The sequence below is a fragment of the Rhizobium sp. BK619 genome (genome assembly GCF_014195245.1).
Lineage (GTDB): Bacteria > Pseudomonadota > Alphaproteobacteria > Rhizobiales > Rhizobiaceae > Rhizobium > Rhizobium acidisoli.
Genome location: NZ_JACIBH010000009.1, coordinates 57,392 through 113,407, shown reverse-complemented (window position 1 = coordinate 113,407; position 56,016 = coordinate 57,392). Strand labels below are relative to the sequence as shown.

General features: G+C 61.5%; 55 protein-coding genes and 1 pseudogene (2 of these 56 only partly in view). 24 read left to right on the top strand and 32 right to left on the bottom strand.

Annotated elements, in window-relative coordinates:
- A protein-coding gene (locus FHX14_RS18300; RefSeq protein WP_003591238.1) for a helix-turn-helix domain-containing protein crosses the window boundary here: on the bottom strand, positions 1-802 show its 5' portion. Its footprint begins 218 nt before the window's first position; only the first 802 of its 1,020 coding nucleotides appear in the window; the start codon lies at positions 800-802; its stop codon lies off the left edge, out of view.
- Between the two features lie 265 nt (positions 803-1,067).
- Between FHX14_RS18300 and FHX14_RS18295 the strand changes: the two genes are divergently transcribed.
- Positions 1,068-2,219 carry an ROK family transcriptional regulator gene (locus FHX14_RS18295; RefSeq protein ID WP_184378004.1) on the top strand — a complete coding sequence of 384 codons (1,152 nt, stop codon included), beginning with the start codon at positions 1,068-1,070 and terminating at the stop codon, positions 2,217-2,219.
- Positions 2,220-2,399: 180 nt separating this feature from the next.
- Here FHX14_RS18295 and FHX14_RS18290 read toward each other — a convergent pair whose 3' ends face one another.
- The 6 genes from FHX14_RS18290 to FHX14_RS18265 are packed head-to-tail and all read right to left on the bottom strand — an operon-like array spanning position 2,400 to position 10,540.
- Positions 2,400-3,446 carry a carbohydrate ABC transporter permease gene (locus FHX14_RS18290; RefSeq protein ID WP_184378159.1) on the bottom strand — a complete coding sequence of 349 codons (1,047 nt, stop codon included), beginning with the start codon at positions 3,444-3,446 and terminating at the stop codon, positions 2,400-2,402.
- A 13-nt stretch (positions 3,447-3,459) separates the two neighbouring features.
- Positions 3,460-4,449: a sugar ABC transporter permease gene (locus FHX14_RS18285; RefSeq protein WP_184378003.1), complete on the bottom strand. Its 990-nt coding sequence runs from the start codon at positions 4,447-4,449 to the stop codon at positions 3,460-3,462.
- Between the two features lie 2 nt (positions 4,450-4,451).
- Positions 4,452-5,558: a sn-glycerol-3-phosphate ABC transporter ATP-binding protein UgpC gene (gene ugpC / locus FHX14_RS18280; RefSeq protein WP_184378002.1), complete on the bottom strand. Its 1,107-nt coding sequence runs from the start codon at positions 5,556-5,558 to the stop codon at positions 4,452-4,454.
- Complete coding sequence (locus tag FHX14_RS18275; RefSeq protein WP_184378001.1) at positions 5,546-6,910, bottom strand: glycoside hydrolase family 28 protein; 1,365 nt, start codon at positions 6,908-6,910, stop codon at positions 5,546-5,548. Before FHX14_RS18275 ends, ugpC (FHX14_RS18280) begins: the two co-directional genes overlap by 13 nt.
- Entirely contained in the window at positions 6,907-8,001 is a 1,095-nt protein-coding gene (locus FHX14_RS18270) for a glycoside hydrolase family 88 protein (RefSeq protein ID WP_184378000.1), read from the bottom strand. The genes FHX14_RS18275 and FHX14_RS18270 overlap by 4 nt, the downstream gene beginning before the upstream one ends.
- 16 nt (positions 8,002-8,017) lie before the next feature.
- Positions 8,018-10,540 (bottom strand): hypothetical protein, encoded by a 2,523-nt coding sequence (locus FHX14_RS18265; RefSeq protein ID WP_184377999.1) that lies wholly within the window; start codon positions 10,538-10,540, stop codon positions 8,018-8,020.
- 191 nt (positions 10,541-10,731) lie between these two features.
- Here FHX14_RS18265 and FHX14_RS18260 point away from each other — a divergent pair, with 191 nt between their 5' ends.
- From FHX14_RS18260 to FHX14_RS18255, 3 genes are all read left to right on the top strand, one after another.
- Positions 10,732-12,018, top strand: coding sequence for an ABC transporter substrate-binding protein (locus tag FHX14_RS18260; RefSeq protein ID WP_184377998.1), 1,287 nt, complete (start codon positions 10,732-10,734; stop codon positions 12,016-12,018).
- A gap of 60 nt (positions 12,019-12,078) precedes the next feature.
- Entirely contained in the window at positions 12,079-12,204 is a 126-nt protein-coding gene (locus FHX14_RS33390; protein WP_281414172.1) for a hypothetical protein, read from the top strand.
- A gap of 182 nt (positions 12,205-12,386) precedes the next feature.
- Complete coding sequence (locus FHX14_RS18255) at positions 12,387-13,649, top strand: DUF3422 domain-containing protein (protein WP_012556175.1); 1,263 nt, start codon at positions 12,387-12,389, stop codon at positions 13,647-13,649.
- Positions 13,650-13,709: 60 nt separating this feature from the next.
- On the opposite strand, the gene FHX14_RS18250 is transcribed toward FHX14_RS18255, so the two are convergent.
- The 6 genes from FHX14_RS18250 to FHX14_RS18225 all read right to left on the bottom strand — a co-directional run bounded on the left by FHX14_RS18250 (position 13,710) and on the right by FHX14_RS18225 (position 21,480).
- On the bottom strand, positions 13,710-15,854 hold the full coding sequence (locus FHX14_RS18250; protein ID WP_184377997.1) for a methyl-accepting chemotaxis protein: 2,145 nt from the start codon (positions 15,852-15,854) through the stop codon (positions 13,710-13,712).
- A gap of 16 nt (positions 15,855-15,870) precedes the next feature.
- Positions 15,871-16,800, bottom strand: a complete 930-nt coding sequence (locus tag FHX14_RS18245) for a substrate-binding domain-containing protein (RefSeq protein ID WP_184377996.1) — start codon at positions 16,798-16,800, stop codon at positions 15,871-15,873.
- A gap of 194 nt (positions 16,801-16,994) precedes the next feature.
- Positions 16,995-17,879, bottom strand: coding sequence for a carbohydrate ABC transporter permease (locus tag FHX14_RS18240; protein WP_184377995.1), 885 nt, complete (start codon positions 17,877-17,879; stop codon positions 16,995-16,997).
- Positions 17,869-18,795 carry a sugar ABC transporter permease gene (locus FHX14_RS18235; protein WP_184377994.1) on the bottom strand — a complete coding sequence of 309 codons (927 nt, stop codon included), beginning with the start codon at positions 18,793-18,795 and terminating at the stop codon, positions 17,869-17,871. Before FHX14_RS18235 ends, FHX14_RS18240 begins: the two co-directional genes overlap by 11 nt.
- A 92-nt stretch (positions 18,796-18,887) precedes the next feature.
- Positions 18,888-20,108, bottom strand: a complete 1,221-nt coding sequence (locus FHX14_RS18230; RefSeq protein ID WP_184377993.1) for a sugar ABC transporter substrate-binding protein — start codon at positions 20,106-20,108, stop codon at positions 18,888-18,890.
- A gap of 49 nt (positions 20,109-20,157) precedes the next feature.
- Positions 20,158-21,480, bottom strand: a complete 1,323-nt coding sequence (locus FHX14_RS18225) for an alpha-L-fucosidase (protein ID WP_184377992.1) — start codon at positions 21,478-21,480, stop codon at positions 20,158-20,160.
- A gap of 203 nt (positions 21,481-21,683) precedes the next feature.
- Here FHX14_RS18225 and FHX14_RS18220 point away from each other — a divergent pair, with 203 nt between their 5' ends.
- The 5 genes from FHX14_RS18220 (at position 21,684) to FHX14_RS18200 (ending at position 26,843) form a co-directional block, all read left to right on the top strand.
- A complete protein-coding gene (locus FHX14_RS18220; RefSeq protein WP_184377991.1) occupies positions 21,684-22,691 on the top strand; it encodes a LacI family DNA-binding transcriptional regulator in 1,008 nt (335 codons plus the stop codon).
- Between the two features lie 322 nt (positions 22,692-23,013).
- Entirely contained in the window at positions 23,014-23,742 is a 729-nt protein-coding gene (locus FHX14_RS18215; RefSeq protein WP_184378158.1) for a FadR/GntR family transcriptional regulator, read from the top strand.
- A 279-nt stretch (positions 23,743-24,021) separates the two neighbouring features.
- Positions 24,022-25,035, top strand: a complete 1,014-nt coding sequence (locus FHX14_RS18210) for an ABC transporter substrate-binding protein (RefSeq protein ID WP_184377990.1) — start codon at positions 24,022-24,024, stop codon at positions 25,033-25,035.
- A gap of 95 nt (positions 25,036-25,130) precedes the next feature.
- Positions 25,131-25,949, top strand: coding sequence for an ABC transporter ATP-binding protein (locus FHX14_RS18205; RefSeq protein ID WP_184377989.1), 819 nt, complete (start codon positions 25,131-25,133; stop codon positions 25,947-25,949).
- A gap of 12 nt (positions 25,950-25,961) precedes the next feature.
- Positions 25,962-26,843: an ABC transporter permease gene (locus FHX14_RS18200; protein WP_012556165.1), complete on the top strand. Its 882-nt coding sequence runs from the start codon at positions 25,962-25,964 to the stop codon at positions 26,841-26,843.
- An 82-nt stretch (positions 26,844-26,925) separates the two neighbouring features.
- On the opposite strand, the gene FHX14_RS18195 is transcribed toward FHX14_RS18200, so the two are convergent.
- The 4 genes from FHX14_RS18195 to FHX14_RS18180 are packed head-to-tail and all read right to left on the bottom strand — an operon-like array spanning position 26,926 to position 31,691.
- On the bottom strand, positions 26,926-28,326 hold the full coding sequence (locus FHX14_RS18195) for a sensor histidine kinase (RefSeq protein WP_184377988.1): 1,401 nt from the start codon (positions 28,324-28,326) through the stop codon (positions 26,926-26,928).
- Positions 28,316-28,984, bottom strand: coding sequence for a response regulator (locus FHX14_RS18190; protein ID WP_003591180.1), 669 nt, complete (start codon positions 28,982-28,984; stop codon positions 28,316-28,318). The genes FHX14_RS18195 and FHX14_RS18190 overlap by 11 nt, the downstream gene beginning before the upstream one ends.
- 53 nt (positions 28,985-29,037) lie before the next feature.
- Positions 29,038-29,883: a carbohydrate-binding protein gene (locus tag FHX14_RS18185; RefSeq protein WP_184377987.1), complete on the bottom strand. Its 846-nt coding sequence runs from the start codon at positions 29,881-29,883 to the stop codon at positions 29,038-29,040.
- A gap of 17 nt (positions 29,884-29,900) precedes the next feature.
- On the bottom strand, positions 29,901-31,691 hold the full coding sequence (locus tag FHX14_RS18180) for a heparinase II/III family protein (protein WP_184377986.1): 1,791 nt from the start codon (positions 31,689-31,691) through the stop codon (positions 29,901-29,903).
- A gap of 219 nt (positions 31,692-31,910) precedes the next feature.
- Between FHX14_RS18180 and FHX14_RS18175 the strand changes: the two genes are divergently transcribed.
- The 7 genes from FHX14_RS18175 (at position 31,911) to FHX14_RS18145 (ending at position 40,013) form a co-directional block, all read left to right on the top strand.
- Entirely contained in the window at positions 31,911-32,891 is a 981-nt protein-coding gene (locus tag FHX14_RS18175) for a sugar ABC transporter permease (protein ID WP_210273354.1), read from the top strand.
- Positions 32,888-33,724 (top strand): carbohydrate ABC transporter permease, encoded by an 837-nt coding sequence (locus tag FHX14_RS18170; RefSeq protein WP_184377985.1) that lies wholly within the window; start codon positions 32,888-32,890, stop codon positions 33,722-33,724. Before FHX14_RS18175 ends, FHX14_RS18170 begins: the two co-directional genes overlap by 4 nt.
- Before the next feature lie 3 nt (positions 33,725-33,727).
- Positions 33,728-34,900, top strand: a complete 1,173-nt coding sequence (locus FHX14_RS18165; protein ID WP_184377984.1) for a glycoside hydrolase family 88 protein — start codon at positions 33,728-33,730, stop codon at positions 34,898-34,900.
- Positions 34,901-34,915: 15 nt separating this feature from the next.
- Positions 34,916-36,025: a sn-glycerol-3-phosphate ABC transporter ATP-binding protein UgpC gene (gene ugpC / locus FHX14_RS18160; protein WP_184377983.1), complete on the top strand. Its 1,110-nt coding sequence runs from the start codon at positions 34,916-34,918 to the stop codon at positions 36,023-36,025.
- Positions 36,026-36,044: 19 nt separating this feature from the next.
- Positions 36,045-36,770: a YesL family protein gene (locus tag FHX14_RS18155; RefSeq protein WP_184377982.1), complete on the top strand. Its 726-nt coding sequence runs from the start codon at positions 36,045-36,047 to the stop codon at positions 36,768-36,770.
- A gap of 39 nt (positions 36,771-36,809) precedes the next feature.
- A complete protein-coding gene (locus FHX14_RS18150) occupies positions 36,810-38,084 on the top strand; it encodes a sugar ABC transporter substrate-binding protein (protein WP_184377981.1) in 1,275 nt (424 codons plus the stop codon).
- A gap of 78 nt (positions 38,085-38,162) precedes the next feature.
- Positions 38,163-40,013: a DUF2264 domain-containing protein gene (locus FHX14_RS18145; protein WP_184377980.1), complete on the top strand. Its 1,851-nt coding sequence runs from the start codon at positions 38,163-38,165 to the stop codon at positions 40,011-40,013.
- Between the two features lie 43 nt (positions 40,014-40,056).
- Here the strand turns inward: FHX14_RS18145 and FHX14_RS18140 are convergent, their stop codons facing one another.
- The 3 genes from FHX14_RS18140 to FHX14_RS18130 all read right to left on the bottom strand — a co-directional run bounded on the left by FHX14_RS18140 (position 40,057) and on the right by FHX14_RS18130 (position 41,417).
- Positions 40,057-40,488, bottom strand: coding sequence for a plasmid maintenance toxin (PemK-like) (locus FHX14_RS18140; RefSeq protein ID WP_184377979.1), 432 nt, complete (start codon positions 40,486-40,488; stop codon positions 40,057-40,059).
- Positions 40,475-40,750: a type II toxin-antitoxin system Phd/YefM family antitoxin gene (locus FHX14_RS18135; RefSeq protein WP_012556154.1), complete on the bottom strand. Its 276-nt coding sequence runs from the start codon at positions 40,748-40,750 to the stop codon at positions 40,475-40,477. Before FHX14_RS18135 ends, FHX14_RS18140 begins: the two co-directional genes overlap by 14 nt.
- Positions 40,751-40,910: 160 nt before the next feature.
- Positions 40,911-41,417 (bottom strand): HIT domain-containing protein, encoded by a 507-nt coding sequence (locus FHX14_RS18130; RefSeq protein WP_183692284.1) that lies wholly within the window; start codon positions 41,415-41,417, stop codon positions 40,911-40,913.
- 274 nt (positions 41,418-41,691) lie between these two features.
- Here FHX14_RS18130 and FHX14_RS18125 point away from each other — a divergent pair, with 274 nt between their 5' ends.
- Together FHX14_RS18125 and FHX14_RS18120 are read left to right on the top strand one after the other, a co-directional pair.
- A complete protein-coding gene (locus FHX14_RS18125; RefSeq protein ID WP_184377978.1) occupies positions 41,692-41,955 on the top strand; it encodes a hypothetical protein in 264 nt (87 codons plus the stop codon).
- Between the two features lie 52 nt (positions 41,956-42,007).
- Positions 42,008-42,277, top strand: a complete 270-nt coding sequence (locus FHX14_RS18120; protein ID WP_054183879.1) for a hypothetical protein — start codon at positions 42,008-42,010, stop codon at positions 42,275-42,277.
- A gap of 73 nt (positions 42,278-42,350) precedes the next feature.
- On the opposite strand, the gene FHX14_RS18115 is transcribed toward FHX14_RS18120, so the two are convergent.
- The 5 genes and pseudogenes from FHX14_RS18115 to FHX14_RS18095 form a co-directional block, all read right to left on the bottom strand.
- Complete coding sequence (locus tag FHX14_RS18115; RefSeq protein WP_184377977.1) at positions 42,351-42,770, bottom strand: HD domain-containing protein; 420 nt, start codon at positions 42,768-42,770, stop codon at positions 42,351-42,353.
- A gap of 4 nt (positions 42,771-42,774) precedes the next feature.
- The gene (locus FHX14_RS18110) at positions 42,775-43,101 is read right to left on the bottom strand and encodes a DUF2934 domain-containing protein (protein ID WP_179611384.1); all 327 of its coding nucleotides are present in this window, start codon (positions 43,099-43,101) and stop codon (positions 42,775-42,777) included.
- A gap of 30 nt (positions 43,102-43,131) precedes the next feature.
- Positions 43,132-43,485, bottom strand: a complete 354-nt coding sequence (locus FHX14_RS18105) for a hypothetical protein (protein WP_003591156.1) — start codon at positions 43,483-43,485, stop codon at positions 43,132-43,134.
- 121 nt (positions 43,486-43,606) lie between these two features.
- Positions 43,607-43,897, bottom strand: a complete 291-nt coding sequence (locus tag FHX14_RS18100) for a hypothetical protein (RefSeq protein ID WP_097628117.1) — start codon at positions 43,895-43,897, stop codon at positions 43,607-43,609.
- Positions 43,898-44,006: 109 nt separating this feature from the next.
- A pseudogene (locus FHX14_RS18095) lies at positions 44,007-44,202 on the bottom strand (SDR family NAD(P)-dependent oxidoreductase); the annotation flags it as partial.
- Positions 44,203-44,339: 137 nt separating this feature from the next.
- On the opposite strand from FHX14_RS18095, the gene FHX14_RS18090 reads away from it, so the two are divergent.
- Positions 44,340-47,378, top strand: a complete 3,039-nt coding sequence (locus FHX14_RS18090) for an FAD-binding and (Fe-S)-binding domain-containing protein (RefSeq protein WP_184377976.1) — start codon at positions 44,340-44,342, stop codon at positions 47,376-47,378.
- 95 nt (positions 47,379-47,473) lie between these two features.
- Here FHX14_RS18090 and FHX14_RS18085 read toward each other — a convergent pair whose 3' ends face one another.
- The 4 genes from FHX14_RS18085 to FHX14_RS18070 all read right to left on the bottom strand — a co-directional run bounded on the left by FHX14_RS18085 (position 47,474) and on the right by FHX14_RS18070 (position 50,422).
- Positions 47,474-47,737 (bottom strand): DUF6522 family protein, encoded by a 264-nt coding sequence (locus FHX14_RS18085; protein WP_184377975.1) that lies wholly within the window; start codon positions 47,735-47,737, stop codon positions 47,474-47,476.
- Between the two features lie 41 nt (positions 47,738-47,778).
- Positions 47,779-48,909 (bottom strand): HPP family protein, encoded by a 1,131-nt coding sequence (locus tag FHX14_RS18080; protein ID WP_184377974.1) that lies wholly within the window; start codon positions 48,907-48,909, stop codon positions 47,779-47,781.
- A 55-nt stretch (positions 48,910-48,964) separates the two neighbouring features.
- A complete protein-coding gene (locus tag FHX14_RS18075; RefSeq protein ID WP_184377973.1) occupies positions 48,965-49,870 on the bottom strand; it encodes a LysR family transcriptional regulator in 906 nt (301 codons plus the stop codon).
- Between the two features lie 96 nt (positions 49,871-49,966).
- Positions 49,967-50,422 carry a MarR family winged helix-turn-helix transcriptional regulator gene (locus FHX14_RS18070; protein WP_348649257.1) on the bottom strand — a complete coding sequence of 152 codons (456 nt, stop codon included), beginning with the start codon at positions 50,420-50,422 and terminating at the stop codon, positions 49,967-49,969.
- Between the two features lie 213 nt (positions 50,423-50,635).
- Here FHX14_RS18070 and FHX14_RS18065 point away from each other — a divergent pair, with 213 nt between their 5' ends.
- The gene (locus tag FHX14_RS18065) at positions 50,636-50,947 is read left to right on the top strand and encodes a hypothetical protein (RefSeq protein ID WP_184377972.1); all 312 of its coding nucleotides are present in this window, start codon (positions 50,636-50,638) and stop codon (positions 50,945-50,947) included.
- Positions 50,948-50,965: 18 nt separating this feature from the next.
- Here the strand turns inward: FHX14_RS18065 and FHX14_RS18060 are convergent, their stop codons facing one another.
- On the bottom strand, positions 50,966-51,187 hold the full coding sequence (locus FHX14_RS18060) for a hypothetical protein (protein WP_184377971.1): 222 nt from the start codon (positions 51,185-51,187) through the stop codon (positions 50,966-50,968).
- Positions 51,188-51,438: 251 nt separating this feature from the next.
- Between FHX14_RS18060 and FHX14_RS18055 the strand changes: the two genes are divergently transcribed.
- Both FHX14_RS18055 and FHX14_RS18050 read left to right on the top strand, forming a co-directional pair.
- Positions 51,439-51,645, top strand: coding sequence for a hypothetical protein (locus tag FHX14_RS18055; RefSeq protein WP_184377970.1), 207 nt, complete (start codon positions 51,439-51,441; stop codon positions 51,643-51,645).
- 280 nt (positions 51,646-51,925) lie between these two features.
- Positions 51,926-52,969, top strand: a complete 1,044-nt coding sequence (locus FHX14_RS18050; RefSeq protein ID WP_184377969.1) for a tartrate dehydrogenase — start codon at positions 51,926-51,928, stop codon at positions 52,967-52,969.
- A 60-nt stretch (positions 52,970-53,029) separates the two neighbouring features.
- On the opposite strand, the gene FHX14_RS18045 is transcribed toward FHX14_RS18050, so the two are convergent.
- Positions 53,030-53,698 (bottom strand): aldolase, encoded by a 669-nt coding sequence (locus FHX14_RS18045; protein WP_184377968.1) that lies wholly within the window; start codon positions 53,696-53,698, stop codon positions 53,030-53,032.
- Between the two features lie 38 nt (positions 53,699-53,736).
- On the bottom strand, positions 53,737-54,735 hold the full coding sequence (locus tag FHX14_RS18040) for a LacI family DNA-binding transcriptional regulator (RefSeq protein WP_184378156.1): 999 nt from the start codon (positions 54,733-54,735) through the stop codon (positions 53,737-53,739).
- 244 nt (positions 54,736-54,979) lie between these two features.
- Between FHX14_RS18040 and ltnD the strand changes: the two genes are divergently transcribed.
- Both ltnD and otnI read left to right on the top strand, forming a co-directional pair.
- Entirely contained in the window at positions 54,980-55,924 is a 945-nt protein-coding gene (ltnD, locus tag FHX14_RS18035) for an L-threonate dehydrogenase (protein ID WP_184377967.1), read from the top strand.
- Between the two features lie 15 nt (positions 55,925-55,939).
- Positions 55,940-56,016, top strand: partial view of a 2-oxo-tetronate isomerase gene (gene otnI, locus FHX14_RS18030; protein ID WP_184377966.1) — the beginning only. 700 nt of this gene lie beyond the right edge of the window; only the first 77 of its 777 coding nucleotides appear in the window; the start codon lies at positions 55,940-55,942; the stop codon falls past the right edge of the window.

Genomic DNA, 56,016 nt, shown 5'->3' with positions numbered 1-56,016 from the left:
AACCCGTCTGCAGCGCGCGAAGTGAAACGCCGACATCGTCCGCAACCATCGTCATGGTGAGAGGCTCTGCGATATTGGCATGCATATAGTCGATGGCACGCCGGACATGCCAAGGCGCAACCAACGACACTTTCTTTTTCTCCAGATGGCCGGACAGGCGGTGGTGGCCAAATCGGATGACAAGATGAGCGAGCGTTTCACTCATCGTCGCCATGGCGAGAGGGGAAGACAGAAGCGGACCGCTGTTGCGCATGCCCTGCACGATCGTCTGCACCAGGTTGCCGATAAGCTGGCCCGACTGTGTCGAAAGATCCAGGATGGGCTCAAGGTTGAGCGACTCGGAAAGCGGCGTTTCCGCAAGTGAAATGAGCACACGCTTTACGATATTCCAGTCGAGGAAGAGGACATCCGAAGTGTGCGGGCCCTGGACGAAGCGATCGCCGGCCTCATGGTTGTTGGCCATAAGGAGATAACCCGCTCCACTTTCAACCGCCCTTTTCCCGATGGACACTCGAAAGGACCCGGTCTGCGGCAGGTAGAAGGCAAGGTGTTGGGGCGTCTCATTGAGCGTTCGGACTGTCCAGGAACTTCGAAAGACGGAGTGAAGGACCGTAAACCCATCGCCTCTTCTCAAGTCCGCCGCCCAGCGGAAGTTTCGATCGTTGCCTAGCGGCTGTGCGGCAAAAACCCCATAACCGGTCGACAATGTCTTAACCATCGACTCAAAGTCGTGGCCTTGATGCGTCGGTGCGAACTCATAATCCTCGCGCTCAGGAGCGCGCGCCGTGTTCTCGTACCTCATGCAGCTCGATCCTCCCTTTCAGCATCCGCCTCCCGCATGGCCGAACGTTCCATCTCGCTCAGGCTTGCGGTGATGGCGAATGGTTCCTCCAAACGCACGGACCCGCTCTTCGAGTCCCTGAAATGCGCTCACCTCGGCTGGCTTGGCCAATCTTGATGAGGTAAGCAAGCTCGGCAAACGAGGGACCGAATCCCCTCATTTGACAGAAGCAACATGCCCCTTCAATGTGCTTCACACTCACAGTGTAAATCAAAACGATCTGCAAATGAAGTATGATCCGCTAGAACATGTTGCCACGCATTTTTTGCGCGATGCACAACCGGCCCGGGTGGCGTCCCGCAACGAGCGGGATCTCTTGCGGCTGATCTGGAAATCCCCAGGGATCGAGCGCTCCGACCTGACCGAGCCGCTCGACCTCACCCAGCAATCCCTGCACAGGATCGTCGCGCGGCTTCATGAGCGAGGAATGATCGTCTTTTCGCATGCCGAAGCCCGGCGCGCCGGTCCACCCAGCCCGGAGCTGACCCTTCGAAAAGACTGGTGTCTGACGCTCGGAATCGCCGTCAACGTCGGCTCGATCGGCCTTTGTCTCATGGGTTTCGGCGAGCCTCTGGAGAATATGGAAATCCGGCAGGCAGGCGCCTCGCTGTCGGTGGAATTGGAACGGATCGAAGCGGCGGTCGAAGACATTCTGGCCCGCCGGGGCGCCAAGCGGCGCGACATCCTCGGCGTCGGTCTGGCGGTCGCCGGCCACCGAATGCTGGAAACGGCCTTCAATTGTCCGCTGCCACTTGCCCATTGGTCACTGATCGACCTGGCACCTTTGCTCGGGAAGCAACTTGCCTTGCCGGTCTGGGCGGACAATGTCGCCAGGACCGCAGCTTTGGCGGAAGCGATCTTCGGCGTTGGTCGCGACGTTGCGGATTTCGCCTATATTGCTCATCTTCACGGCTACGGTGGCGGCCTGGTTTCCGGAGGCATGCCGTTTCGCGGCAGTTTCGGCAATGCCGGCGAATTCTCCGTTCTCTTCGGGCGTGAGGACTATGACGACCGTCCCGCACTCAACCAGTTGCTCGAACATCTTCGCGCCAAAGGGCGCCCGGGCCTGACCCTGAACGACCTGAAGAACGAAGAACTGGTGGGTTGGGACGGCGTCGAGGAGTGGGTCGACCGGGTCATGCCTGCCCACAACCGCGCCATCAATGCGATCTGCGCGATCTTCGATCCGGCCCTCATCGTCCTTGGCGGCGAGCTTCCGCATTCCCTTGCGAGAAAGCTTATCGAGCGGACCGAATTCAACAATCTGCCTCGCCACGGCGCAGTGCGCGACGTTCCGCAGCTTGCAGTGGCGGAGATCATCGATGCCCCAGGCGCGATTGGCGCGGCCTTGATCCCACTCTTCGAAACCGTTTTGTGAGACCCGGGCAGTCCAGTCCGTGCTTCCAACTCTGCATCCCCTCGTGCCGGGGCACGCAAGAATGCGTGTCGGTCGCTAAAAAGGACTGAATCGCACCGCAGGATCAGGTGCGGTGCGCAATCAGCAGGCGCGACGACATTGGAAGCACTCAGCCCAGAACGGACGACGCGTTAGAATTCATCACTTCATCCCTGTACCTGCAATGCCGGTGGTGATGTATTTCTGCAGGAACAGGAAGACGACGGTGACGGGCAGCAGGCTGAGGAAGGTCATCGCCAGGATATAGTGCCACTGCACCGAGAACTCTCCCTGGAAGGCGTTGAGGCCGACCTGCAGGGTGAAATTCTCGCGACTGTTGAGGACGATGAGCGGCCAGAGGAAGTCGTTCCAGCGCCAGAGCACCGAAAAGATCGCCAACACTGCAAGCGCCGGCGCCGTCAGCGGCAGGATGATGCGCCAGAAGATGCAGAATTCGCTTGCCGCATCGACGCGCGCCGCCTCGATCAGTTCGTCCGGTATGGTCAGCATATATTGCCGCAGCAGGAAGACGGCGGTCGGAGAGGCGATCGTCGGCAGGATGACGCCCCAGAGATTGTCGGCAAGCCCGACCCCGACGATGACGAGATAGGCCGGCACCATGACGACGGCGAGCGGGATCATCAGGGTCGAGATGATGATGACGAAAACCGTCGTGTCGCCGCGAAATTTATATTTCGACAGCGCAAAGGCGGCCATGGCATTGACAACAAGCGTCAGCAGCGTCGCGACCACGGTGACGAACACCGAATTCTTCAGGAAGGTCAGGAAGCTGAAGCGCGTCAGCGGGTCGGTGTAATTCTCGGTGGCCACGGTCAGATGCTGGACCGGCGTGATCCCCTTGACGTCGACGCTGACCGGCTGTCCCGGATTTGCCGGATCGACCATCTGGGCCTTGAGGCCGATGCGCCGCACCATGGCCATTTCGCGCTGTTGACCGTCGACGGTGACCTGCCAGAGGCTGAGCGGCTTGTCGAAGCCGGGCACGGTCTGTTCCACGGCGGCGCGTGGAAGCAGCGTCGGCGGAAAGCGGGTGATTTCGGCCGCCGGCTTCAGTGAGGAGAGGCCGGCCCAGACGACGGGAACGAGCACCGCCAGCGTTCCGCCGATCAACCAGACCCATGACAGAATATCGGTGATGTCGATGCGTCCGGCCCGGCGTGTACGCGTCATGAAGCGAATCGGGTTCATAGAGCTGTTCATCTCAGGACTCCATTCGCTTGCCGAGGCGCAGTTGTATGAGGGTGAGAACCAGAAGCACCAATCCCATCAGAACCGAGGCGGCCGAGGCTAGGCCGAAGAGACGGAGATCGCTGCTGAAGGCCATCTGGTAGATATATTGGACGATGAAGCTGTTGGCCGTACCGGGGCCGCCGCCATTCGTCAGAACCCAGGCCTCGTCGAAGATCTGCACGGATTTGATCATCAAAAGGATGAAGACGACGAGCAGGTTCGGTGCAAGCAGCGGCAGCGTGATCCTGAACAAGGTGCGGCGCGGCGAAGCGGCGTCGATGGAGGCGGCCTCGTAGAGTTCCTTCGGAATCGCCTGGAGGCCGGCGAGCAGGATGAGGGTGTAAAAGCCCATATGGAACCAGACCGACACCACGACGACGAAGAAACGCGACCAGCCGACATCCAGCAGGAAAATCTCAGGCGGCACGCCAATCATCTGAAAGAAGGCGTTCAGCAGGCCGTTGCGATCGAGGAACCATTTCCAGATCAGGCCGATAACAACAGGCGACAGCAGGACCGGATAGAAGAACATCGCCCGGAAGAAGCCGCGCGCAAAGATCGCCCGGTTGAGGATCAGCGCCGTGATCAGCGCCACCAGCAAAGTGGCGGTGACGTTCAATGCGACGAACCAGAGCGTATTCCACACCGCCGTCCAGAACAGCGATTCCTGGCAGGTTCCCGGCTGCAGATAATTGCCGCAGGAAAGCAGGGCACGGAAATTGTCGAAGCCGACGAAGGGCCGCTCCGAGACGAAAAGATTGGTGCCGCCGGTAAAGGCGTAACCGACCGCAATCGCGATCGGAAGGAATGTGAAGATGGCGAACAGAACGAGGTTCGGCGCCAGGAACAGCCAGGGCATGCGCTTGCGCCCGAAGATGCGCTCGACCACATTCATCGGAGCCTCGACCACTCTCATTGCCATGTCGCCCGCCTGCGCGAGCAATGCACCAGCAGCAGCCATGGTCAGCGCCTCCCCTGCCCTGATCGGCGGGCAAAGGCCAGGCCGCTTTCGGGATCGAACAGATGAACGCGTGCCGGATCGGCATCGATCATGATCCGGTCGCCCTGAACAGGCGCGAAGTGGCCGGCCTCATGGATGATGATCTGCTCCTCCTGGCCGGCAAGATTGCCGTAGACATAAGTCTCGGTGCCGAGGCCTTCGTGATACTGGACGATGAACGGCAGGCCCTTTTCGCTGGAGCGGGAGAAATGCGCGGGCCTTATGCCGGCAAGCACATCCTGCCCGACAGCAATGCCCTTGGGATCGACGTCGCTGATGATGTTACCGCCGCCCGCCACATCGATGGCCACACCGCTCTCGCCGATGCCCGACACCTTGCCCTTGATGATGTTCATGCGCGGCGAGCCGAGGAAGCCGGCGACGAAGAGATTGCGCGGGTGGTCGAAGAGTTCGAGCGGTGCACCGACCTGCTCGACCCGCCCGGCGCGCAGCACGACGATCTTGTCGGCCATCGTCATCGCCTCGACCTGGTCGTGCGTGACATAGATCATCGTCGTCTTGATCTCGCGATGGAGCTTGGTGATCTCTGCACGGGTCTGGACGCGCAGCGCCGCGTCGAGATTGGACAGCGGCTCGTCGAAGAGGAAGATATCCGGTTCGCGCACGATCGCCCGGCCGATCGCCACGCGCTGGCGCTGACCGCCGGAAAGCTGCTTCGGGCGCCGGTCGAGATAGGGTTCGATCGCCAGCATCCGGGCGGCTTCGGCAATCCGCGCCTCGATCTCGGCGCGCTTGAACTTCAGATTTTCAAGGCCGAAAGCGAGGTTTTTGCGAACGCTCATATGCGGATAGAGCGCGTAGGACTGGAAGACCATGGCGATCTTGCGCTCGGCCGGAGAAAGGGCGCTGACGTCGCGGCCGCCGATCGCAATTCCGCCCGACGTGACCTCTTCCAGGCCTGCGATGACGCGCAGCAGGGTCGACTTGCCGCATCCCGACGGACCGACGAAGACGACGAATTCGCCGTCCTTGATATCGAGTTCGACGTCATGCAGCACTTTGACGGAGCCATACGACTTGTTGACGGTGGAAAGTTTCAGTTCTGCCATGCCCCACTCCCATCGGGTGCCGCCGTCTCGAAGACGACGTCGATTGCGTTCCAGCCTTGCGGCAGCGGTGTCGGTCTGGTGATCCGCACCTCGTTCATCAATATCCCGGTGATATCAGCCACGTAGACGGCGGGCATTCCGCCCGGATAGTCCTGCAGGCCGATCACCCGCCCGTCCGCCCCGCGCGTCCAGGCATTGGCGCGGCCGCCGCCGTCCGCCTTCGGCGCAAGGTCCGCGTTTGTCGGACGCAGGTCGTAGGACTGCGCGGTGCCCAGTTCGCCGGGCCGCTGGTCTATGCCGATGCGCGCCAGCGATGCATTGCGGATGCCGGCGGGCGAAGCCGAAATGACGGTGATCGCCCCTTCCATGCGCCCGGTAATGTCCTCGACAATGAGGTTTTCGATGGCGCCTGCCGGGCGTTCAGCGACACGGTCGACGACATTGACGGTCAGCGCCTCTCCCGAGCCCCAGAAGCCGTCGAGCGTTTCGCGGCACTCCACGGCAATCCGCGAAAACCTGACGTTCGAGATCCGGCCGCCGTCGCGTGAGAAGATACCGAGCGCCCGGTTGGAAGATGAAACGCTGCAATCCTCGAAGACGACATTGGTGACATCGCCATGCGTTTCCGTGCCGATCTTCAGCGCGCAGCTGAGGCTCTGAACGGAGCAGCGGCGGATAACAATATTCTCGCATCGCCCGATGGCGACACCCTGCGGGCCGATGCTTGTCTTCAGACATATGCCGTCATCGGCCGTCGATATCGTGCAATCCTCGATCACGGCGCCGCGGCAGGCATCGAGCACGATACCATCCGTATTGGGAAGGCGACGGTCGTTGTCGATGGTGACGTTGCGGACCGCGACATCGGTGCAGTCGACGACATGCAGCGTCCACATTGGCGAGCGGCTGATATGCAACGCGCTGATCTCGACTTCGTCGCAGCCCTCGAAGACGACGACGCGGGGACGGAATTCCGCCGGGATAAAGGTCCCCACCGTCTCGTCATCCCCGATGATGAAGCTCTCGCAGCCGGCTTCAATCCGCCCCGGACCCGTCAGGCCGATCCGCCGCGCGCCCTTGGCGACGATCATGCCGCGGTCCGACTTCTCGGCGATCACCGAAACAGTCGTATGCGCATAGGCCGCGTAGTCCGGAACCGGCAGCAGGATCGCGCCCGCGGTCAGATGCAGATCAACGCCCGAGCGCAACCGGAGCCCCCGGCAGATGTGGATGCCCGCCAGGAGCTCCAGGCGTCCGCCGCCGGAAGCCGAGAGATCGTCGATCGCCGCCTGCAGGCGCTGGGTATGGTCGCCGTCGAGCGCCTCGATCGAAACGAGGGAAGCTGAAGTCATTGACGCTGACCGCCTTCGAGAAAGACTTCCGTCAGCAGCAGCATGGTCAGTGCCTGGCCGTAAGGCGTCGGCAGGTTCGGGATGCGCCGGTAGAAATCGAGGTCGTGCCCCATCGGCGTGCCGTCCGAAACGCCGTGGACGACGCCCTCCTCGTCGATCTGCGCCAGCACGGCCTTGAGCGCCCGTTCCGCATGGGGCCTGTCGCTCTCGTCCAGAATGCCGGCATCGATGGCGCGCAACATGCCGTAGGCGATGCCAGCCGTGGCCGAGGTTTCGAGCGGCGAGGACGGATCGTCCAGAAGGGTCGTGAACATCCCGTCCGGCCGCTGATATGCCTTCAGCGAGCGAACCTGGCTGACGAGAACATTCGAAAGGAAACGCCGGTCCTTCTCGCCAAGGGTCGGAACGAGATCGAAGAGTTCTGGAATGGCGACGGTGATCCAGGCATTGCCGCGCGCCCAGAAGGCATTGGCGAAATTGTGCCGGCCGTTGAAGGTCCAGCCGTGATACCAGAGCCCGCTGACCGGATCGGAGAGATAGCGGGTGTGGATCACGAACTGATAGACGGCCTCGTCGACCCAGTCGCTGCGCTCGCAGAGCACGCCGGCCCTGGCGAGGAACAGGCAGGCCATGAACAGCGTGTCGTCCCACAATTCACCGTCGTTGAGGCGTTCCTTGACGACGTGCTGGAAGCCGCCCTCCTCCGTCTTCGGCAATTCCTTGACGAGCCATTCGGCCCAGTCCTCGACGAGCGCGCGGAAATCGGGTCGGTCGACATGCTGGACAAGGATTGCCAGCGGCAGCATCGGCGCCGTGCTGTTGATCTGGCGCGGCGGCAGGCCGCGTTCGATCTGGCCGGCATACCAGGCGACGAGCTCCTGCAGCGCTTTCTGATCGTTGGTGGAAATCGCGCGTCGCAAGAATCCGTAAAGGCCGACGCCGACTTCCCAGTCCCACTCGTCGAACTGTATCCCGGAGGTGGCGCTTCCGCTGACGAGACCTTCCTTGATGCCTCTGAGCCGGCTGAAAGCCGTCGCCACGCGATCGATCGTCGTCAGGAGCGCGGCGTTATCGACAGATGTTGTGTTCATGCTGGGGACCTATGTTTTACGAGTAGAGCGGTCCGTCAGTACCGGCTTGGGACGCGGCACTGTCGTGGGTGAGAATCGGGTGCGGCTGATCATGTGTGAACGGCCGGGGCTTGCCGGCGATCGAAAGACCGTCGGCATAGGAAAGCGAGAGCGCGGGGCCGCCCGGCGGCGTCAACGAGAGATGCCGAAGCGCAGGATCGAAGGAAACCGTCGTCTGGGACAGGCGCTCGATGAAGGTCTTGAAGGCGTCGTCATTGCCGCATCCGACGATAGCAGCCCAGCCGCAGATCGCCCCGTAGGAGCGCGCCTCGCGGCCGGCCGTCGGCCCATCAGTGATCAGTTCCAGACCGTTGGAGGCCCAGAGGGCGGAAAATCCTCGGCCCGACCGCGCGATCAGCCACTTGCCGTCGACGATGAGATCATCGAGGCCATCGCGGCCGATATAGGCATGCGTCCATGCATGCCGTGCGTCGCCGGTGTCCTCGATCAGAAGGGCGACGTCGCGATGCTGGGCGACGCGCGGCAGGATGCCGTTGCCGGCCCAATAGGACGGTCTTTGATTGCCCCAGGGATCGTCTTCGCCGGCATGATTGACCCAGAGCCTCGCCATCGGATGGCCGGCCAGCCTGACATCGAGGACGTGCTGTTGGTGGCCTTTCCCGCCGGTTTTGTGATCGACCACCGTCGAAAGCTGCGCCGCCTCGTTTTTGAACAGCACCAGCTTTCCGCTCTCGAGCCCCTGGCTGTAACGCGCCTCGACACTTCTGCCTCTGGAAAGGGCGGCAAGCTCGGTCAGATCGGCGGGCGGCTCATAGCTGCCGGCGCAGAACATCGTCAATGCCGCCACGCCGTTGTTGAGCCAGCCGGTGCCGAAAGCCACCTGTGCGAAGGGCGCAAGCTCGGTCAGCGGGCCGGCGCGCAGCTCCTTGTCGTAAGCGCGGCCTTGCGAGCCGGCCGGAACGCCGGCCAGCGTATGAAGGGCGATCATGCGGAAGATGAGGTCGATCTGGCCGCGGGCGCGATCGGCGATCCCGCTCCCGGCCCAGCGCTCCAGCGCCAAGAGACCGATGAAATCGATCGGGTAATAGGCGGCCGAATTCCACTCCGCCAGGCCATGGGCCTCGACGCTGTCGAACCAGCGCCCAAGGCGCTCGACGGCGAGTTCCGCCTGCTGCCGTCCCGTCCGCCCCGAGGCCGAGAATACTGCGTCGGGCAGAAGGAGTCCGGCCAGCAGTTGGCTGGTATGGAAGCAGAGCACATGGTTCTCGCTCCAGAACCACATCGCATCATTGCCCGGCTCGTCGACCCAGTAGCGATAGGAAAGAACCGAACGGCGGATGCGCTCGACGGTCGCCTCCGGCATCCGGTCGCCATAGGCGCCGAGCAGCCACAGAAGCGGCACCATGATGAAATCCGAGCAATCCTCCCGCGCATCAATCGAGGCAAGCGTCGCATCGACGATGCGGTCGAAGCTTTCCGGGTCGAGATGGCCGGTTTCCATCATCGCGATAAGGCGCCCGGCGCGGTTGGCGCCGAAGCGGGCGCTGTATTCCAGCGCGTGGCGCTTGCGGGCGGAAAGCGAGGTCTCTTCAGGTACTGGCGAAAGGCTGCTCATGAAGGCGGCATCGATAACGCGGGTGACCGAACCCGGTCCGGAGCCGATCGTCATATGGATGCCGTGATAACCGTCCGCAATGGCGCAGACATCCTCGGCGATCAGACGGCTCTGACCGGCATGCAGCGTCAGTTTCGAATAGGCGAGAACCGGCCGCTCATGGCCATGACCGACCACCTTGAGCTCGACGGGCAGGTCGCGCTCGGGCGCCGTGTCGAAAATGATCTCCAGCGGCTGATTGACGAAGACGTCGCGGGCCGGGCGCACGCCGCGCGAAAGGGCCTCCAGCTCGCGCACCTCGCCCTGATCCAGGGATACCGGCAGCAGCACGCAGAGCGGCTGCTTGTCCAGCATTTCGAGTTCGAAGAACCAGGTCGTGTCGCGCTCGGCAAGGTCTTCGGTGTGGATGAGAATCTCGTTGTCGCCGGCTTCGAGCGTCAGCATTATCTCGGTTGCGCTCTCGACGTTGCGCTTGAATGGCTCAAAGCGCACCGCTTCCTGCCCGTTGACCCAGATGCGGACACCGCCGCAGGTCTTCAGCGCGAAGTTGAGCGTGCGGGGGGCTTCCGTCCTGAACGTGCCCTTCAGCCATCGCCTGATATGCGTCGGCACATGCCAGAAGCTGGTAAACTCGACGCGGCGGTTCGAGCCGGGAAGATAGAGGCTTTCCGCCGGCCAGGACGTGTCCGGCGCCAGCGCCCGCCCGACAATGGTGGACCAGAAGGCCTTGCGGCAAGGCAGGTCGCCGACATCGACGAAACCGTTGATGAAGCGGTAGTTCACTCGATCTTCGGCAGGTGCCGGCTCGCCTGGAAAATAGGTCTCGATGAGGCCGGAAACGGCCCATGCCGTCACCGTCTGCCCCTCGGCCACGCTATAGGCTGGCGCCATGTCGTCCGGCTGCTTGATGCTTTCCGTTTTCACAGATCGCCTCCTCTGCAATACTATGAAAAAATTTTCATTAGGTCATTTGGGTGCGTGATTTTTGAAAGTTGCTCAAAAACATCGCTATTCGCACAGAAAATAGCTTGACGGAACGAATGTCAAGTATATGAAATTCACTTATCGATGGCTGATGCCGCGATTGATGAAAATGTTTTCATGGGAGGATGAAAATGAAAACGTATCTTTCAGGGGCTTTCGCACTGGCGCTTGCCACCGTTTCTTTCGCATGGTCCAGCGTGGCCATGGCGGAAACCCAGACGATCACCTTTCTCTTCACCGACGACGACCAGGCTTATGTCGAGCGGATGGAAGCGCTGAGCAAGGAATTCGAGACGGCGCATCCCGACATCAAGGTGAATTTCGTCTCGTCGGGCTATGATGCCGTCGCCAAGCAGCTGCCCGTGCAGCTTGCCATCGGCGAAGGCCCTGATGTCGCCAAGATCACCGACTGGCAGCTGGCACCCTATTACCTCGACATGCGGCCGCTGATGAAGGATCCGGATGGCTTCGCCAAGCTGCACGGCGACAGCCTGAACACGCTTCGCTTCCCCGGCGTCAACGATCCGAACTCGATCAACGGCTACGTCGCGTCGCAGACCTTCAACCTGCCCTTCGTCAACAAGACGCTGTTCGAACAGGCGAAAGAGCCGCTTCCGCAGCCGACCGCCACGCTGAAGGACATCGTCGAAGCCTCGGCCCGCGTTGCCAAGGCGACCGGCGCTCAGATCCCCTTCACGATGGACCGCTCGGGCCACCGCTTCTCGGGTGCTGCCTTCTCCTACGGCTCGAACTACGTCAAGGACGGCAAGTTCGCCTTCCCCGACGATGCCGCCAAGCACTACATCACCGATCTCTACAACTGGACGAAGGACGGCTCCTTCCCGAAGGAAATGTGGGGTGCTGCCGGCGGAACCCAGTACAAGAACATGGGTGACGAGTTCGTCAACGGCAATGTCGTGACCTATCTCGCCGGCAACTGGATGGTCAATCCGTTCCAGAAGAAGATCGGCGACGCCTTCGACTGGACGGCAATCAGCGCGCCCTGCGGCGATGTCGGTTGCTATGCGATGCCGGGTGGTACCGCAATCGTCGGCTTCAAGCGCACCAAGTACCCGCAGGCCGTGGCCTCCTTCATCGAGTTCCTCGGCTCTGAAAAGGTCCAGCGTGAAATCGCCGAAAACTACGTCATCCTGACCGGCGCCGACATCAAGGATCCGCAGTACAAGCTCGACAGCAAGAACGCCAAGGACGCCATGGCCGTCTTCCTCGCAAGCCGCAACAGTGCGCCGAAGGCAGCCCGCGACCTCGAACGCCTGAAGGGATCCTCTGCCATCTATCAGCTCATCGTCCAGCGGATGAGCCAGCTGATCGTCGGCGAGCTTTCCCTTGAGGACACCTTCAAGGCGATGAGCGCAGACGTCGACAAGGTCAACGTCGCGCTGGCCGCCAACAAGTAAACGGCCGCGCCTGTCTCCCACAGATTGCGCGCTGCATCAGCCACGGCCTCGCAACGGGCCGTGGCTGATCGTTTTTTACCTCTCCCTATGCCGATCTTCGCCTTCCTCGGAGAAGCCGAGACCGGCTTCGTCGTCGCGATGTCGGCCGGCGGCAGTGTGCATCTGCTCGGGACCTTCCTCGCCTAGCGCTCATTCTGAACACGCGGCTGGACGACTGATGCGAAGGCGTCGTGACACGAGCCTCTGGAGAGGCTATAGGCGTTGTCAGCCTGAGCCAGTCCCAGGCGCCATATCAAATTATCAAGCGCCGGCACCCGGTCGTTCCGCCGGCGACCCAGCGACTGTCTACCGTATAGAGGTGCATCTCCATGCCGATGGGTTCCGAGCATCCGCTGCGCAGGGAGCTTCACAACGAGTTGCATGCCCGGCCATCGCTTTATTTCGATGGCGACACCGATGTCTGGCATGTCGCCATCGTCGGCGACAATGCTGCGCCTGCGTTTCCGAATTCCCTGCCCGGGCTGGAAGATATCACCACGACCTACGAGGGCAACCACGGCATCGGCCGCGTCGGCGACGGCCGGCTGAAATGGGAGGCGCATACCGAATTCCTGACCCTCACCTTCGTCGTTCCCGCATCGTCCGAACCCGGCAGCAATCCGCCGGAAGCCTTTCAGGCCTGTTACCGTCAGATCGAAGGCAAAGTCATGGCGGCCGTCCGTGTGGTGGTGCGTGACGAGAAGGATGGACAGCGTCTCGAAAAACCAAAGCTCGACTATGTCGCCTCTCAGGTCGGCGGCGGCGGTGCGGAAGTGCATTCGAACTTCCGTCTGACCGACAGTGGTTTCGTCGAATTCCTGTTCTTCAACCGCGACCTCAACGCCTATCGCACCGGCCGCATGGTCAGGCGTTTCCTGGAGATCGAAACCTACCGGATGATGGCGCTTTTGGCGCTGCCGAAGGCGCGCGAGACGGTGTCCAAGCTTTCGGCCTTCGACCAGCGCCTCGATCTGCTGATCACGCATATGCAGAGTGCCGTCAAGGTGGACAAGGCGCTGCTGTCCGAGGTGACCAGGCTCTCGTCCGATGTGCTCAACTTCTCGGCGCTCGCTCGCCACCGTTTCGGTGCGACGAAAGCCTATGCCGATATCGTCGCCAGTCGGCTGTCCGAGCTTCGCGAAGAGCGGGTCGAGGGAAGGCAACGACTGGGGACGTTCATCGACCGACGCTTCCAACCGGCTGTGCGATCGGTCTATGCAGCAGAGCGGCGCCTCGACGAACTGGCCGAACGCGTCAGCTTGGCCGGAGACCTGCTCCGAACCACCGTGCAGGTTCAGCTTGAAGATCAGAACGCCTCGCTGCTGACCTCGATGGAGGAGCGGGCGCGCATCCAGGTGCATATCCAGCAGGCGGTCGAAGGGTTTTCGGTCATCGCCATTACCTACTATACCGTCGGCTTGGCAAAGATCTGCCTGGAAAGCATTTCCGCACTGGGCGTCGATCCGCACGTGGCAAAACTCGCCGTTCTCGGCGCCATCCCGCTTGTGCTCTTCGCCGTCTGGACGGCGGTTCGTCATGTGCGGCGAAGCATCGCCGGTGTGCCGCACGGCCCCGCATCCGGAAGCCACTGACACGCGTTCACCGCCGCCCTTTCGGAGCGGCGGTGTTTTCTTCGCTGCATCAGCAGAACGTCACGATGCCATTGCATAATGGCGGTGGTTCGATGCCTGGCGGCTGCCCGTCTTAAACCGCCGCAACAGATCGGCAAGGCTTTCGGTTTCCTGCGTCAGGCTCTGGGCGGCCGCCGTGGTTTCCTCGACCATTGCGGCGTTCTGCTGGGTCACCTTGTCCATCTGGTCGCCGGCGGCCGAGACCTCGCGCAGGCTCGTCGCCTGTTCGCGGGCGGCAACGGCGATCTCGGCGACGGTCGCATTCATGGCGGTAACCTGCTCGACGATCTGTTCGAGCGAGAGGCCGGATTCGCCGACCAGCTGGACGCCGGTCTTGACCTGCGCCGAGGAGGTGGAAATCAATTGCTTGATCTCCCGAGCCGCATTGGCGGAGCGCTGTGCGAGCTCGCGGACTTCCTGGGCGACGACGGCAAAGCCCTTGCCCGCCTCACCGGCACGCGCCGCTTCGACGCCGGCATTCAGCGCCAACAGGTTGGTCTGGAAGGCGATCTCGTCGATGACGCTGATGATGTTGCCGATCTTGGACGACGAATTTTGAATTTCCGTCATCGCGTCGATGGCGCGGGCGACGATTTCACCGCCCTTTTCGGCATTGGTGCGGGCCGTCGCCACGACAGCCTGGGCGCGGCCTGCGCCCTCCGCCGTGCCGTTGACGCCGCGGGTGACGTCGCCGAGGGCTGCGACTGTTTCTTCCAGGGAGGCTGCCTGCTGCTCGGTGCGGCGGGCGAGATCATTGGAGGCGGTGGAGATTTCCGACAGGCCGGAGCGGATGGTGGCGACCGCGCGAATGACGGAGTCGACCGCTTCCTCGAGGCTTGCGACCGAGTTGTTGAAATGATCGCGGATCCTGACATAGCGATGGTCGACTTCGCCGACGCGGACGGTGAGATCGCCCTTGGAGAGCGCGTCGAGGCCCACGGAAATCTGGCGGAAGGCATGTTCCATCACCTGCGCATCGGAAAGCCGCTCGGCCTCCTGGCGCAGCCGCTCTTCTTCGGCGGCGAGGCGCGCCCGTTCGGCATTGGCTTCGGCGATCAGCTTGGCGCGGCCGGTCTCCTGGAAAACCTTCAGCGAACGCGCCATGGCCCCCAGTTCATGGCGGTGCTCGACGCCCGTTATCGCGATCTTCTCCTCACCGCGGGCAAGCTGCTCCATGGACTGGGCCATCTTGCGCACCGCCGAGGAAATCAGCCGGCCGACGAAATAGGAAAGCACGAGGCCGATGACGATCAGCAGCCCGCTGATGACGAGCGTCGTGCTGGTCGCGGAGGCAACCGTCGTCTCCACAGAACCATCCAGGGCCTTCTGGGCACCTGTCACGGTCGCCTGCAAATCCGTGAATTCGCCCGATATTTTCGGCGCGAGCACGCCGAGCTGCGTCTGGCGGATATTGCCGGAGGCCTGAAGCACCTCCTTCATGTCGCCGAGACGGGCGGTGTAGTTCTGCATGAGCTGGCCGGCGCCCATCAGGCGCTTCTTCTGCAGTTCGTTCTTTGCAGCCTTGGCAGCGGCATCATTGAGCGCGACGGCTTCGATAAGAGCCGCCTGCGCCGTGTCGTAGGCCGCGAAATCGTTGGAATGCACGAAACGTTCGGAGAAATAGAGGCTGCGGTTCAGGGCCTCCAGCGTCGCTGCCGTCATCTGCAGCAGGGCAACGTCGTTCTGGCGCCAGGCGCTGCGCACGACGTCGTTGAGCGCGATGCTCGTCCAGGGGCCGAATTCGGTAACCTTGGAAATCAACACGTCACGTCGGGCCTGCAGCGAAACGATTTGTTCAAAGGCCTTGCCGTAGGCGGCGATATCCTGGCGGATCACAGCAAGGCCGGACTGCAGGTCTTTGTTGCCGGCAAAACGCGGATCGTCGGCCTCGAAGGCCTTCACGCCGGCGCGGAAGCTGTCGACGACAGCCTGGGTCGGTGTCGAGCGGAAGGCTTCCGCCGACATCTGGATCTCGTGCAACTGGTCGCTGTAGTCGGAGATGGCGAGGCTCTGGCCGGCCGTGACGCGGTAGGACGCAAAGATGGCGGCAAGACCGTTCATGCCGGAAATTGCGCTGACGGTGAGCAGGCTCATCAGCAGGATCAATGGCACGAAGCCCGAAGTGATCTGCGCGCGAATGCCGAATTTATTCCAGAAATGCAACATTATAGGCCTCTTATGCTCACTGGCTCTTCGGCAGGTATTGGGCAATGTTTTCGGGTGTGACGAGTTCGAAGGGGACGTTGTTTTCGCGCGGCACCTTCTCCTTATTGACGAGCTTCACGGCAGCATCGACGGCCGCCGCCCCCTGCCCGACCGCACTCTGGAGAATGGTCACGTCGAGATCCCCGGCCACCATGGCGGCAAGCGCGTCGTCGGTGGCATCGACGCCGGCGACGACAACGTCCTTCATCGGGATATTGGCCTTCTTCATGGCGCGGATCGCACCGAGCGCCATCTCGTCATTGTTGGCGATCACAGCATCGAACTTGACGCCGGCTCCCAACCATTCCTGCATCTGCTGATCGGCATAATCGCGCGACCAATAGGCCGCTTGCTGCTCGACGATCTCAAGGCCTTTGCATTCCGGCGTCGCGATGACATCTGATATGTCCTGGGTGCGGGTACGGGCGGCCACATGGAAGACCTCCCCCATCAGCACGACGACACGGCCCTTGCCCTTGAGGAGAGAGCACACTTGCTTCGTCTCCAGCGTACCGGAGTCTTTCTCATCGGAGGCGACAACGACCTGATTGTCCGGCAAGTCCGAAAGATTGGAGGGCGTCGTGTTGATGTAGATCAGCGGAATGCCGGCATCCGCTGCGATCTTGGTCATTTGCGGCCCGAAATCGCCATCAGACAGCATCATGATAATGGCATCGACCTTGTCGGCAACGAACTGCTGAACCTGCTTCTTCTGAAGCTCGTTGTCGCCGTTGGCATTCTGGGTGACGAGCTTGAGGCCTGATATCGTCTTCCCGTGCGAGAGGACGCCGTTCAGAAGCATCTCCCGGAATTTGTCGAGATTGGTCATCGAAACCCCGATCGTCTGTGCATTGGCAACAGAGACCGATATCGCCAAGGCGATGGATGCAAGCGTGGCCGTTTTCATGAATTCCCCTGCAATTCGGATATGAACGCGTTATTTCAAATTTTGGTTAAATTTTACTTTTCGTGAGGAACCGAAAGTTAAGATCGGGGATATGATTTTGCGGTGCGGAAGCGCCTTCGGCGGCGAGCAGCCGACCTTGACCGGCTTCGCCTCGAACTTCGCGCGATGCACATAAATCTCTGTTTTTATGTAAACTATCTTCCGCCGAAGCCGGAGCTGACGGTGATGCCTCTATAAATCACCCGCTGCAGCACGATGGCGAGGACAACACCCGGCAGCATCGAGATCGTCGCGCCCGCCATGATGTAGTTCCACGCCGTGCCCTGCTGGGTCTGGAACAGAGTGAGCCCGAGCGGCAGCGTGGCTTTTTCCACGCCGCTGGTGGCAATCAGCGGCCACAGGAAACTCTTCCACTGGGCGATGAAGGTGAAGAGCGACAAAAGCCCGATCGCCGGCATGGCGAGCGGCACGATGACCGTGACCAGGATGCGCAGGCGCGAAGCGCCGTCCATCATCGCCGCCTCGTCGAGATCCTTGGGAATGCCGAGGATGAACTGCCGCAGCAGGAAGGTGCCGAAGGAAGAGAAGGCGACCGGCAGAATCATGCCGTGATAGGTATTGATCCAGCCGAGCTTGCTGACCAGGAGGAAAAGCGGGATCACCAGCATCACCTGCGGGATCATCAGCGTGCTGAGATAGGTGAGCAGCAGCCCTTCGCGGCCGGGAAACCGCAGCCGCGCGAAGGCGTAGGCGGAAAGGCAGGATACCGCAATCACGATTGCCGTGACGCCGCAGGCGACCACGAGGGAATTCAGCAGGAAGGTTCCGAACGGCAGGGCCACCAGGGCTTCGACGAAGGTGCTCCAATGATATTCTTCGGGAAAGATGCGAACCGGCACGGCCATCACCTCGGCATTCGAGCGCACCGCGTTCGACACCATCCAGAAGAACGGGAAGAGGAAAAGCAGCGCGACCAGCGAAAGGCCGGCATAACTGAAGAAGGCGCCGATGCGCCGCAGGAGACGCTGCCGACCTGCGGAAACGGAATGCGGATGCCGTGAGGTCCGGTCAGTCGTCATAATGCACCCATTTGCGCTGCATGTGGAACTGCAGGATGGTGAGCGCCATGATCATGACGAACATCACCCAGGCGAGAGCGGAGGCATAGCCCATCTGGAAGTTGGTGAAGCCCTTCTGGTAGATGGCAAAGCCGAGCGTTGCCGTCGCCGAGCCCGGGCCGCCGCGCGTCATCGCAAAGATTTCGTCGAAGACCTGCAGCGAGGTGATCGCCGTCATCACGGTGGCGAAGAAGACGGTCGGCGAGATCAGCGGCAGACGGATGCGCCAGAAGCGCTGCCAGGCATTGGCGCCGTCGATCGTCGCCGCCTCGAGATAGTGTTTCGGCACGAGATCGAGCGCGGCGTTGAACATCACGACGTTGTAGCCGACATTCGCCCAGAGCGTGACGATCACCACCGCCTGCATCGCCCAGGTCGGGTTCAGCAGGAAATTCGGCAGGCCGAGGCCGAGCGAACGGATGACCGTGTCGGCCAGTCCGTCCGGCGTGAAGATCAGCAGCCACACCACCGAAGCGGCAATCGTCGGGGTGAAGGTCGGCAGGAAGAAGATCACCCGGAAGATCGCCTTGCCGCGCTTCAGGCTGGATATCCAAACCGCCAGTATCAGCGAGACGATGATATTCACCGCCAGATACTCGACGGCGAAGAACAGCGTGTTTCTGAGGATGGTGTAGAAGGCCGGATCGACGGTGAGGAGCTTGATATAATTCTGAAGACCGACGAAGGACGGCGTCGAGATCAGCTGCCAGTTGGTGAAGGAGAGCGCCAACGACGCCAGGATCGGCAGCGCCATGAAGATCATGAAGCCGAGAAAACTCGGCAGCAGGAACAGCATGGCCGTCTGCGTCTCAGGTTTCAGAAAGCGCCGCGGCCGACCGGGCTGCAGGGGAATTTCGGCAACGGCGCTTTGCGACATGTCTTCCTCCGTGCGCGGCAATCCTGCCGCCGCGCTTTAACCTCTTGTTTTCACGCATGTCATCATCGCAAGAACCGCGTGCGCGACATGCTCTATTGTTGCGCGAGGCTCTGGATCGACTCCATCGTCTGCTTGGCGTCGGCGCTGCCGCCGAAGGCCGGCGGGAAATACTGGTTGAACAGGTTTTCGACCGCCGCCCAGTTGTTGGTGATCACGTAGGGCACGGAATGCGCCAGAGAATAGTCGATGGCCTCGCCGCCATTGGTGATGTCCTTGGCCGCGACCTTGTACCAGGAGGATTGCGACGCCGTGCGCGCCGGCAGCGCACGGCCCTGTTCGGCGAGATACTGCAATGCCTCGGGGCTGGTCAGCACCTGGATCGCCTTCCAGGCCGCATCCTTGTTCTTGCTCGTCGTGGCGATGCCGAAACCCGAGCCCGCCGTGACCGCGGTAAGCTCACTGTCTCCGCGCGGCAGGGAAGTGGAACCAATCTTGAACTTGACCTTGTCCTTCATGCCAATGATCGACCATGGACCGTCGACATACATGGCGACATTGCCCGAATAGAACCGGCCTTGGATGACCGTGCCGGCATCGGCGCTCGACGGCACCAGCGGCGCTACCTTATCCTTGGCGGCAAAGCCGATCACCCTCTCGGCCGCAGCTATGGCGCTCGGATTGGTGAGGTCGAGCTCTCCTGCATCATTGACATATTTATCGCCCCAGGCAGCCGCCAGGACCGAATAGTTCTGCGGGGTGATGCCGAAGCCGTATTTGCCGTCCTTGGTCAGCTTCTTGGCAGCATCGGTGAATTCGGCAAGCGTCCAGCCCGGCTTCGGCAGCGGAACGCCGGCGGCTTCGAGCGCGTCCTGGTTATAATAGATGACCCACGGACCGACGTCGTAAGGCAGGCCGTAAAGCTGCTTGTCAACGGACATGCCGCCGATGATCGAGGGGGTGAAAGCGCCAACATCGAGTTTGTCGGCGGCGATCCGGTCATTCAGGGGCTCGAGCAGCGAATAGAAATTCGGCATGCGCAGCGACTGCATGGAAACGATGTCGGCAAGCTGTCCCGACGCCGCCAGCACCGGCAGCCTCGTCCAGTAGTCGACCCAGCCGGTCGTCGTCAGCGTCACCTTGATATCGGGGTACTTGGCGGTGACCATGTCGGCCAGGTGCTGCCAGCCCTTGGTGTCGGCATCGGAACCGGTCCACATCTGCCAGGTCAGATTGACCTGTTCGGCCGATGCGGCTGTGGCAAAAAGACTGCCGCCGATTGTGGCGAGCAAAAGCGCTTTCTTCAGAACCTTCATGGGTTTCTCCTCCCTCCATGACGCAATGAACACGCGAGTGCGACCGAGTTCACGCCTTGAGGACGATCTCGATCACCGGGACGGTAACGTCAGGTCGCCGGACCGGCAGTTCGAGCGTGATCATGCCTTGCGGCACCATCACGCCGATATTGGAATCCACTTCCTTCGTCTGGCTGAGCCAGCGCACTTCGCTGGCGTCGTGCAGGAATTGCGCATAGGCGATCCTGTCGGCGAGGCCCTCGATATGGATGTGGCGGTAAGGCCAGTTATAGACATGCAGGTAGAGACGGTTGCCGCGCTGGGTGTAGCGGCACCCGGCCGGCACCGGTAAACCGGACGGGCCGGCCCCATAGATGGAGCGGCCGTTGACGGCCATCCAGTTCTGGTAGACCTCAAGCGCATCGATGGCACGGGCGTCGAAGGTACCGCGGCCGGTCGGGCCGACATTCATCAAAAGGTTACCGCCGAGCGCAACGGAATCGATCAGCAGTTGAATGATCTGTTCCGGGCTCTTCCAGCTATCCTCGTCGCGATGATAACCCCAGGAGCCGCTGAAGGTGTGGCAGGCTTCCCAAAGCACCCCCTGGCTGGCGATGGCAGGCGCCACACGCGGCGTATATTGCTCCGGCGTCGTCACGTCGGGCAGCTTGCCCGGCGGCAGATCGAGGCGGTTGTTGACGATGATTTCGGGCTGCAGCTCGCGCACCAGCTCGATCAGCCGCTCGCTTTCCCAGTCGGCGCGCCCCTTGCCGGGCAGGCCGTGATATTCGCGGCCGGGATAGCTGAAATCGAACCAGATGATGTCGATCCGGCCGAAGCCGGTCAGGAGCTCGCGTACCTGTTCGCGCATATAGGCGGCGTAATTGGCGATGTTGCGGCCGACATTCAGCGCTTTGGCGTCGGCATGGTTGCGCAAGGGATGGTGGACGTCGATCGGAAAGTCCGGATGGTGCCAGTCGAGCAGCGAATAATAAAAGCCGATCTTCAGCCCCTCGGCGCGAAACGCCTCGACCAGCGGCGTCAGCAGATCCCTGCCGCAGGGCGTGTTCGGCGCCTTGTAATCGGTCACCTTGCTGTCCCAGAGGCAGAAACCCTCGTGATGCTTGGTCGTCACCACGACATATTTCATGCCGGCGAGACGCGCCCGGCGGGCCCACTCTTTGGGATCGTAGAGATCGGGATCGAAATTGTCGAAATAGCGCTGGTAATGCTCGTCGGTCAGCTCTTCGCGGTTCTTCAACCATTCGTGCCGGGCTCCGAGAGCATAGAGACCCCAATGGATGAACATACCCAGGCGATCATGGCTGAACCAGGCGTGCCTGCCCGCCTCTCCCGATGCCGGATTTTCCAGCTGACGTGCTGCAATCGTCACAGGTTTCTCCTCCCTGTTTCCGGCTCACCACATCATCGAACCGGTTCGGTAGGTTGATCATTCACCCCGGTTCCTCACCTGTCAAGCTGAAATCAACCAGCTAAAATTCGGCTGGATATCCACAGATTGGCGCATTATCCGGCAACCTGTTGCACCAGCTAATGGAATCTGGCACTATCGGTTAATAGAACCGGTTCGAAATTATGACCACCATACGAGATGTAGCGCGCCTTGCGGGAGTTTCGATCTCGACCGTCTCGCTCGCGCTCAACAGCCCGAAGCGGGTCGGCGTCGAGACGCTCGACCGCATCCAGCAGGCGATAAAATCGACCGGTTACCGCATCGACCCCGTCGCTCAGACGTTGGCGCGCGGGCGCAGCTCACTGATCGGTTTCGTGTCTGCCAATCTCGGCAACATGTTTTTCGGCGACATCCGCCGCGAGATCGAACATCAGGCGCTTGATCACGGTTATTTCGTCCTGATCGCCGACTCCTCGGGCCGGGCCGATCTCGAACGGGCGCTGCTGGAGCGGTTGGAGGCACAGAAGATCGCCGGGATTGCCTTGGCGGCAAACGGACGCGGCGACGAATACGCAACCTTCCTGCGCGACTTCAAGACCCCGATCGTGATGTTCGACCAGAAGGTGGAGGACGCGGAACGCGATTTCGTCGGCTCCGACAATCCGCTGACGACGACCATCCTGACGGAGCATCTGCTGCAGCTTGGGCACAGGCGCATCGGCTTCATCTCCGGCCCAAGCGGCCTGCACACCGCCGACGAACGCCTGAAAGGTTTCATGGATACGATGGCCGGCGCCGGCGCTGAGATCGACCCGTCGCTGGTCGTCGAAGGCGGCTACACTAGGACCGGCGGCCATGCGCAGGCGATGCGGCTGCTCACCCGCCGCGACCGGCCGACCGCCATCATCGGCGCCAACAACATGATGGGCTTGGCGGCGCTGCAGGTGATGCAGGAAATGGGCTTCCGCTGCCCCGACGACGTGTCGCTGGCGATGGTTGACGACGTGCCCTGGAGCAACGTCATCACGCCCCGCATCACCATGGTCGTACAGGATGCGCAGAAGCTCGGGGAACTCGCGGCACAGCGCCTGCTGGCAAGAATCGCAAGCCCCGAGGCCGCCGCCGAGCCGCCGCAGGATTTCATCCTGACGCCGAAATTCGTGCGCGGCGAGTCGACTAGGCGACTCTGAGTCCCCTCCCTCGATCTCTGTTGACCATGCAAAGGGCGAGGCGGGTCCCCAAGCGCTGATACATAAGAAGCAGCGTTGCGTCATGCTTCGAGGCTTCGCCCTTCGGGCTGCGCTCCTCAGCATGACGAGCGTCGGAGGATGCCGCACCAAGGCCCACAATACGCTCTGCGCCCGGCGACACTCCCAGCAAAACAGGTAGCGACGGTGCCGTTCATCATTGAAAGATCGAAGAATTTGTCATACATGTGTGATGAATCGAGATTTTGCGTGCCGCTGGATGGCCGCATGCGGGTCGAAGCCGATGCGGGGGCGAAGCGTGGCTATGCAGGTGAAGGATCGCAGCAGGGGCTCCGGGTCGCTGGTCGCGCAGGTCGGCGAAAGCCTCCGGCAAGCCATCTTGAGCGGTCAATATTCCGCCGGCGACAAGCTTCCGAGCGAGCATGAACTGACCGAGACGCACAGCGTCAGCCGTACCGTGGTGCGCGAAGCCGTGGCCGCGCTTCGTTCCGACGGACTGGTCGAGGTGCGCCAGGGCGCAGGCATTTTCGTGATCGGCGCCGACCCGGCGCTGTCAGGTCGAAAGGTCGACAAGGCCCGTGTCGCCTCCGATCTGGAAGTGCTCGAAATCCGAACCCCTGTCGAAATCGAGGCAGCGGGACTTGCCGCGCTTCGCCGCTCGCCGGCGCAGGAGGAGGCAATCTTCGAATGCCACCGGAAGATCCTCCAGTGCATCGAGGAAGATCGATCCGTCCGCGAAGCGGATCTCGAGCTTCATGTGGCGATCGCCGAGGCAACGAACAATCCGCTGTTCAGGCATTTCCTGGAATCCCAGGGGGCGGCGATCATCCCGCAATCGCGGCTTGTCCCGGAAACGAGGACAGCCGAGCAGACTGCCTACCGAAAGCTGATCCACCGGGAGCACGAAGCGATCGTCATGGCGATCTCCGACAGGGACGATCAGGCCGCCCGCAACGCCATGCGCGAGCACCTGGTCGGAAGCCAGACCAGGTACCGCAACCTGCTGAAGGACCTGCGGAGTTTTGCGACCTAAGTCCAAGCTCCGCCCCCACGGCAAGCTTTTCGGCCGCCACGAGCCAGGCCATTCCCACATTCGCGCGGAAAAGCGGCTTTCCTGGCGATTTGCGCAGGCGCCTGTACGGCAGCGTCCTCAGCGCGCGTCGGCGTGATGCATAGATTGAACGCGCGGGTAGCGTCCGCGGCTGAAAGCTAGTTGAAAGCTTCGACGTCATAGGTAAGAGGCAGCATCGTGGAGGAGCACGGTCAAGGTGGCCAGACGACGATGCAAGCCAATCACCAGGAGGAGATTTCCATGCGTTCTTCACGCAACCTTTTTCAAACCGTCGCCATTTCCGCGCTTTTCGCCGCAGCATCTTTCGGTGCGAGCGCCGCCAACGCAGCCGACAAGATTACCATCATGGTCGGTGGTTATGAAAAGCAGATCTATCTGCCCGCCAAGCTTGCCGAATCCCTCGGTTACTTCAAGGACGAGGGCCTCGACGTCGAACTTCTGAACGAAGCTGCCGGCGTCGATGCCGAAAACCAGCTTTTGGCAGGCGCCGTCCAGGGTGTCGTCGGCTTCTACGACCACTGCGTGGACCTGCAGGCCAAGGGGAAATTCGTCGAATCCATCGTCCAGTTCAGCCAGGCGCCTGGAGAAGTCGAGATGGTATCGAGCAAACATCCCGACATCAAGTCGCCGGCCGATTTCAAGGGCAAGAGCCTCGGCGTCACCGGTCTCGGCTCGTCCACCAACTTCCTGACCCTCTTCATGGCCTCCAAGGCCGGTTTGAAGCCCGGCGACGTCGTCACGGTTCCGGTCGGCGCCGGCGGCACCTTCATCGCCGCCATGCAGCAGGATCAGATCCAGGCCGGCATGACCACCGAGCCGACGATCTCGCGCATGGTCAAAACTGGCGAAGCCAGCGTGCTCGTCGACATGCGCACGGTCGAGTCGACCCGCCAGGCGCTCGGCGGCACCTACCCCGCCGCCTCGCTCTACATGGAAGCCGCCTGGGTCGACGCACACAAGGACGAGGCGCAGAAGCTTGCCAACGCCTTCGTCAAGACACTGCGCTACATCAATACGCATTCTGCCGCCGAGATCGCGGACAAGATGCCGAAGGATTTCTACGTCGGCGACAAGGACGGTTACATCAAGGCTTTGAACGACGGCAAGGGAATGTTCACGCCCGATGGCGTCATGCCGGAAGACGGTCCGAAGACAGTGCTTGCCGTGCTCTCGGAGTTCTCCAAGAACGTCAAGGGCAAGCAGATCGACCTCTCCAAGACCTACACGACGGAATTCGTCAAGAACGTCAAGTAAGTCAGTCGCGCCGCTCCCGGCTCCCAAGCGGGAGCGGCCTCCGTTCGATCATGGGCATTGCGTGCGCGCCCGCAAAGCACGCCTCAGGTATCACCATGCAACAGGATAATAAGCAGATCCCGGCGATCGAGCTGATCAATGTCAGCCGGCGCTTCGTTTCGCCGACCGGGAAATCCCTGACCGCCTTGCGCGATTTCAACATGACGGTCGCCCGCGGCGAGTTCGTCGCCGTCGTCGGTCCCACCGGCTGCGGCAAATCGACGACGCTCAACCTGGTCACCGGTCTGGCACGGCCGAGCGCCGGCGAAGTCCGCCTGATGGGCGGGCCGATCACCGGCATCGATCCGCGTGTCGGCTTCGCGTTCCAGACCGATGCACTCTTTCCCTGGAAGAACGTGATCGACAACGTCATGGCCGGGCCGCTGTTTCGCGGCAAGTCACGCGCCGAGGCGGAAAAAATGGCCCGCGACTGGCTGGCCCGCGTCGGCCTGTCGAAGTTTCTGCACCACTATCCCCATCAGCTTTCCGGCGGCATGCGCAAGCGCGTCTCGCTGGCGCAGACCTTCATCAACGAACCTGAGATAATGCTGATGGACGAGCCCTTTTCGGCGCTCGACGTGCAGACCCGCACGGTCATGCATGAGGAGCTCCTGAAGCTGTGGGCGGAGCGAAAGGCCTCGGTGGTGTTCGTCACCCACGACCTCGAAGAGGCTGTCGCACTTGCCGACAAGGTCTATGTGCTCACAGCCGGCCCTGCGACGGTCAAGTCGGTCTACACCATCGATCTTCCCCGCCCGCGCGTCGTGTCGGAGATCCGCTACGAGCAGAACTTCATCGATTATTGCAAGACGATCTGGGAGGACCTCCGCGAAGAGGTTGAGACCAGCTACCGCCGCGCAAGCGAAGCGGCTTGAGAGGAGGATATCATGGCACATACCACTTTCGAGGCCGGTTCCGCCGCGCTGTTTCGCCCGGGCACATCAGATGCCGAGATTGAAGCCTCCGCACTGAAGGCAATACGCCGGCGCAATACGCTCGTGCGTTTCTGGCAGATCGCCATCCTGGTCTTCGTGATCGGCATGTGGGAGCTCTCCTCCAACATGCAGTGGATCGATCCGTTCTTCTACTCGAGCCCGAGCGGCGTTCTTCAGCGCCTCTATGAATGGGCGACCGAGGGCACCACCGAAGGGTCGCTCTGGTACAATCTCTGGGTAACGATGGAGGAGGCGCTGATCGGCTTCTTCGCAGGTTCGATCACCGGCGTCTTCGTCGGCATCGGCCTCGGCCGCAACCGCTTCCTGTCGGATATCTTCTCCGTCTACATCAAGGCGATCAACTCGATCCCTCGCGTCGTCCTTGCCCCGATCTTTATCATGATCATGGGTCTCGGCCTGCCGTCCAAGGTCGCGCTCGCCTTCATCATGGTCTTCTTCGTCGTCTTCGCCAACGCCTTCCAGGGCGTGCGAGAAGCCGACCGCAACATGATCGCCAATGCCCGCATCCTCGGCGCCTCGGACTGGCAGGTGACCCGCACGGTGGTCATTCCTTCGGCGATGAGCTGGATCTTTGCGAGCCTGCACGTCTCCTTCGGCTTTGCGATCATCGGCGCGATCGTCGGCGAATTCGTCGGCGCCCGCTTCGGCATCGGTCAGCTCATCTCGATTGCCAAGGGCACGTTCGACGCGGCCGGCATGTTCGCGGCGATCCTCCTCGTCATGGTCGTCACGCTGTTTGCCGAATTCATCATGACACTGGTCGAGAACCGCCTGGCGAAGTGGCGGCCGCAGCAGCACCTCGACACACAGTAATCAGATCGACCTCCTCCCAAGGCAGATCGAAGAGAAGGCCGGGCGCCATGCCCGGCCTTCCGCATTTTGATGCACTTCAGGTTCACGTGAGCGGAAGCCGCACGGTCACGACGAGGCCGCCACCTTCTGCATCGTCGAGCGAGACCGAACCTCCCGCCCCTTCGACAACCTCCCGGACGATCGCCAGCCCCAGGCCGCTGCCTTCCGCTTCCGTCCCCATGATCCGGTAAAACCGTTCAAAAACCTGTTCGCGCTCACCGCTCGGAATTCCCGGCCCGTTGTCCTCGACGGTAACGACGGCGTTGCCATCCGCCTGCCCCACCGCAACGGTCACCCGTCCATTCGGGCTGACATAGCGGATCGCGTTGTCAATGAGGTTGACCAACATCTCCCGCAGCATCGTCCCGTCGCCTTCGACGATGACGGGGCCGTCCGCTTCCAGACCGACGTCGATATTGCGCCTCAGCGCCTCTTCGGCATGCGCTTCCAGTATCTCGCGGGCTGCTTTGCTAAGATCGGCCGCGTCGCTGCGCGGGCGCCGGCTTCCGGGCTCGGCTCGTGACAAGGTCAGAAGCTGGCTGGCCAGGCGCGAAATCTGCCGCGTGCTGGTGCGAAGGGCAAGAAGCGCCTCGTCGCGGCGGACCGCATCGCCTTCGCGGGCCGCCACGCTTGCCTGCGTCGAAATCAGCGCCAGAGGCGTTCTCAATTGATGGGCGGCATTCGATACGAAGCGTCGCTGCGCAGCCATCTGATTCTGGACACGCTCCATATAGTCGTTGAGCGCATGAACGAGCGGCTGCAATTCGCTCTGCACCATCTCGGGCGTTAAGGGATCGAGACGGTTGCGGCCGCGCTGGCGCACGGCGTCCCGCAGTCTGAGAGCCGGCGCCAGACCGCGTTGGAGCCCGAGGATGGTCACCAGGCTTGCGACGAAGACGAGCACGAACTGCTTCGAAAAGTCCGAAAGCCACAGCTGCCTTCGCATCGCGTACTGGCTGTGATGGGTCACGGCGACGGTCACCGAGATGGTGCCGTCATCAGGAAGGCCGACGACGGGATGGTCGAGCATCAGGACGCGCACATCGGCGCCATGGAATGAGCGATCTTCACCTGCCCGCTGGACAGTCGGCAACGGCAAGTCGGGAAAGCCGCTGACCAGACTGCCCCAGGCGGTGATCACCTGATAGGAGACCCGGTCACCGAAGCCGGTATCGAACATCTCGAGCGCAGCCGGCGGCACGTCCACCTGAACATTGCCGCCCTCATCGACGCGGACGGCCTCGGCAATGACGCGGGCCGAGGCCAGAAGCGTTCGATCCGTCACCAGCTTCGCCGTCGCATCCGCCGTCCAGAAGCTGTCGTAAAGATTGAAGCCGATCGCGCCGAGCAGGGTCAGCAGCACCCAGCAAAGCAACTGTACCCTCAGGCTCCGGCTGAGCCGCGCGATCGTCGCGCCGGCCTTTGTGACGACGCTATTCGACATGTCTGAGGAGATAACCGAGCCCGCGCAGCGTCGCGATTTGAACCGAGCTGCTTTCGAGCTTTTTTCTGAGCCGGTGGACGTAGATTTCGATGGCACTCGGATCCGCCTCGTCGTCGAAACCGAACACGCTTTCGGAAAGGGCGGCTTTCGACACCGTGTTGCCCACCTTCATGACGAGCTGTTCGAGAACGGCGTATTCCCGTGGCGTCAGCTGCAGCAGCTCGTCCGCGACGAAAAACTGCCGCGTCCCGCCGGAAAAGCGCAGGTTGCCGACGGTGATCTCGGACGAGGCGCGATCCTGACCGCGGCGCACCACCGCGCGGATTCTCGCTTCGAGCTCGGCAATTTCGAAGGGCTTGGCGAGATAGTCGTCGGCACCGCTGTCGAGCCCCGCCACACGGCCGTCCAGGCTTGCATTCGCGGTCAGGATGATCACCGGAAGCTTGTTTCCGGATTGCCTCAGCCGCTTCAAAAGCGTCAAGCCGTCAAGCTTGGGCAGCGCAAGGTCAAGGATCATCGCCGAATACTCGGCCACCTTGAGCATATGCTCGGCATCCTCGCCGTCATGGGCGATATCGATAGCATATTGCGCCTGTCGCAGGGCTTTGCCCAGCCAGGCCGCCAGATCCTTGTTGTCCTCCACCACAAGCAGTCTCATCCATCCCCCTTAGCACGGGCAGACGGTCTGGCGGAAGCGCGACACTGTTGGTTCTAGGCGTGCTCAGCCTCGTCTTCGACGGCAACGGCTGCGGCGTTCCGGTCTCCGGCCATCGGCACCTCCGTTCCCCAGATTTCGATCTGCGTCAGCGCCGGAAAGGGCGAGCCGTCCTCCGCCTTGATCAGGCCGTGCAGCTCCACCCATTCGACGACGCAGGGCTCTATGGAAAAGCCTTGCGCCGCACCCGATTTCGCCAGCGGAAAGGAGGAAGTCCTGCCGTTCGAGAAGGTGACGCTGGCTTTCTCCCACCAGGAATCATGCGGGAAGTCCGCCCGGAGGTAGAAGACGATCTCATCGATCCGGACGGGCCGGCCGAACTCCACCGTCAGGGCGGCTTCAGGATCTCGATTGATGCCCCAGCTCGTATAGGGCCAGAAGCCGTGATCGTCGTTGGCCTTTTCGCCGTCGATGGCGTTGCGCGCGGCAAAGACCGCTTCGCCCCGGGTTTCGACATTGGCGCGCGCATGCGGAAACAGCGTTCGATTGGCGTGATCGTCCCAGGGGTTCAGGGCGAGATTGCGCCGCTGGGCAATCTCGTCGGGCCGCGCGCTTCGGACTGAAAGCCGATGCATATCGCCGCTGAAGGCGTTCGGCGAATAGGGTTTACGCTTGTCGCCGAACGGCACGGCGAGGCAATAATCGCATTCCTTCATATAGACCGGGCCGGGTTGGGAAGCGCTGTCCAATGCCAGGAAGATATGCCCGGGTTCGGAAGCCTCCACGACGACGCAGTCGCCCTCGCGATAGCTCTGCCGATAGACCAGAAACGTTTCGTCCTGCCCCGTGGCGCTTGCCAGCACGAAACCATCGGCATCCATGATCTTCAGCGTCAATTCCATGCTCGCCCTCCTCAAGGCTAGACGATCCGCAATCTCAGAAGCTTGCCGGCAAACGGCAGGCGCAGCCGGTAGAGCTTCTCGGGCCAGGCCGCCATCAGCCTGCTGTCATCAACCGCGATCTCGTCGATTTCGATCGACCCGGCGCCGTCGACGGCAATGCTGCCGAGATCGGCGAGATCGATCCGGCCGGGGGCGACGGTCGGCGCCACGCAGGCCATGAGCAACAGGACCGCCGGTTTGTCCCCGTCATAGGTATCGACGATTTCGACATGGCGACCCCGTTGCAGGGAGACCGCGCGCCGATAGCTGCGCACATCCGCTTCCGGTGGATAGGCGCCGGATATATCGAGAGATATACGCGCTTCGCCGTCGCCAAATTCGACCTCGACATCGCGGGCCCCGAAGGCTTCGCCGGCGGACTGCATGACGCCGCCGAAGGTCGGCAGGTTGTGATAGGCCGATTGCATCGTCCATATCTCGTAGCGCCGCGGCGAAAAGGTCTTTGCGGTATAGGTCTCGACGCCGACGTCGATCAGGAAGGGACGGCCGTTCTTGTAGAGCGTGACGCTGCCGACATCGTTGTGATTGTGGCCCTCGCCGTTGTTGCCGGCCTTGACCGCTAGGGAAAATTGCCCGTCGCGGGCGATGAACAGGCCGATGCCGGGATAAAAGATATCCCGGCCTGCCGGCTGCAGTTCGGCGGCGGGGATCGTATGACCGACCAGCAGCTCCTGCACGCGATACCAGAGGTTCCATTCGCCGGGCAGGTGCGGGCTCTCGGCGGCCGCCCGGTCGGCTGCGGCGAACGTCGAAAGCATCTCGGAACCAACAGACTTGCCGAACAGGTATTCCCGTGCGCTGCAAGGCTCGACCACCGCGGAGGAATCCGCGAAGTTGAAATAATGGCGGCCGGCGACATGCATGTTGGCGATATATTCGGCCATGTTGCGGATCTTCGGCTGCCGCCAGATCCCGTCGAACAGGCCGGGCGCCACGCGATCGAGCACGGTCAGCGCGCCGTTCAGGCAGAGTGCGGCATGGCGATAATAGACCACGCCCTCCTCGCAGGCCCCGTCTTCTGCATAATCCTTGAGGAAAGCATCGAGACTGCCGAGCGCTTTTTCGACGACGGCGCGGCGTGTCGGCTGATCGGTCTTCAGCGAGAAGGTGGTTAAAAGAACGTTCTGGGTTATCCAGGCCGTCCAGTTGTTCATTCGCTCGTCGCCGCTGCCCATCCACCAGAAATGCCAGCCGAGATAGGGCATCAGGATGCGGGTCTCGATCTCGCGTTTCACACGCGCCGCAACCTCCGGGCTGATGCCGTCGAGCGCATCGCCGAGCAGGGCGACGATCGTCGCCAGAAGGGCCGCCGTTTCGGCGGCGAAGAGATCGATGACCGGCTGCCAAGTGTCGGGAAGCGGCAGACGCGGACCGCCGCGCCCATAGGCATTATGCGCAGGAAGCTGCCAGCCGCTCTCCTCGGCAATCAGGAAGATGCCGTCAACGATCTTCGGCAGGAACCGCCCACCCGCTTCCACGAGTTCGCCCAGCACCAGATCGTTGAGCATCCGCCGGCGCGTGAAATAAAGCGCCTCGAAGTGCGAGCGGTTGCCGGTCTGCGTGTACTCCCGGTAATCGGAGGCCGTGATGAGAGGCCAGGCGCGCGCAAATGTGGCTTCGGCATCGCGCACGACCACATCCCGCACCGCCTGCGGCACCGCGTTCCAGCTCTCGCGATCGGAGTAGGTAGATCCCGGCGTGAAATCGCCGAGGACATCCGGCAGCTCCCCTGAAATCTCGCTGAACATGTCCCTCCCCGCATTGGAAAAGCCTCGACGGCGCCTAGCCTGATGCTCACCTATCATATGTTTTCGGCGCTTGCTATAAAATTTGTATGACCTATTCAGAACTTGTTTGACCAATACCGGAGATGTGCTATGTCCTTGGCAGGAGGAAGACAGGGGCGCCCATCCGCCCAAACGGCTCTGGATTTAAGTTGGAGAATCCCGAAAGCCGCCAGCCGCAGAATGCCCGCCCAGGAGGAAGCATCGGTGTCCATATCGAATTCGGTCATCGCGACAGATGGCGCCCCGGCCGTGCTCCGCCGGAAGGTCGCCGTGCTGTCCAAGCGCCAGCGCAAGATCCGCAATGCGCTCGTCGCCTATTCGTTCATCGCGCCGAATTTCCTCGGCTTCGCCGTCTTCACGCTCGGCCCGATCCTGTTCGCCTTCGCGCTTGCCTTCATGCATTGGGACGGCTCGAATGCGATTACCTTCGCAGGCCTCGACAATTTCTGGCGGCTCTTCGAGGACAAGGCCTTCATCGCGGCGTTCTGGAACACGATCATCTATACGGTCGCCTCGGTGCCGGCGACGCTCCTTTGCGCGCTCGGCCTCGCCGTTCTTCTCAACCAGAAGATCGTGGGGCGGAATTTCTTCCGCACAGCGATGTTCTTCCCCTATGTCGCTTCGCTGGTGGCCGTCGCCGTCGTCTGGAACATGATCTTCAATCCCGAGATGGGACCGGTGAACATGATCCTCTACACGCTCGGTCTCGATCCGAAAAACATGCCGGGATGGGCAGCCGATCGCCACTGGGCGATGGTGACGGTGATCCTTTTCGGCATCTGGAAGAACATGGGCTATTACATGGTCATCTATCTGGCCGGCCTGCAGGGCATCAATGCGGAACTCTATGAGGCGGCCGATCTCGACGGCGCCAATTCCTGGCAGAAGTTCATCCATGTCACGGTGCCGCAGCTCGGACCGACGACCTTCTTCGTCACCGTCATGCTGACGATCCAGTCCTTCAAGGTGTTCGACCAGATCTACATGATCACCCAGGGCGGCCCCGGCACCTCGACGCTCGTCCTCGTCTACCACATCTATAACGAGGCCTTCATTTCCTGGGATCTCGGCTATTCCAGCATGATTTCGCTGGTGCTGTTCTTCCTCGTGCTCGCGGTCACGGTCTTCCAGTTCCGCCGCCAGAGGGAGGACGAGGCATGAGGATCGCCGGACGCAAAGTGACCATCGGGACGATTGCGGTCTATGCCATCGTCATCGCCGTCACGCTGATCATGCTGATGCCCTTCGCCTGGATGCTGTCGGCATCGCTGAAGCTCAGCCGCGACGTCTTCGCCTTCCCGATCGAGTGGATACCGTCTCAGCCGCAATGGCAGAACTACGTGGATATCTGGACGAAGATCCCGCTCGCCCTCTTCATCTACAACACGTCGAAGCTGACCATCATCGTCACGCTGCTGCAGCTCCTCACCTCCAGCTTTGCCGCCTACGCCTTCGCCAAGCTGAATTTCCCCTACAAGAACACGCTGTTCCTCGGCTATATCGCCACCATCGCCATGCCCTGGCAGGTCTACATGGTGCCGCAGTTCCTGCTGATGCGCGAGTTCGGCCTCAACAACACCCATCTGGCGCTGATCTGCCTGCAGGCCTTCACCGCCTTCGGCGTCTTCCTGATGCGGCAGTTCTACATGTCGATCCCGACCGAGCTTTGCGAGGCGGCCCGCATCGACGGCATGAACGAGTACCAGATCTGGGCGCGCATCATGCTGCCGCTGTCGAAGCCCGCGCTCTCGACGCTGACGATCTTCACCTTCGTCACCACCTGGAACGACTTCCTCGGGCCGATGATCTATCTCACCAAGACGGAGCTGAAGACCGTCCAGATCGGCTTGCGCATGTTCATCTCGCAATATTCGGCCGAGTACGGGCTGATCATGGCGGCTTCCGTCGTCGCGCTCATTCCGGTCCTCGTCGTCTTCCTTGTTCTCCAGCGCTTCTTCGTCGAGGGCATCGCCTCGACTGGATTGAAGGGTTAAGCCATGAACGCCGTTTCCTCCGTCGCCCCGCAGCCGATTACCGATGAGGAAGTAAACGCCGCGCTCGATATCGCCGTCGAGCAGGTCAGGCGCAACCTCCCCGAATTCACCCACGCCGCGCAGAACCATTCCAGTATCAAGAATTTTTATCCCCCAGTGGCGAACGACCAGTGGACCGCCGGCTTCTGGCCCGGCGAACTGTGGCTCGCCTTCGAACACAGCGGCGACGCGGCCTTCCGGGATGCTGCGCAGATCCAGGTTCAATCGTTCCTGCATCGGATCGTCAATCGCATCGAGACCGATCATCACGATATGGGCTTTCTCTATTCGCCCTCGTGCATTGCCGCCTGGAAGCTCGTTGGAGACGCGGATGGCCGCAGAGCGGCCATCCTGGCCGCCGACCAATTGATCGAGCGCTTCCAGCCGATCGGCCAGTTCATCCAGGCCTGGGGCCATAAGGGCAAGGCGGAGGAATATCGCTATATCATCGACTGCCTCCTGAACCTGCCGCTGCTCTACTGGGCAAGCCGCGAGACCGGCGATCCGAAATACCGCGAGATCGCGCTCATCCACGCCCGCACCACGCTCGCCAACTCGGTGCGACCGGATGATTCCACCTATCACACCTTCTACATGGACCCGGTGACCGGCGCGCCGGTGCGCGGCGCCACCAAACAGGGCTACCGGGACGACAGTGCCTGGGCGCGCGGGCAGGCCTGGGGCATCGCGGGCATGGCGCTCTCCTACCGCTACGAGCGGATCGAGGAATATCGCAGCACCTTCGACCGGCTGCTCGCCTTCTATCTCAACCGGCTGCCGGCCGACATGGTACCTTATTGGGACCTCGTCTTTTCCGACGGCGACGGCGAACCGCGCGACAGTTCGTCGGCCTCGATCACCGCCTGCGGCCTGCTTGAAATGGCCGAGCTCGTCGAAGCCGAACAAGCCGAGCGCTACCGCACGCTGGCGCGCCGCATGATCAAGAGCCTGGCCGACCACTATGCGGTCAAGGATCCCGCCGTTTCCAACGGCCTGGTGCTGCACGCCACCTATTCGAAGAAATCGCCCTTCAACACCTGCCGCGGCGAGGGCGTCGATGAGTGCGTCTCCTGGGGAGACTATTATTACATGGAAGCTTTGACGCGCCTTTCGCGTCGCTGGTCTTCCTATTGGTGACCTCAGGAGAACCCGATGGCCAGCATTTCGCTTAAAGAGCTGAACAAATCCTACGGCGCGCTCACCGTCGTCCACGATATCGATCTTGAGATCGCCGATAAGGAATTCATCATCCTGGTCGGCCCGTCAGGCTGCGGAAAATCGACGACTCTCAGGATGATCGCCGGCCTCGAGGAGATCTCCGGCGGCGAACTCAAGATCGGCGGCGACGTCATGAACGACGTTCCCTCCAAGGACCGGGATATCGCCATGGTCTTTCAGAACTATGCGCTCTATCCACATATGACCGTTTACAAGAACATGGCCTTCGGCCTGCAGCTCAGAAAGGTGTCGCGCGACTTCATCGATACCCAGGTGCAGGACGCCGCCAAGATCCTCGACATCACCCATCTCTTGAACCGTAAGCCGAAGGCGCTTTCGGGCGGTCAGCGCCAGCGCGTGGCGCTCGGCCGCGCCATGGTGCGCAATCCGGCCGTCTTTCTCCTCGACGAGCCGCTTTCCAACCTCGACGCCAAGCTGCGCGGCACGATGCGCTCCGAGATCACCAAGCTGCACAAGCGCCTCAACGCCACCTTCATCTACGTCACCCATGATCAGGTGGAGGCCATGACCATGGCCGACCGGATCGTCGTCATGAAGGATGGCCACATCCAGCAGGTCGACACGCCGCAGAACCTCTATGACCATCCTGTCAACATGTTCGTCGCCGGCTTCATCGGCGCGCCGCAGATGAACATGCTGCCCTCGACAATTCAGCGCCGCGGGGATGGCTATGTCGCCGTCTTCGACGGCCGGGAACTGCCGCTGCCCGATCATTTCGACAAGAGTAGGATCGCGCCCTATGAGGGCCGCGAACTGGTGCTCGGCATCCGTCCGGAGAATTTCCACGAACTGCCGCCGGCCGACATCCCGGCCGAGAATCTGGCACCTCTGAAAGCAGTGGTGGAGCTTTCCGAACCGATGGGCTCGGAGGTGCATCTGAACATGGCGGCCGGCGGACGCAATCTCATCGCCCGTGTGTCGCCGCGTTTCCGGCCGGCAATCGGCGACGAGGCGACGCTCACCGCCGACATGAGCAACGCGCAGCTGTTCGACAAGGAAACGGAACGCTCGATTCTTTACTGAGCGCCTGGGGGAGACGGCCATGCAGCGGTTGCGGGAGATGTGGACGAAGGAGGGGCCGGGCATTCCCAAGGATGCTCCGAAAAGGACCGGCCTTGCCCTGTTTGCCGAAATCCTCGCCCGCGAATGGTGGGAGATGGTCAAGCTCAACATCCTGTTCATTCTGGCCTCCCTCTTCGTCGTAACGCTGCCGGCAGCGCTCGCCGCCATGGCCCGGGTCTCGGTGGCTTTGGTGGAAGATCGCAACACCTATCTCCTGCGCGACTTTACGGAAGCATTCATCCACTACTTCTGGCGCGCCACCGCCTGGGGTCTCGCACTGGCGGGTGCGTTCGCCATCTGCCTCCAGGCGATCCTGACCTATGCCGCCGGCGCGCGGGACAATTTGATGCTTGCCGCACCGCTGGCGATCGCCCTCGTCGCGACCGCCTTCATCGCTGTGTTTGCCTGCCATCTCGTCATGCTGATGATGATGCGCGATCTGCCGGCTCTGCGGCTCCTGCGACTGGCCGCGCTGGCCTCCGTCGTCCGCCCGCTTCCGGCATTTGCCGCCCTCGTCTTCAACGCCGCTTTGTGGCTGGCGCACATCCTCTTCTATCCGGTTTCCGTCTTCATGCCGGCAACCTTCAATTTTTCACTCGGAATGTTCGCCGTCGCATTCGGCGTCCATCGGGCGGTGGTGTTGGTTCTGGACCTGCCAGAGGCAATGCAGCCGCCCTGTAAACCGCATGCAGGAAACGCTTCATAAAATAACTGACCAGAGACGATCCAGGGAAGGAGAACAGGAATGTATTTGGGTAAATTCGGGAGGACGGTGAAACTTGCCGTGGCGGGTTTCACGCTGGTAGCAACGACCGCAGGCGCAGCGCTTGCCCAAGACGCCGTGACGCTCAAATGGGCTTTGTGGGACTGGGATAAGACCGCCTATTACAAGCCGCTGATCGAGGCCTATCAGGCCAAGCATCCGAACGTGAAGTTCGAGCCGATGGATCTCGGCTCGCAGGACTACCAGCAGATGATTTCGACGCAGCTGACCGGCGGCTCGAAAGACATCGACATCGTCACCATCAAAGACGTGCCGGGCTATACCAATCTGGTGCGCGCCGGCAATATCGCCGATCTGAGCGGCTTCGTGAAGGATCAGAAAATCGATCCGGCGCCCTATGGCGGCCTGATCGAGGAGCTGACCATCGACGGCAAGGTCTATTCTCTGCCGTTCCGCTCCGACTTCTGGATCGTCTATTACAACAAGGACATCTTCGACAAAGCCGGCGTCCCCTACCCCACCAATGACATGACCTGGGCGCAGTTCGACGCGACCGCCGAGAAGCTGACCGGCGGCATGGGCACCAACAAGACCTATGGCGCGCTGCTGCACACCTGGCGTTCGACCGTTCAGCTGCCCGGCATCCTCGACGGACAACACACGCTGGTCGACGGCGACTACGCCTTCCTGAAGCCGTGGTACGAGCGGGCGCTCACCCTGCAGAAGGATGGCGCCATTCCCTCCTATGCCTTCCTGAAGACGTCGAACACGCATTATTCGGCGCTGTTCTTCAACGGCACGATCGGCATGCTGCCGATGGGAACCTGGTTCGTCGGCACCCAGATCGCCAAGGTGAAATCGGGTGAATCGAAGAGCAAGAACTGGGGCATCGTGAAGTTCCCGCATCCGGACGGCGTGGCAGCCGGCACGACGGCTGCGCAGATCTCGGGCCTCGCCGTCAACGCCAACTCAGAGCACAAGGATGCAGCGCTAGACTTCATCAAGTTCGTCACCGGTCCGGAGGGCGCTGCCGTCATCGCATCGACGGGCACCTTCCCGGCGCTCAAGACCGCCGATGTCAGCGCAAAGATCGCCGCAACGCCCGGCTTCCCGGAAGACGCGGCCAGCAAGGAGGCGCTGATACCGTCGAAGGCCTATCTGGAGATGGCGGTCAACCCGAACGCGGCCAAGATCGAGGTCGTGCTCAACCGCGTCCATGACGCGATCATGACCGACAACACCCCGATCGACGACGGACTGAAGGAAATGACCGAAGGCGTCAAGGCCATCAAGTAGACGTCGCGAAATGCCGACGGCCGCGGACCAGGTCATGGCCCGCGGCCGATCCTGTTTTAAGAAATTTCCGAGCTGACGATGATCTACGATCCCACCTGGGCCAATCCGCTGTGCGGCAATACCCTGAAGACCCGCGACGATCTGGCGAAGGCCGTCAACGACCTCTTCGAACCGCTCCTGCCGTATTTTTCCGAAGGCGGCGCCCGTGTGCGCCTGGGTGCTGCCGGCGCGATCTTCGACCGGGCGGCGGCGGATCTGGAAGGATTTGCACGACCGCTCTGGGGCATCGTTCCGCTCGCCGCCGGCGGCGGCCATTTCCCGCACTGGGATCTCTATCGGCGCGGACTGGCGAACGGAACCAATCCTGATCATCCCGAATATTGGGGCGATCTCGCCGACCGCAACCAGCGACTGGTCGAACTCGCCGCCGTCGGATTTGCGCTGGCGCTGGTGCCAGAACATATCTGGGAGCCGTTGAGCGAGAGCCAGAAGAAGACGATTGCTGCCTATCTTGTCGCGGCGCGGGAACTGGAATTCATCGACAACAACTGGAAATTCTTCCGGGTCCTCATTGATCTCGGGCTGGAGCGTGTCGGTATTCCGTTCGACCACGGCAAAACCGTCGCCTATCTCGACGAAGCCGAGGCTTTCGATCTCGGGGAAGGCTGGTATCGCGACGGGCCGGTGCGGCGGGTCGATCATTACATTCCCTTCGCCATGCATTTCTACGGCCTGATCTACGCCGTGCTGGCGAACGGCGACGAGGCGCGCAAGGAGCGCTTCCGCGGTCGCGCCGAAATCTTCGCCAGTGATATCCGCCACTGGTTCGGCCCCGATGGTGCCGCCCTTGCCTTCGGCCGCAGCCAGACCTATCGCTTCGCGGCCGGGGGCTTCTGGGGCGCGCTTGCTTTTGCCGGCCTCGAAGCGCTGCCCTGGGCTGAGATCAAGGGTTATTACATGCGCCATATCCGCTGGTGGTCGGCGATGCCGATTGCCGAGCGCGACGGCGTTCTCTCGATCGGCTACGGCTATCCGAACCTGCTGATGAGCGAGAGCTACAACTCTCCGGGCTCGCCCTATTGGGCACTGAAATTCTTCCTGCCGCTCGCCCTTCCAAAAGATCATCCTTTCTGGACTGCCCAAGAGGCGCCGCAGCCGGCATTCCCGGAGCCGGTGGCGCTGAAGCCGGCGGGCATGGTTGCCATGCACACGCCGGGAAACGTCGTCGTGCTCTCCTCCGGCCAGCAGCACGACAAGATGCGCGGCGCCAACGAGAAATATTCGAAATTCGTCTACTCCACCCGCTACGCCTTCAATATCGAGGCCGACGACCGGAATTTTGCCGCCGCAAGCTTCGACGGCATGCTCGGCCTCTCCGACGACGGCACTCACTTCCGTATGCGGGAAACCCTCGAGGAGGCGCTGATAGCAGGCGACCGGCTCTATTCGCGCTGGCGCCCCTGGAACGATGTCGTCATCGAAACCTGGCTCATTCCCGCAAACCCCTGGCACATCCGGGTTCACCGCATCGCCACGCCGCGTGCGCTCAGCACCATCGAGGGCGGCTTTGCGATCGAACGCGCCGATTTCAATGCCGATCGATCCGAGCAGGGCGCAGGCCGGGCCGTCTGGTACGGACAGACGGATGTCAGCGCGATCGTCGATCTGTCGTCCAGTCCGAGAACCGGCCATGCGATGAGCCCGATCCCCAACACCAACCTCATCCACGCCAAGACCCTGCTGCCTCAATTGCGCGGCGAAATCGGCCCGGGGACCACTGTGCTCATCACCGCGGCAATGGCGCTTCCCAGCGGGCAGGATTGGGCTGAGGCGCTGGGCAATCCCCCGGTCCGTCCGGATCTTGACGAACTGGAGCGTCACTTCCGTGAGAACGGCGTGCGTGTGCCGGCCTTTGATCTTCAGTCTTAGCTCGGGATCAGGGCGCCCTTCGCGGCTCATTGCGGCGGGGCAATCATTCGCTGCGGAGAGTGCCGCGATGGCGCTGGCCGCGCGCCAGCTCGACAAAACGGCGCTTGACCTCGTCGAACAGCGCCGGCGGCAACGGGCCGAAATAGCCACTCTCATTGTCGATCGGCCGAACGTCCGGCCCTGGCCAAACAAAGCGATTGCTTTCCGTTAGGACGATCCATGATCGCTCGTCATCCAGTCCAAGGCGTCGTTTCGTGGCGGTCGGGATTTCGACCGCATCGCTCGGATCGGACGGTGGCGAATGGGTCACCGGCAGCACTCGCACGGTCGGCATTTCATCATCCAGTGCGGCGACGATCGCAAGCACGAGAGCCGGGCGATCCTTGTCGCCCTCCTCTCGACCTTCAAGATGTTGCCAATACCAGAGATAAGAATAGCGGAAAAGCCAACCAACCTTCGGCTCAGTCGGAAGCATGCTTATTCTTCAGTTCGGAATCCAGATGCTCAAGCCCCGGCTCCATCTGCGACGCTTCGATCGCCGCAAGCTCTTCATCGCCGAGGGTCGTCGTCAGGTCGACACGACGATCGCGTTTCGTGAAACGGAGATAGTCCTCATAGGCTATCAAGACCGTCCGCGGCCGACCGTTCTTTGTGATGATCACCGGTTCGCGTACAGCCGCATCCTGATAGGCGCCAAAATTCTTGGACACGGCAGCAGCCGTTACAGTGGATGTCATTTCGGATCTCCTACTTTCCGTAATATACGGGATTTCCGGAGTTCTACAAGGCATGACAGATTGGGTTGAGATCGGATCCCGACTGCTTCCCACACAGTGCGGCGACCGGTAGCGCCACCAATTTAAAAGCGGAGGCGTCGGCTCGATGTACACCGTTTAGCTATGATGCGGTCCGTTCTGCATCGTAGATTTCGGCGATCTGCTGGGCCCATTCCGCCATTTGATCGTCCGGTATCTGCAGAACCCCATGCTCGGCCATCAACGCGTGGTATTGCTGCTCCTCAAGCGGCACGCCTGAAGGCAAGGGAACGACGTGAAAATGTAAATGACTATTGGCTTGCTGACTGCCGAGTGAAAGCACATAAATTCGCTCGGCGTCGAACACCCTTTTGAGGGCACGCGACAAGATGTGAACCTTCTCCTGCAATCGAAGATATTCGTCTGTCGATATGTCTCGCGCCAGATCCTCGCGGTGCTCCTTCGGACTGACAAGGCAATAACCCGGAAGAGTCGGATATTTGCTCAGAAAGATGATGGTCTCATCGTCCTCGAAAATGCGATGATGAAAGCAAGCGGGGTCGTTCTTGACCAGGCCGCAGATAAAGCATGGCCTTGTTTCAATGCCGCGCACATAGGCCTTGAGATCAAATGGTAGGCGCTCGATCATTGCTGAACCTCTCGTGCGCGAATTCGATGGTCATGATACGTCGACCGATATTGCCATCGTATCCTAAAGTGCGTCACGAACTTTCAGATTTGCCGAGCTTCATGTATTTATTTTCTCACGCGCCATTAATATTTTCGGATTACTGATGATAATCATATTAACCCCAACAATTTTATGAATTAATTCTCCTTCAATGCAATATTATTGAAGTGAAATCCGGCCGAATCTGGTGGTATACTCTGCTTTCATTTTGGAGCCATGGGAGGAGGATGCAATGCCTACCGTAATGGTCTGTCATAACGTCAAAGACACAAAACACTGGCTCGCCTCGCCTGTTCGCAAGCAGGTTCTGGAACCCGTCGGCGTGACGAATATTCGCACCTTTACAGACCCTCAAACGCCCAACCGCGTTGGTTTGGTGATGGAGGTTGCAGACATGCAAAAGTTGATGGCCTTCATGCAGACCAAGGCCGCGGCCGATGCGATGGCGAGTGACGGCGTCCTGCCGGAGACTATGATGATCCTGGTTCAATCGTAACACACATCTCTACAGGACTTGGCAATGCAGCGGGACAACGCGGGAGGATGATATGACGACACTATTCGTGAGGCACGAGGTCTCCGACTACGCCACATGGCGCAAGACATATGATGCGTTTGATCCGGTGCAAAAGGCCAATGGTGTTACGGCGCAAGCCGTCTACCGGGCCACTGACAATCCAAACGACATTACCGTCACGCACGAGTTCGCCACGCTGGAAGCAGCTCAGGCCTTCGGCAAGCTGGAAGAGCTGAAGACGGCAATGCGCAACGGAGGTGTGCTCGGCACGCCGACCGTGTGGTTTGCCAATAAAACGTGAAATGGGCCAAACGACTGCGGCCGCTCTCGACGCATAACAGGAAGCCGGGTCGTGCGCGCTCTGTCGAGCGCCCTTATTGCCCGCTCCTCAAATCGCGCAGGAGATCCAGGCCGCTTTGGTATTTTCCCGTGTTCCTGCCGGCCTGTTCGGCCTGTCGGAGATTGTCTTCGAGGTCGGCCTGTTTGACCGGCAGGGCCAACGGGTTTGAAGCTGCACGTCTGACGAAGTCGTCGTCCGCCTCGTCGGGCCGCCGTGTCAAAGCATCCACCGCGGATATGATCGCCGGCGGAAAGCCTTCCTCCCTCAACCTGTCGAGCGTCCACCCGTTTCCCTTCTCGGCGACGTCATGAAGGTAGGCGACCGTTCGTGTCTCGTCGCCGGAAACCAGGAGGGCCACCCGCTGGCAGTGCTCGAAGTACGGCCGGTCGGTCTTGTCAGCCTGCCCTTCATGCGCCTCGAGAGCGATCTGGATGGCGTGGTCGAGATGCTGCATCGGATTACGGCCCTTCGGTCTTCCTGATCTTCCGCTGAGACGGCTTTTCGCCTGTGGTCATCTCGATATCGGGCACGGAAGCTGTGGCGGCCCGGCGAAGCTTTGGTGGCGGTCGGTCGAGATCGCCGCTCTCACCGGCGCCTTGGAGCAACGCTGCGTCGTCCCTGTCGTCTTCATCCAGCAGGTCCTGCAGCGTCTCATGCTCATCGTCGCCGGCAAGTTCATCGCAGGCTTGCAGCCAATGGCGCTGATCCGCACCTTCCGGGCGGCCCTCGGCCTCCCAGATTTCGTAGGCACGGCGGCGAATCTGCTCGTGCTTGTCTATAGCCATGATCTCCTCCAACACATTTCAATGAGCCGTTCAGGGCGTGTTGATGGTTGGAAGAAAATCCTCCACCTGTTTACGCTCATCTTTTGAAAGCGTCTCCACCCGTTCCTTCCAGAACCGTTCAGCCTCAGGCGGATCCTCGTCCCATCGGCGGACTTCGGTGATGTTGTCGTCAATTTTGGACCGGCGGCGGCCACCGAGGCTGAGATATTCTTTCGCAAGCTTCAGGCTTGGGGTTTCGGTGTTGCTGTCACCATCTATCGCAGCGCTTGCATTGCTGCGGGCCTTCTCCAATGTCCTGCGGCGGTCCTTCTCGGCAGCTCGCGTGTCGGCGGAGCGCGCGTCGTCGGTGCCGCTTTCCGGCGGCACAACGGATTTGGACGTCATAGCTGTCCTCCTTTCATTCATGCAAAGGATGTTGTGATCCGATAACCCTCGCGGTTAGCGAGAGTTCCCGCCTATGGCAATGATTTGAACGGAGGATCAAGCCGGAGCGCCCGGCCGGCCGTCAATGAACGGCCATGCTCACCATGCGATAGGGGTGCACGGCCTCGAACTGCGAGATCATCGCCGTTGCCTGCAGCAGCACACGCTCGGCATTCTCGGGATCGTCACGGGCGAGTTCATCGGCGTTGACGCGGATCGCTTCGGCCATGTTGTTGGAAATTTCCGCAAACTGCATATTGCCCTCGACAAGGGCCTCACGTGCCGTGTCTTCCAGCGTACGGGCGATGTCGACAAAGATTTCCTCGCGCTCCTCGATGCTGAGGTCCTTGATGATATTGGTCATCTCTTCCATATCGCGCACTCCCAAAAGACGTGAGAACCTTCGTCTTTAGTTCGAACGCCGGAGTAGCGCTTCTGTTCCCTGAAGGGCGATGCCGGCACCTCGGCGTCGGCATCGTTTGCGCGACGGAATTGACAACGATCTGATCCTTGGCGCATTCCTGCGCAAAAGGATTTCGTCAGGCTGACGCCGACCGCTTTGGTCGCGGCATAGTAGGCGTTTTGGGGACTGGCCGTGAAAGCTTCAACCGAGGCCGAGTTGACGATCTGCGCTGTCATCGCGGGCGCGTACACGTGCAGGCGCATATGCAGGACGGCGCGATGCGCGTTAACCGAGGAACAGAGTAGTTCGTCATTGCGGCTGATAAGTGCGATCTGGTTCTTCAAAGAACCAACTCGTTGTTTGGCCATATGCCAAGTGTGACAAAGCTCAAGTGCATTCTGAAAGTTTCCAAATGATTCCACGCCTCCAGCCGAAGGTTTCAATCTCCCTCCCCCCCGCAGGTTTCTTCGAGCGGCTCATCGAGGCGGGGTTTACCGGCGATATCGAGACCGGCGCGGCAAGCCGAACCGTGTTTTCGACCGACAATTCCATCTACCAGGTGGAGCCGGCCGGCATCCTTTTTCCGCGCGGCGTCGAAGACCTGCAGGTCGTGACGGCCATGCTGTCGGAGCCGGCCTTCCAAGGGATCAGCATCGCGCCGCGCGGCGGCGGCACCGGCACGAACGGTCAATCCCTGACATCGGGCGTCGTGGTGGACTGTTCGCGGCACATGACGTCCATTCTCGAGATCGATCCCATCCGAAGGGTTGCGCGCGTCCAGGCGGGTGTGGTCAAGGATCAGCTCAATCGGGTGCTAAGGCCCTACGGCCTCTTTTTCGCCCCCGAACTCTCCACCTCCAACCGCGCCACCATCGGCGGCATGATCTCCACCGACGCGTGCGGCCAGGGTTCCTGCCTCTACGGCAAGACCAGCAACCACGTCCTTGGATTGCGCATCGTGCTGACCGACGGGTCGGACTTTTGGTCGCACCCGCTCGACACGGAGGCGTTCTCGGAGATCGCCGCGCGCAAGGGCCGCGTCGGCGAGATCCACAGGACGGTCGAACGGATCGCCCGGGAAAAACACGAGCGCATCGCCGAAATCTTCCCGAAACTCAACCGCTACATGACCGGCTACGACCTAGCCCATATCAGGCGTGACGACGGACGCTTCGACCTCAACGCCGTTCTCTGCGGTTCGGAGGGGACGCTGGCAATGATCGCCGAAGCCGAACTCAACCTCCTGCCGATCCCCGCCCATGCGGCGCTGATCAACATCCGCTACGGCGACTTCAACACAGCCCTGGAGGATGCCCGCAGCCTGGTGGCGCTGAACGTCGCCTCGGTGGAAACGGTCGATGAGAAAGTGCTCGGTCTCGCGAAGGGCGACATCGTCTGGACCGGCATTGCCCGCTTTTTTCCGGACGATGCGGGCAGCGCCACCAATGGCATCAATATTGCCGAAGTGCTCGCCGATGATGAAGAGGAACTCGAGCGCAAGCTTGCGGAAGTGACCACAGCCCTCGATATGGGCGTGAATGCCCGCCATGCCGGCTATACGATCGCCCGGGGCCATGCCGAGGTCGAAGCGATCTGGTCGATGCGCAAGCGGGCGGTCGGCCTGCTTGGAAATGTGGAAGGGCCGGTCAGGCCCGTCGCTTTCGTCGAGGATACGGCCGTGCCGCCGGAAAACCTGGCGGCCTATATCCGCGAATTCCGCACGCTTCTCGATGGCGCGGGCCTTTCCTACGGCATGTTCGGTCATGTCGATGCCGGCGTCCTGCACGTGCGGCCGGCGCTCGACCTCACCCGTGACGACCATGTCAGACTGGTGCGCGACATCAGCGACGCCGTCGTGGCGCTCACCCGCAAATATGGCGGCGTGCTCTGGGGAGAGCACGGCAAGGGCGTGCGTTCGGAATATGTGCCGGAATTCTTCGGTGATCTCTATCCGAGCCTCCAAGAAATCAAGCGGGCTTTCGATCCGGACAACCGGCTCAATCCCGGCAAGATCGCAACCCCTTCCGCGGAAGTGCTGACAAAGATCGACGATCTTCCACTGAGGGGCGATATCGACCGCATCATCGGCAACGAGATCCGCTCCGCCTTCGATAATGCTGCCTATTGCAACGGCAACGGCGCCTGTTTCGATTTCGACGAAACGAGCCCGATGTGCCCCTCTTACAAGGCGACGCACGACCGGCGGTTTTCCCCCAAGGGCCGTGCCGCACTGATGCGGGAATGGCTGCGGCTGCTTGCCGAAAAAGGTATCGACCCCCGCCAGGAGTCAACACGCCTGCGGCGGAGCATTCCGCTGGCAAGCCTCGCGCGGCGCGCCTTCAACTCGCTCAATCCGGCAAACCGGGACGATTTTTCTCATGAAGTGCGCGCGGCGATGGACACGTGTCTGGCCTGCAAGGCCTGCGCGGGGCAGTGTCCGGTGAAGGTCAGCGTGCCTGCCTTCCGCTCGAAATTCCTCGAACTCTATTACGGACGCTACCTTCGCCCGCTGAAGGATCCACTGGTCGCGGCGATCGAAACTACCCTGTCGCTCGTCCGGCGCATCAGGCCGGCCTATAATCTGGTCGTGGGCACGCGCGCCGGCAGGACGATGATGCGTGTTGCCGGGCTGACCTCTCTGCCGCATCTGCCGCGGACCTCGCTCGCGAAGGAAGCCGCTCGCCTCGGCGTGCCGCTTGCGACCGCTGAAGCGATCGGCGCGCTGTCCCCGCAAGAACGGCAGCGCGGTGTCGTCTTCGTCGCCGACGCCTTCACCGCCTATTTCGATCCCGACGTTGCGCTTGCGGCAATCGGGCTTGCCAGAAAAATCGGGCTCACGCCCTTCCTTGCCGCCTCCCATGTCAATGGCAAAGCCCTGCATGTTCACGGCTATCTCGGACGCTTCGAGGCTGCGGCCAAACGGACGGCCCGCTATCTCGAGCGATTGGATGAGACAGGCGTGGCGCTCGTCGGGCTCGATCCGTCGATGACGCTGGCCTTTCGCAGCGAATATAAGGGCATATCGAAAGCGAATGTCCTGCTGCCGCAGGAATGGCTGACCACCCATCTCGACCGGCTCGCCGCCTCGCCTTCTGCGGCCGCAGGCAAAAGCTTCCGTTTGATGGCCCATTGCACCGAACGCACCAATGCGCCGGCCTCCGTGGCACAATGGCAAAAAATATTTGAAGGCCTCGGCATCGACCTTCAGGCAGTACAAACCGGCTGTTGCGGCATGGCCGGCACCTTCGGCCACGAGGCCCGCAACCGGCCGATCTCCGAACGTCTCTACGCGATGAGCTGGAAGCCCGAGCTTGATGCGGCCGGCAAAGCCGATATCCTGATGGCAACGGGATATTCCTGCCGCTCCCAGGTGAAGCAAATCGACAATAAGCGCATCCCGCATCCGTTTCAGGTCATCGACCGGATGATCCTTCACAAGCGGCATATCTGACCATAGGGGCGTTTGCCGTGCCTCGGAGAAATGGAGAACTTGCGGCAGCCGACCGGTCGCGAGGCATCAATGATGATGACGTCAGCCAGGTGGCATCAAGCCGATTTCCCCCGAAGCACGGTCATCTCCTCGTGCTGCACCTCGTTCGCATCGTTCAGCACCGCGCGCCAAAGTCTGTTGCCGAGCCGAAGTGACACCCGCTTGGTGCCCGCGTGTTCAGCCGTGCCGATTTCCACGGTGCTGACGAGGGAGCGGTGCCGCATGTGACGGCGGAGAGCGGCCAGCGACAGTCCGAACCGTTCCGCGAGTTCGGATGAGTCCAGGATAAAATCCCCATTCGGATCGCGTTCGATCAACACCGGCCCATTCTTCCCACTGCTTGACACTCTGCGATCATCGCTCAGGCCACGGCCGAGATCGGGGCACTGTCGTTCGGCAGCAGCCGCGCCACTGCGCTGAGGAGATCGGTCTGCGATATCAGCCCCAGGATCCGGTAATCGTCATCGACAATGATGACGGCATGCGTGCGCCCGTCCGTCAGAACGGGAAGCAGCGACAGGGCCGGATCCGAAGGCCTTGCCACCGCCGGCTTTGAAATTGCGCCTGCGATCGTATCGATGCTGGTCGACAATTCCCGCAAGCCGACGCTGCCGATCAGGCGGCCCTCCCGGTCCTTTACCGGCAGCGTGCGGATATTGTGCTTCAAGAGCAGGTGCCGTGCGGCATCCGGTTCTGCCGCTTCACTGACCCCGATCACGTCGCGCGACATGATATCGGCGCAGCTGATCTTGCCGTTCGAGCGGATCGCTGCCTGCAGTTCGACCTGCTGCAGCAGCCGGCCAAGATCGGCGCGATCGATATCAAAGGTTTCGTCGAGCGCAGCAAGGGCGGCATCGACATCCTCCTCACGGAAACCCACCCGCACGGCGGACGGCAGATCGATCGTGCGGTGGGTGTTCTCAGCGGGTTTCGGAACGACATGCGGATAGTTCCGCCGGGAAAGCTTGTGGAACAGCAGGCCGAGGCCGACGAGAAGGCAGGAATTCAGGGCGACCGGCACGAAGGGAAAGAGGAAACCCCAGCCGGCGACGACAGGGCCGCCGAGCACTGCGGTCAGTGCCGCAGCACCTCCCGGCGGATGAAGGCAGCGCGTGAAAGACATGGCGCCGATGGCAAGCGACACGCCGACGCCGGTCGCGATGATCGGATCGCGAATGAAATAGGCGGCGATGATTCCCATCAGGGCGGAGATGGTATTGCCGCCGATGATCGACCACGGCTGCGCCAGCGGGCTGGCCGGCACCGCGAAAAGAAGCACCGCCGATGCCCCCATCGGTGCGACGATCAGGGGAAGATGCGGCCCCTGCCCGAACAGATAGCCGCTGATGACGCCGGTGAGGCCGATCGCCAGCAAAGCGCCGACGCATGCGATCAGCCGCTCGCGAAGGGTCGCGCCGGCCAAAATCGGTGAAAACAGACGGAAGCGACGGAAGCGGCTCGGTCCCACCTTCGGGGAAACGGGGTACTGCATGACAAGACCAATGTTGAGCGAGGATTATATGGCGGACTGAAGGAAGAGCTGAGGGCTAGTTTGTGGCAAGCCTGATATCCCTGCCTTTTGTCGCGCTGAGGACTTCGTGGAAGGCGTTGAAAGCGCTGGGGCGATCGTTCTTGCGGTAGACCAGCAGCGTCTCGACAGGCCCCAGTTGATGGGTCTGGACGGATGTCGGCCAGGGCATGAGGTCGAGAACGGATCTCGGCATGACGCCGGCGGTATTGCCGGTCGCGACGCTCGCCAGGATCGCATGGTAGGAGCCATGCTCGCTCGTCGGCAGGACGCTCGATTTCCGCGCCCAGTTTTCGGCGATCCTGCGATAGGTGCAGCCGGGCTCCAAAGCGGCAATCGACCCGACACGAAGGTCGGCAGCGGATTTGATCGCGGGATGCCCGGATGGCAGCACGATCAGCAGGTCTTCGACAAAGACCGGCTCCATCTCTAGCGCCTTGAGTTCGGCTTCGAAACCAACGTCATCCCCGCGCATCGTCTTCGGCGGGCGGGCAATCAGCGCACAGTCCAGCGCATCGGTTACGACGGCGCGGGCGAGATCGCGGGATGCGCCCATGGTCAGATGAAGCGACACATCAGGCCACATCCGGTTGAATTGCGTCAGCGCCGCCGGCAGCCTGCTGGCGGCCGTGCTTTCCATCGTGCCGACGCGCAATGTTCCCGACGGGGCGAGAGGCCGCACGGCCTGGCGCGCTTCGAGCGCAAGCGCCGTCAACCGGTTGGCATAGGTTAGGAACGTCTCGCCTTCCCGCGTCAACGTCATCTTCTTGCCGTCACGGCTGAAGAGGGAAACGCCGAGGTCCTCCTCCAGCTGCTGGATGCGTGTCGTCACGTTCGACGGCACCCGCCCGACGGCCTTGGCAGCCTTGGTAACGCTGCGGTCGCTGGCGACAGCGAGGAATATTTCGATCGACGAAAGGTCCAATGAAAAGATCTCGTTTCCGGAATTATGGAGAAAGATAATTCTCTATATAAAAATCATCGTCGCAGCTCAAGCCGGTTTCGGCATCGAAATCGAGTGTCATTGCATCCAGGCGATACGCTGCATGTTCTGGCGATCCTGCAGGACGCGAAGCGCCTGCATCAGTTCAGGCGCCATTTTGCGGATCTCGAACAGATGGGCGCTTGCCAGCCGGTCGAGCACAGCCTCAGCCTTATCAGTCAAACGAATGAACTGTTTGCCACGGCCTGCTGCCGCCTGGTCTACGTCGATATAGGCCTTGTCGATGAGTTCTTGAACGAGACCATCCGCCGCCTTCCTGTCCATCAGCAGGCGCTCGGCCAGCATCCGCGCGCTCATCTTCTTGCCGGCCGGCTGGCCTTTTATCGCGAGCAGCGCCTGATGCTGTGGCGCCGTCAGGCCCAACCTGTGTGCCTCCTTCGCGCTGAATTGCCGGAACCGGCGGATGCGATAACGCAAGTTGGCCAATGCTTCGTAATCTCCGTCATGGAGACGCTCCTGCTGCTTCATCGCCATGTCACCTCCATCTTTGCCGTGTTTTACGTCGCATCACCATGCGTTTCGATTGCTCGAGCGAACCGGGCGTGTTGCCGAAAAAAGGATCGCGACGCCGAGGAAATAGCCACGCGGGCCGTGGCATCGCCTTCATGGCATGACGATTCAAGCGTTTGAGGCTGGCATGGGGTTTGCATCTGCAATTCCATCTGCAGATCGATCGGCGCCGACCTCATGTTGCATCTTGTCTTGACCTGTCTCCTTCTCAGCATCGCTTCCGGCCTGAGCATGCGGCGCTTTCTTCTGCCCTATTTCGCGGGCGGCGATCTCGCCGAGAAATCTGCGCCCGTGACGATCGTTGCAAGCGCCGTCTTCCTGGCGACGCTCGCCTTCACCGTCTCCGATCAGGACCTTTGGGCGAAATCCGCCATCCTGATGCTCGGCCTGTTGCTGGCGGCCATGTTCGACGATGCCAGACCCAAGCTGACGATCGCCCTTTCCGCCATCAGCCTGGCGGCCTATCTCGGCTTGCGTTCGATCAACTGAGCCATATCGAACGCCAGCCTATTTGGCGGTATCGAAGCCTCTGTCGAGGTGTTGCATCCAAAGCCGAAAATCATTGGTCAGCAAAGCCACATCATACCGCCACTCCGCCCGCAAAAGCTCCCAGCGGCTTGTCTCTCCACTATCAAGCAAGACATGAACCCTCTGCCTGAGATTTTCAAACGCCTCATCAGCGGGATAAGGCGCGGGGCGGTGCAATGCGGGATGCAATCGGCTTTCCATGAAGCTCACTCCTCAACAATCGGCATTCTGTAAATATATCGTACTACGATATAATTTCAAGAGATGCTGGCGAGCACTTTCAGGGGCCGACACAAGGATTCCTAATCTGCTCGGAAGGCCAAAAGGCCCAGCGATATAGCAAGGAAATTTCACGCAAAGCGGGAAAACAATCTCTATTGAAGAATGATGTTTCATTGTTATTCTCTATTATGGAACACATCGAACGATGCCGCCAGGCATGGGGAGTAGCGATGGCCATGGAGAGCAAACAGGCAGCAAAGATCTGGTCTGAATGGTATGCCTGGCATCCGGTCTTGCCGATCGACGACAGTGTGTTCTGGCTGGAGACCGTATACCGGCGGGAATCCCCGGACGGCGTCTGGCAATACCGCTCGTTCCGGCCCGAATCCGAACGCCGACAGGCTCTGGTCTCCACGCCCATCTATCCCGGCGCGTGACCCCGCAGCAATGCCGAGGATCCCGCTCAGTCGATCCCGCCAGGTCGTGATGATCCCAGCCCACAACAGATCGTTCGACAGAATTCGCTGGTGATGCCGGCGCAAACACAACAATCGACCAAATCCTGGCCGCTTTCGGCAAATAAAGCCTGACCCGCCCTCTAAAGTCATGGCCACGCGGCGCACACGCAGTGCGGATTCGGCAAGGATCCCGCCTGCGAAGCCTATCCCGCCAACCCGCAGAGCAAGAGTGTGCTGATCAGCCTTGAGAGGACCTGCCATGAAGACCTACAGGATTGCCCTTCTGCCGGGAGACGGTATCGGCCGCGATGTCACTGAGGCAGCCAAGGCCGTGCTCGAAAAGGCGGCTGCGCGAAACGGATTTTCGTTTGCGGCAACAAGCTATCCCTGGTCCTGCGATTACTATCTGGAGAATGGCAGCATGATGCCCGACAATGGCATCGAAACGCTGCGCGCCTTCGACGCCATTCTGCTCGGCGCCGTCGGATGGCCCCGCAAAGTGCCCGATTCCGTGTCGCTGCACGGACTTCTGCTGCCGATCCGCAAGGCTTTCGTCCAATATGCCAATATCCGCCCGCACCGGCTGCTGCCGGGTGTGCAGGGACCGTTGCGCTCGGAGAACTTCGATATCCTCTGCATTCGTGAAAATACCGAGGGCGAATATTCCGGCGCCGGCGGCCGCGTTCACCAGGGGACCGACAGCGAGGTGGCCGTGGAGACCTCAATCTTCACCCGCCAGGGAGTCGAGCGCATCCTGCGTTTCGGCTTCGAACAGGCGCGTGCGCGCCGCGGCAAGCTTGCCTCGGTGACCAAGTCCAACGCGCAAAGATACTCGATGGTTTTCTGGGACGAGATCACCCAGAGACTTTCCCAAGACTATCCCGATGTCGAGGTGACGAGCTACCATATCGACGCCATGGCCGCCCGCATGGTGATGGCGCCGGAGAGCCTCGATGTGGTCGTCGCCTCCAACCTGTTCGGCGACATCCTGACGGACCTTGGCGCCGCCATTCAGGGCGGGCTCGGCTTTGCAGCCTCCGCCAATATCAACCCCGATCGCTCGGCGCCGTCGATGTTCGAGCCCGTCCACGGTTCTGCGCCGGATATCGCCCATCTCGGCATCGCCAACCCGATCGCCGCGATCTGGTCGGGCGCTATGATGCTGGGGCACCTGGGAGAAACGGGCGCCGCCGGCAAGGTGATGGCCGCAATCGAGGCAACGACGGCACGCGGCATCGGTGCAAATCCCGGCAGGGACAAGACCGACGCGATCACGGCATCGGTGCTTTCGGCGCTCGATTAGAGCATCATGCCGACGAGGGTGGCCGGTTTGGCCGCCCAACCTGAATCCTGTTTTGGCCGTTCAATGATCGTCGTGATCGTGATGCGACGGAAGGTCGAGGCCGAACGTGTTGACCAGATCGGTCACCTGTCCCGGGCTGAGGTAACGGGGATTGAGGTTGCGCAGCAAGAGATAGAGCTTTGCGGTTTCCTCCAGCTCCTCGGTGGCAAAGACCGCCGCCTCCAGGCTGTCGCCGGCAACGACAGGTCCGTGATTGGCCAGAAGCACCGACGAATACTTGCCTGCCAACCCGCGGATGGCGTCGGCCACCGCCGGATCGCCGGGACGGTAGTAGGGCACCAGTGCGGTTTCGCCGGCGCGCATGAGATAATAGGGCGTCATCGGCGGCAGGGCGGCGCGCGGATCGATCTCCGGCAGCATGGTCAGCGCCACCGCGTGCGTGGAGTGAAGGTGGACGATGGCACGGGCGCTGCCGCGTGTGTCGTAGAGGGCGGTATGCAGCGGGATTTCCTTGGTCGGCTTGTCGCCGGACAGCAGCCGGCCTTCGGCATCGAGCCTGGAAATCCGCGCCGGATCGAGAAAACCGAGCGAGGCGTTGGTCGGTGTCACCAGCCAGCCGCCATCATCAAGCCGCAACGATATGTTGCCCGACGAACCGGGCGTCAGCCCGCGCTCGAACAGGGAGCGACCGTATCGGCAGATTTCTTCACGCTGGCGCGCGTCGGACATGACATTCCCTCCAATATTACGCGGTTGCGCCTTCGATATTACGCGGTTGCGCCTTCGATCAGCTCGAAACCGAGATCGACGGCTTGGGGCGGCGCGTTGGCAACGACCAGTTGCGCGGCGATCTGTCCGGTCGCCACACGCGGTGTTCGGATGGTCGACAAGGGCTGCGGCATCGCCCGGCCGATATCGAGGCCGTTATAGCCGAAAATGGCAAGCTTCGAGGGGATGGCGATCCCCGCGGCCAGACAGTGGAAATAGCCGCCGAGCGCCATATCGTCGTTGGAGAAATAAACAGCATCGAGATCCTGCGTTTGGGCAAGCAGCCGCTCCAGCCCCAGCCTGCCGTTTTCCACGGACGAAGCGCCGGCGAGAATTTCACGCGCGACGAGGGGCGCTCCACCGGCCTCCAGCGTTTCGCAAAAGCTTGAAAACCGCTTGCCGGCGCGGGTATCGCGATTGAGATCGTGACCGACATAGCCGATCCGGCGATAGCCCCGCTTCAGCAGGAAGGCAGCGCTCTCCCGCCCGGCCGCGCGGTTCGAAAAGCCGACCGCGATATCGAGTGCATCTCCGTCGAGATCGAGCAGTTCCACGACCCTGCATCCGCTGGCGCGCAGCATCTTCACTGTCCCGTCGGTATGCTCGTATCCCGCCAGCATGACCGCCGCCGGCCGCCAGGCGAGCATCGCGGCGGCAAGAGCTTCCTCCTTGCCCGGATCATAATCGGTGACGGAGAACACCGCCTGATACCGGTTTTCCTCCAGGACGTTGCTGGCGCCGCGCAGCACATCGGGGAAGACGATGTTCGACAGCGAGGGGATGACGAAGGCGACCAGACGCGAGCCGGTGGAGGCCAGCGTCCCGGCGATCCGGTTCGGCACATAGCCCAGCCGCTCGACGGCAGCCATCACCCGCTCCCGCGTCTTGCCGGAAAACGAGCCGTGATTGCGCAGCACGCGCGACACCGTGCTCTCGCCAACACCGGCCGCTTCCGCGACCTCGGCAAGCGTTACGGTCGCCGGCTGTTTCAATTCCATCATCACGTTTGAAATCCAGCTGTTCAGGTGGTTGGGCGTTCTGTTCGCTTTCCGACCATTGCTTCACCATTTTCATGGCTCTTGCCAAGAAGCAAAGGTTTTTTGGCAGCGCTACCAATTTGCCGTTGGCAGCGCTGCCAAAATGCACTACTAAAATGGCAGCGCTGCCACACCGCTGCGCTGCTCTGTCGCCATAGCACCCGGAACGGCACGACCTTTCCTTACGAGACCGGAGAACCTCCTGATGTCACCACTTGCTGAAAATCCAGGCTCTGGCATCGTCGCCGCCGTCATCGGTCTCGGTTCCATGGGGCTCGGGATGGCCCGGTCGATGAAGCGCGCCGGGCTCGATGTCGTCGGATATGACATCACGCCGGCCGCGGTGGACCGTTTCATCGCCGATGGCGGACGTGGGGCGACGACCCCGGCAGGCGCCGCGAAGGACGCCGACATCGTCGTCTCCGTCGTGGTCAACGGCGCCCAGACCGAGGCCGTGTTGTTCGGGCCGGAAGGCGTCGCGAACACGATGAAGCCCGGAGCCGTCTTCATCTCCTCGGCAACCATGGATCCTGCCGTTGCCCGCGATCTGGCACGAAGGGTGGAGGCTCTCGGCCTGCACTATCTCGACGCGCCGATTTCAGGCGGCGCGGCCAAGGCTGCGCTGGGCCAGCTGACGATCATGGCGTCCGGCTCCGGGCAGGCTTTCGACACCGCTCGTCCGGGTCTCGACGCCATGGCCGGCAAGGTCTATGAGCTCGGCGACGCCGCCGGAGCAGGTGCCGCCTTCAAGATGATCAACCAGCTTCTCGCCGGCGTGCACATCGCGGCCGCCTGCGAGGCCATAACATTTGCTGCCAAACAAGGTCTCGACCTCGACAAGGTCTATGAGGTGATCACCGCCTCGGCAGGCAATTCGTGGATGTTCGAAAACCGTGTGCCGCATGTGCTGGCCGGAGACTATACACCGCTCAGCAGCATCGAGATTTTCGTCAAGGATCTCGGTATCGTCCAGGACATGGCCCGCTCCGCGCGTTATCCGGTGCCGCTGGCGGCCGCGGCGCTACAGATGTATCTCGCCGCCGCCGGCGCCGGCATGGGCCGTGATGATGATTCCTCGCTGGCGCGGCTCTACGCCAAGCTTTCCGGCGCGGAACTGCCCGGCCCCGGCAAAGAGCCGCAAAAGCTGTAAAAAGGAAACGCCACCATGCCGGTTTTCGCCGCCAACCTGACGATGATGTTCAACGAATGGACATTCCTCGACCGCTTCGACGCGGCAGCCGA

What these genes read in the sequence shown, in the direction of transcription:
- FHX14_RS18295 (WP_184378004.1), top strand. Translation starts at nt 1,068, where the DNA reads ATGAAGTATGATCCGCTAGAACATGTTGCCACGCATTTTTTGCGCGAT.
- FHX14_RS18290 (WP_184378159.1), bottom strand. Translation starts at nt 3,446, where the DNA reads ATGAACCCGATTCGCTTCATGACGCGTACACGCCGGGCCGGACGCATC.
- FHX14_RS18285 (WP_184378003.1), bottom strand. Translation starts at nt 4,449, where the DNA reads ATGGCTGCTGCTGGTGCATTGCTCGCGCAGGCGGGCGACATGGCAATG.
- ugpC (WP_184378002.1), bottom strand. Translation starts at nt 5,558, where the DNA reads ATGGCAGAACTGAAACTTTCCACCGTCAACAAGTCGTATGGCTCCGTC.
- FHX14_RS18275 (WP_184378001.1), bottom strand. Translation starts at nt 6,910, where the DNA reads ATGACTTCAGCTTCCCTCGTTTCGATCGAGGCGCTCGACGGCGACCAT.
- FHX14_RS18270 (WP_184378000.1), bottom strand. Translation starts at nt 8,001, where the DNA reads ATGAACACAACATCTGTCGATAACGCCGCGCTCCTGACGACGATCGAT.
- FHX14_RS18260 (WP_184377998.1), top strand. Translation starts at nt 10,732, where the DNA reads ATGAAAACGTATCTTTCAGGGGCTTTCGCACTGGCGCTTGCCACCGTT.
- FHX14_RS18255 (WP_012556175.1), top strand. Translation starts at nt 12,387, where the DNA reads ATGCCGATGGGTTCCGAGCATCCGCTGCGCAGGGAGCTTCACAACGAG.
- FHX14_RS18250 (WP_184377997.1), bottom strand. Translation starts at nt 15,854, where the DNA reads ATGTTGCATTTCTGGAATAAATTCGGCATTCGCGCGCAGATCACTTCG.
- FHX14_RS18245 (WP_184377996.1), bottom strand. Translation starts at nt 16,800, where the DNA reads ATGAAAACGGCCACGCTTGCATCCATCGCCTTGGCGATATCGGTCTCT.
- FHX14_RS18240 (WP_184377995.1), bottom strand. Translation starts at nt 17,879, where the DNA reads ATGACGACTGACCGGACCTCACGGCATCCGCATTCCGTTTCCGCAGGT.
- FHX14_RS18235 (WP_184377994.1), bottom strand. Translation starts at nt 18,795, where the DNA reads ATGTCGCAAAGCGCCGTTGCCGAAATTCCCCTGCAGCCCGGTCGGCCG.
- FHX14_RS18230 (WP_184377993.1), bottom strand. Translation starts at nt 20,108, where the DNA reads ATGAAGGTTCTGAAGAAAGCGCTTTTGCTCGCCACAATCGGCGGCAGT.
- FHX14_RS18220 (WP_184377991.1), top strand. Translation starts at nt 21,684, where the DNA reads ATGACCACCATACGAGATGTAGCGCGCCTTGCGGGAGTTTCGATCTCG.
- FHX14_RS18215 (WP_184378158.1), top strand. Translation starts at nt 23,014, where the DNA reads ATGCAGGTGAAGGATCGCAGCAGGGGCTCCGGGTCGCTGGTCGCGCAG.
- FHX14_RS18210 (WP_184377990.1), top strand. Translation starts at nt 24,022, where the DNA reads ATGCGTTCTTCACGCAACCTTTTTCAAACCGTCGCCATTTCCGCGCTT.
- FHX14_RS18205 (WP_184377989.1), top strand. Translation starts at nt 25,131, where the DNA reads ATGCAACAGGATAATAAGCAGATCCCGGCGATCGAGCTGATCAATGTC.
- FHX14_RS18200 (WP_012556165.1), top strand. Translation starts at nt 25,962, where the DNA reads ATGGCACATACCACTTTCGAGGCCGGTTCCGCCGCGCTGTTTCGCCCG.
- FHX14_RS18195 (WP_184377988.1), bottom strand. Translation starts at nt 28,326, where the DNA reads ATGTCGAATAGCGTCGTCACAAAGGCCGGCGCGACGATCGCGCGGCTC.
- FHX14_RS18190 (WP_003591180.1), bottom strand. Translation starts at nt 28,984, where the DNA reads ATGAGACTGCTTGTGGTGGAGGACAACAAGGATCTGGCGGCCTGGCTG.
- FHX14_RS18185 (WP_184377987.1), bottom strand. Translation starts at nt 29,883, where the DNA reads ATGGAATTGACGCTGAAGATCATGGATGCCGATGGTTTCGTGCTGGCA.
- FHX14_RS18180 (WP_184377986.1), bottom strand. Translation starts at nt 31,691, where the DNA reads ATGTTCAGCGAGATTTCAGGGGAGCTGCCGGATGTCCTCGGCGATTTC.
- FHX14_RS18175 (WP_210273354.1), top strand. Translation starts at nt 31,911, where the DNA reads ATGCCCGCCCAGGAGGAAGCATCGGTGTCCATATCGAATTCGGTCATC.
- FHX14_RS18170 (WP_184377985.1), top strand. Translation starts at nt 32,888, where the DNA reads ATGAGGATCGCCGGACGCAAAGTGACCATCGGGACGATTGCGGTCTAT.
- FHX14_RS18165 (WP_184377984.1), top strand. Translation starts at nt 33,728, where the DNA reads ATGAACGCCGTTTCCTCCGTCGCCCCGCAGCCGATTACCGATGAGGAA.
- ugpC (WP_184377983.1), top strand. Translation starts at nt 34,916, where the DNA reads ATGGCCAGCATTTCGCTTAAAGAGCTGAACAAATCCTACGGCGCGCTC.
- FHX14_RS18155 (WP_184377982.1), top strand. Translation starts at nt 36,045, where the DNA reads ATGCAGCGGTTGCGGGAGATGTGGACGAAGGAGGGGCCGGGCATTCCC.
- FHX14_RS18150 (WP_184377981.1), top strand. Translation starts at nt 36,810, where the DNA reads ATGTATTTGGGTAAATTCGGGAGGACGGTGAAACTTGCCGTGGCGGGT.
- FHX14_RS18145 (WP_184377980.1), top strand. Translation starts at nt 38,163, where the DNA reads ATGATCTACGATCCCACCTGGGCCAATCCGCTGTGCGGCAATACCCTG.
- FHX14_RS18140 (WP_184377979.1), bottom strand. Translation starts at nt 40,488, where the DNA reads ATGCTTCCGACTGAGCCGAAGGTTGGTTGGCTTTTCCGCTATTCTTAT.
- FHX14_RS18135 (WP_012556154.1), bottom strand. Translation starts at nt 40,750, where the DNA reads ATGACATCCACTGTAACGGCTGCTGCCGTGTCCAAGAATTTTGGCGCC.
- FHX14_RS18130 (WP_183692284.1), bottom strand. Translation starts at nt 41,417, where the DNA reads ATGATCGAGCGCCTACCATTTGATCTCAAGGCCTATGTGCGCGGCATT.
- FHX14_RS18125 (WP_184377978.1), top strand. Translation starts at nt 41,692, where the DNA reads ATGCCTACCGTAATGGTCTGTCATAACGTCAAAGACACAAAACACTGG.
- FHX14_RS18120 (WP_054183879.1), top strand. Translation starts at nt 42,008, where the DNA reads ATGACGACACTATTCGTGAGGCACGAGGTCTCCGACTACGCCACATGG.
- FHX14_RS18115 (WP_184377977.1), bottom strand. Translation starts at nt 42,770, where the DNA reads ATGCAGCATCTCGACCACGCCATCCAGATCGCTCTCGAGGCGCATGAA.
- FHX14_RS18110 (WP_179611384.1), bottom strand. Translation starts at nt 43,101, where the DNA reads ATGGCTATAGACAAGCACGAGCAGATTCGCCGCCGTGCCTACGAAATC.
- FHX14_RS18105 (WP_003591156.1), bottom strand. Translation starts at nt 43,485, where the DNA reads ATGACGTCCAAATCCGTTGTGCCGCCGGAAAGCGGCACCGACGACGCG.
- FHX14_RS18100 (WP_097628117.1), bottom strand. Translation starts at nt 43,897, where the DNA reads ATGGAAGAGATGACCAATATCATCAAGGACCTCAGCATCGAGGAGCGC.
- FHX14_RS18090 (WP_184377976.1), top strand. Translation starts at nt 44,340, where the DNA reads ATGATTCCACGCCTCCAGCCGAAGGTTTCAATCTCCCTCCCCCCCGCA.
- FHX14_RS18080 (WP_184377974.1), bottom strand. Translation starts at nt 48,909, where the DNA reads ATGCAGTACCCCGTTTCCCCGAAGGTGGGACCGAGCCGCTTCCGTCGC.
- FHX14_RS18070 (WP_348649257.1), bottom strand. Translation starts at nt 50,422, where the DNA reads ATGGCGATGAAGCAGCAGGAGCGTCTCCATGACGGAGATTACGAAGCA.
- FHX14_RS18065 (WP_184377972.1), top strand. Translation starts at nt 50,636, where the DNA reads ATGTTGCATCTTGTCTTGACCTGTCTCCTTCTCAGCATCGCTTCCGGC.
- FHX14_RS18060 (WP_184377971.1), bottom strand. Translation starts at nt 51,187, where the DNA reads ATGGAAAGCCGATTGCATCCCGCATTGCACCGCCCCGCGCCTTATCCC.
- FHX14_RS18055 (WP_184377970.1), top strand. Translation starts at nt 51,439, where the DNA reads ATGGCCATGGAGAGCAAACAGGCAGCAAAGATCTGGTCTGAATGGTAT.
- FHX14_RS18050 (WP_184377969.1), top strand. Translation starts at nt 51,926, where the DNA reads ATGAAGACCTACAGGATTGCCCTTCTGCCGGGAGACGGTATCGGCCGC.
- FHX14_RS18045 (WP_184377968.1), bottom strand. Translation starts at nt 53,698, where the DNA reads ATGTCCGACGCGCGCCAGCGTGAAGAAATCTGCCGATACGGTCGCTCC.
- FHX14_RS18040 (WP_184378156.1), bottom strand. Translation starts at nt 54,735, where the DNA reads ATGGAATTGAAACAGCCGGCGACCGTAACGCTTGCCGAGGTCGCGGAA.
- ltnD (WP_184377967.1), top strand. Translation starts at nt 54,980, where the DNA reads ATGTCACCACTTGCTGAAAATCCAGGCTCTGGCATCGTCGCCGCCGTC.